The following is a 57,671-nucleotide window of genomic DNA, read 5'->3' on the forward strand; positions in this document are numbered from 1 at the left end:
CCCCCCCCCCCCGTGTGGGAGATCAGGGGCACATCCTGCGCCTTCAAGTAGAAACGCTACTCGGCTGACAACGCGGCTGATTACTCGGCGGTCTTCTTCGCCGCGGTCTTACGAGTGGTCGTCTTCTTCGCGGTAGTAGACTTTGCGGTCGTCTTCTTAGCCGTAGTCTTCTTAGCGGTAGTGGTCTTCTTCGCGGCGGTCTTACGCTTGACCGGGCCCTTCGCACGCTTATCAGCAAGCAGCTGCACCGCACGCTCATGGGTCAGCGACTCGACCGACTCCGCACGCGGAACCGTAATGTTCGTAATACCGTCGGTGATGTACGGGCCAAAGCGGCCGTCCTTCACCACGATCTTCTTCTCGCTGACCGGGTCCACGCCCAGCTCAGCCAGCGGAGGCTTAGCCGCCGCACGACCGCGCTGCTTCGGCTGGGAGTAAATCTCCAGCGCCTGCTCCAGCGTAATCGTGAAGATCTCGTCCTCGCTGCCAATCGAGCGGGAGTCCGTGCCCTTCTTCAGGTACGGGCCAAAGCGGCCGTTCTGCACGGTGATCTCCACGCCCTCAGCGTCGGTACCAAGCACGCGCGGCAGACTCATCAGCTGCAGAGCCTGCTCCAGGGTCACGGTCGCCAAGTCCATGGACTTGAACAGGGACGCGGTACGAGGCTTGGCGGGCTTCGGCTTCTTCTTCGGCTTGGGCTTACCGTTCTTGTAGTACTCGGTCGGCTGCGCGTCCAGGTACGCCTGGATCTGTTCCTCTGTCATCTCTTCGATGACTTCGGTGACGTAGGGGCCGTAGCGGCCGTCGCGTGCCACGATCTGGTTGCCGGAGACCGGGTCCACGCCGAGCACGCGGCCGTCGGACTTGCCCTGTTCGAGCAGTTCGCGTGCCTTCGCTTCGGTCAGTTCGTCCGGTGCCAGGTCGGCGGGTACGTTCGCGCGGATCGGTTCGGTCAGTTCGCCGGTCTCGGTGTCGAGGGTGCCTTCGGCTTCCAGGTAGGGGCCGAACTTGCCCACGCGCAGCACAATGCCGTCCGCGATCGGGATGGAGTTGATGCTGCGGGCGTCTATCTCGCCGAGGTTGTCGACGATGGGCTTCAGGCCGCGCTTGGAGCCGCCGCCGAAGTAGAACTCGCCCAGCCATTCGACGCGGGATTCTTCGCCACGTGCGATGCGGTCGAGGTCTTCTTCCATCTGCGCGGTGAACTCGTAGTTCACGTAGGGGCCGAAGCTGGATTCGAGCAGGCGCACCACGGAGAACGCGATCCAGGACGGGATCAGCGAACCAGAACGAACGTTCACGTATCCGCGGTCCATGATGGTCGAAATAACCGCCGCGTAGGTGGACGGGCGGCCAATGCCCAGCTCGTCCAGGGTCTTCACGAGGGACGCCTCGGTGTAGCGTGGAGGCGGCAGGGTCTCGTGGCCGGCGGGTTCAATTGCCTCGGCGGTCAGTGCCTCGCCGGTGGTCAGGTTCGGCAGGCGCTTCTCAGCGTCCTTCGCCTCACGCTCAGCCACGCGGGATGCGTCAACGCCCTCCTCGTAGGCGGCGAGGAAGCCGCGGAAGGTGATGACGGTACCGGATGCAGCGAACTCGGCGTCCTGGCCGTTAGATGCCACGGCGCCCAGGCGCACGGAGGCGGTGGAACCGGTCGCGTCAGCCATCTGGGAGGCGACGGTACGCTTCCAGATCAGCTCGTAGAGGCGGAATTCGTCGTTGGACAGGGAGCCGCGCACAGCGTCCGGGGTGCGGAAAGTGTCACCGGCGGGGCGGATTGCTTCGTGGGCTTCCTGTGCGTTCTTGCTCTTGGAGGTGTACACGCGCGGTGCGGAGGGCACGAACTCTGCGCCGTACAGCTCGGATGCCTGGCGGCGTGCGGCGGAGATCGCCTGCTCGCTCAGCGCCACCGAGTCGGTACGCATGTAGGTGATGTAACCGTTTTCGTAGAGGCGCTGCGCCACCTGCATGGTCACGCGGGAGGAGAAACGCAGCTTACGTGCGGCTTCCTGCTGCAAGGTGGAGGTGGTGAACGGCGCTGCCGGGCGGCGCTTGTACGGCTTGGTCTCAACGGAGCGTACGGAGAACGCGGCGGACTGCAGGGCTGCGGCGAGCGCGCGGGCGGCTTCCTCGTTCAGGTGGGTGACCTTGGAGGTGTTGAGGGTGCCGTTGTCGGCGAAGTCCTTGCCGGTGGCGATGCGGTTGCCGTCTACGGCGACCAGCTTGGCGTCGAAGCCTTCGGAGGCTGCGGTCAGGAAGCGTCCGGTCAGGTCCCAGTAGTTGGCGGCGACGAATGCCATGCGTTCGCGTTCGCGCTCAACCACGAGGCGGGTTGCGACGGACTGCACGCGACCTGCGGAGAGGCCGCGGCCGACCTTGCGCCAGAGTACGGGGGAGATTTCGTAACCGTAGATGCGGTCGAGGATGCGGCGGGTTTCCTGTGCGTCGACCAGATGCAGGTCGATGTCGCGCAGTTCGCCGAAGGCACGCTGAATGGCTTCCCGGGTGATTTCGGGGAAGGTCATGCGGTAGACGGGTACCTTGGGCTTGAGGACTTCCTTCAGGTGCCATGCAATAGCTTCACCTTCGCGGTCACCATCGGTTGCCAGGTAGAGCGCGTCTACTTCTTTGAGCTTGCGCTTGAGTTCGGCGACCTTTTTCTTTTTGTCGGGGTTGACCACGTAGTAGGGTTCGAAGTTCTCTTCAACGTTGACAGCGAACTTGCCGACAGGGCTCTTCTTGAGGTTTTCGGGCAGTTCGGAGGGCTGCGGAAGGTCGCGGATATGGCCCATGGACGAGTCGACAAGGTAGTCCTCGCCGAGGTAGCTGCTAATGGTTTTGACCTTGGAGGGAGACTCCACAATCAGCAGGGCTTTTCCGGTCTTTGCCTGAGCGGGCACGGCACTCCTCTATCTGTGTGTTGAAAAGCTACGTATTCAACCATAACCTACGCTGGCGCTTGTGGGCGCCGGTCGGTTGTGGTTGTACGCGGGTGAGGTGATCGGTGGGGTGTAGTTTATGTTGGGTTGATGTGGTGCGCTCGGTGCGTTTCATGCGGCGAGCGCGCGGTGGCCCGGCACTGGGCGAGCTGGCACGGTTCTAGTTGATGAGGACCGGGCGTGTTGAGCTTGCATGAGCGCGCAGGGTACTCGGTACATCATACGGTACCGGAGCGGTGGTGTGTACACGAGGTACATGGAGGCGGGTGCCAGGGCGCACCGCACCCGCTCACCTGCGTTTCTAGCTGGTGAGGGTATCAGAGTCGGGGTGGGTGCCGTCCAGGTATGCGGGCAGCAGCGGGTATTCGCGGCCGTACACGGTCTGCGGCGCGATGCGCACCCACTGCATTTCGTGGGTTTCGGAGTCGGGCAGGTCGAAGGTGCGCACAATCTGCGGGGTCATTTCCGGCGGCAGCCAGTGGGCGATACCGACCACGATGACGGAGCGGATGCCGTCTTCGAGGGTTTCGTCGATTTCGAAGGCGACGCGGCGGCTGACCACCACGGAGGAGAACTTGTTGCCGCGGGTGGTGCGGATGTAGATTTCCTGCTTGTCGTCTTGGCTGGCGACGGCGTAGAGCACGGGCAGCACATCGACGTGCTGTCCGTCAGTGAGGATGAGGCGGCCGAGAGTGTTCGCGTGCAGACGCTCCCAGCACTTGTCGACGCTGATACTTTCATCGGGGTACAGGTTACTCATGGTTTCAGTGTATGCGATGGGGTGGGTGCTCTTGCGCAGATGACGGTTTTGGTCAGTGGGTGGGTTGGGGCCGTGTCATTGAGCTGCCGCCTATACGCGGTGGGCGCGCCCGGGCAGATGCGGCGGTGCGTAGAATGGTGTGCATGACTATTTCTGCCGCCACTTTCGCTCCCGAGTACGCCGCTGTTGTGGATGCTCCCCGCAGCGATGATTACGCCCGCCTGACCCGCATCCGTGAACGCCTGCTGGCGTTGAACTACAGCTATGACGCTGTGCAGGAGCTGCTGGGTGTTGAGGCGGCTGAGGCGATGGCTCGCGACCAGGTGGTTCCGGGCCTGTGGCGTGTGGAGCACATTCTGCGCGGCAATTACAGCGCGGAGGAGAAGAACCTGGCGCGTCTGCTGGCGTTTTTCCTGCTGGCTCGCCCGCTCACTGAGGCTGAGGCTGCCGAGGTTTTCGCTGAGACCCTGGTTGATTTCGAGGATGCCGCGCTGATTGAGCGCGACGCTGCGGGTTCTGCCCGCTGGACCGCGAGCGTTGATTTGCGCCCGCACGCCGCCGATGACGGCACCGAAATCTTTGTTGCCGCTGACCTGGGTGCGCATCAGCGCCCCGGTGTGCTCCGTAAGGATCACGTGCTCGGTATTGGTCACGCCTCCCTGACTCTGGCACAGATTACCGAGCGTACCCCCGTCAAGCGTGCTCTGGATATGGGTACCGGCTGCGGTATTCAGACCTTCCACCTGCTCGCCCACGCCGAGCACGTGACCGCCACCGATATTTCGGAGCGTGCCCTGGCGTTCACTCGTTTTAACCTGCTGCTGAACGCGCAAGCGCTCAATATTGATCCGCAGAACCCGCAGGCGCGCGTGAGCCTGCGTGAGGGTTCCCTGCTGGAGCCGGTCGCCGGTGAGCTTTTCGACCTGGTGGTGTCGAACCCGCCGTTCGTGATTACCCCGCGCGTTGCCGGTGAGAGCGCCGAGGAACAGTTCACCTACCGCGACGGCGGCCTGCCCGGTGACGAAATTGTGAGCACGATGGTGCGTCAGCTGCCGTCGGTGCTGGTGCCCGGTGGCCGCGCGCAGATGCTGGGTAACTGGGAGATTATTCGCGATTCAGCGGACCCGGATGCACCGCGCCCGTGGGATGAGCGCCCGCGTGCCTGGGTTGCTGACGGCGGCGCGGAGGCGTGGTTTATTCAGCGTGAGTCGGTGGCGCCGGGTTCTTACGCGGAGACCTGGTTGAAGGATGCGAGTGAGAACCGCGACCGCAGCCACTACGAACAGACCTACGTGGCGTACCTGAACGACTTCGCTTCCCGGAACGTTCATTCTATTGGTTTCGGTATGATTTGGCTGCGCCGCCCGACCGAGGCGACCGCGGCAGGCGTGACCGAGCCCCTGCAGCGTTTCGAGGAGATCACCTACCCGATTCAGCAGCCCATCGCCCGCGCCCTCACCGAGTCCGTGCGCCGCTACGACCGCCTCGCCGCCATGGACGATGAAGCGCTCCTTACCGCGCACCTGGAGGTCGCCGAGGACGTCACCGAGGAACGCCACGGCCGCCCCGGCGCCGAGCACCCCAGCGTCATTTTGTTGCGTGCCGGTTCGGGTCTGTGCCGCACCCAGTTGCTCTCCACCGAGACGGCTGGTTTTGCCTCGGCGAGCGATGGTGAGCTTGCCGTGGGTCAGATTGTGGCGGCTCTTGCCATGCTTCTGTCCTGGCCCGAATACGACGCAGCTGCCGCCGCGGCGCGCGGCACGCAGGAGCAGCATCCGCGCGATACACTGTTGCACGCGGTGCGCGAGCTGGTACTCAAGAGCTTCCTGCACTTTAGCGACGAGCATGCGGGCACTGAGTCGGCTGGCGAGAGCACGGCAGAAACGCAGAGCTAAGCGTGCGTATTTGGTCCCTTCACCCCTGTCTGCTCGATCGGCGCGCCCTGGTCGCCTGTTGGCGTGAAACCCTGCTGGCGCAGAAGGTGCTGCGGGGCCTGACTCGCGGGTACACGAACCATCCGCAGCTGATTCGTTTTCGCGCGCACCCGCAGCCGCTGGAGGCGGTTGCCGCCTACCTGTCCGGGCTGGCGGATGAGGCGGATGCCCGCGGCTACTCGTTCAACCGTGCGCTGATTGGTGCGGGCGAACATATCGCAGGCAAAAGCTGCGCTGACAAAGCTGACAAAAATAGCGCCGACAAGGAAGAAAACACGTACGCTTCGGTCGCCCTGATTCCCGTTCCTCTCGGCCAGTTGGAGTACGAGCTCGCCTTTCTGCGGCACAAGGTGGCTGGGCGCGACCTCGAGTGGGAGCATCGGTTGAGCGAGCGCCTGGCGGCGTGTGCACATCCGCTCTTTGAGGTGGTTCCGGGCGCTATTGAGCCTTGGGAAAAGACGAAAGATTTCTAGACAGAGGGATTTCTAAGAACGTGAGCATAGTAATGCCCCGGCGGAACCCTTGCGGGTGCCTGCCGGGGCATTACTGTATGTGTGGCTCAAGCTTTATGGGAACAAACATCTCAGCGCGTTATAGAGCGCTGGAAACAGCTTGGCACGGGGTCTTTACCCCAGGACCTTTACCCAAGGACCTTCACCTCAGGGGCTTTACTTGGTGGTCAGCGCAGGCTTAATCTCCTTCACGATTGTCTCAAGCATCTTCAGGTTGAAGTCCACGCCCAGCTGCAGTCGACCCGCCGCAATGAGATCGGCCATGGCGGCAAGTTCAGCCATGTAGAGCGGGTTTTCGTAGCGCATGTCTGGATTGCAGCACTGGCTCTTCATCGTCGAGTGACGGGTCAGTCGTCCTCGTCTTCGAGGTCCTCTAGCACTTCGAACGGCGACTCGACGTCGCCGCGCCAGGCCTCCAGGCCTTCGCGCACCGCGAGCACCGCCACGACCAGCGCCGCGACCGAGTCAGCCCACCACCAGCCGAACAGGCTGTCGAGGACGAGGCCGATGAACACTGCACCGGAGAGGTAGATACACAGGATGAGCTGCTTGGCGTCGGCCATCACGCTCTTGGAGCCCAGCTCCCGCCCGGTGCGGACCTCAATCCACGCCAGCAGAGGCATGACGACCAGGCTCAGCGCGGTGATACCGAGACCCAGCGGGCTGTGGTCGGGGCCCTCCTGGCCGACCAGGGCCAGCACCGCGTCGATTGATACGTAGGCCGCCAGCGCGAAGAACGCGATGCCGATGGCCTTGACGGTGACCGTTTCCCACCGCTCAGGGTCCTTGCGGGTGAACTGCCAGGTGACGGCCGCGGCCGAGAGTACCTCGACAACCGAGTCGAGCCCGAAGCCAATGAGCGCCGCGGACGAGGCGAGGACGCCTGCCCAGACTGCGACGATTGCCTCGATTACGTTGTACGTGATCGTGAAGCCGACGATGAAGCGGACGCGCTGGTGCAGCATCGCGCGGCGCGCGGTGGTCAGGGTCTCGCTCATGCTCCCGCCGCCGTTCCACAGCAGCCCGACACCGAGCATGCCGGGTCGATGCACGGCGCGGCCTCGTCCACCGCGAGCGTGACGTCGATTAGGGACGTCAGTGCCGCGGCGAGGTGCGGGTCGGCGATCTCGTAGCGCGTCTGGCGGCCCTCGGGCTCGGCGACGACGATTCCGCAATCGCGCAGGCAGGTCAGGTGGTTGGACACGTTCGAGCGGGTCAGCTCCAGCTCGCGCGAGAGCACGGCTGGATAGCTCGGGCCACTGAGGAGGGTCATCAGAATCCGGGAACGTGTTGGGTCGGCCATGGCGCGGCCGAGCCGGTTCATGACGTCGAGGTGTGAAACAATAGTCAGCATACGATGACTATACAGTGATAACTGACCAATTGTCCACTTGTGCGGGCTGCCGCACGTGCTCCGCGCCCTTGCCCTCGGGAGGCGGCAGAGTTCGCGCTCATCAGCGACCACCGCCCATCACGGAAGCGACGGCGGCACACTGGCGCGAAACCCTGCTAGCGCAGAAGGTTCTGCGGAGTCTTCACCTCAGGGTCTTTACTTAGTGGTCAGCGCGGGCTTGACCTCCTTCACGATTGCGTCAAGCATCTTCAGGTTGAAGTCCACGCCCAGCTGGTTCGGGATAGTCAGCAACACGGTGTCCGCCGCCTGAACCGCCTCATCGCGGGCGAGCTCCTCGGCAATATCCGCCGGGTCACCAATGTAGCTACGACCAAAGCGGGAGAAACTGTTGTCAATAATGCCGGTGTAATCCTGCGAGTCCTCCGCGGCGCGGCGACCGAAGTAGCGCGCCGAGGTCTCGTCAATTACCGGCAGCACCGAGCGGGAGACCGAAACACGCGGAACGCCCGAGTTGCCCGCCTTCACCCACTCGGAGCGGAAGAGGCGAATCTGCTGCGCCTGCTGCTGGTCGAAAGGAATGCCCTTATCTTCCAGCATCAGGGTCGAAGACATGAGGTTCAGGCCCTTCTGCGCGGTCCACACGGCGGTGCTATCGGTACCCGCGCCCCACCAGATGCGGTCGCGCAGGCCCGGCGACTGCGGCTGGACGGGGGCGTACTTGCCGGGAACGCGAGCGCTGGGCGCCATACCCTCACCCTCGATGGCCTTGAGGAAAATGTCGAGGTGGCGGCGCGCCATATCGCTCTCGTTTTCTCCCTCTGCCGGGTAGTAGCCGAAGCTCTCAAAGCCGCGGATAACGGATTCGGGCGAGCCGCGGGAGACACCGAGCTGCAGTCGGCCCGCCGCGATGAGGTCAGCCATGGCGGCAAGTTCTGCCATGTAGAGCGGGTTTTCGTAGCGCATGTCAATCACGCCGGTACCCAGCTCGATGCGTTCGGTCTTAGCGGCGATTGCGGAGAGCAGCGGGTAGGGGGTCGCCTGCTGCTGGTCAAAGTGGTGCACGCGGAAGAACGCGCCGTCCAGTCCGATGTCTTCGGCGCCTACGGCAAGGTCGATTGCCTGGTGTAGAGATTCTGCAGCGGAGGGCACACGGGAGCCGGGAACCTCAGCCCAGTGGCCGAAGGAGAGGAAGCCGAGCTTCTTCTCGTCACCGCGCATGGGTTCGAGGTGGCTGATGCGGATGGATTCGTCGAGCTGCGGATCGAATTGCGGAGTGCCGGGGTTGGTGGGGGTGCTCATTGTTTTTTCCTTTGCGGGTTGCGCCCGGGTTCGTGTAGTACCGGGCTGGTGGTTTAAATCTAAATCCAAATACTTTACAAGTCAAGTATTTGTTTCGGAGTGTTACACACAGGGCACCGCCCCCCCCCGCACGCATCACCCGCGCAGGGCACAAAATACTAGCGCAAAAAGGGCACAGAAAAGCCCGGCGGCACGAACACATCACGCCACCGGGCCCTTCTATTCAACAGCTAAAACTGCAACTTAAACGACAGAAACAAACTGTCCTAGGAACGCTTCGCCAGCGGAACCCACAGCTCCATACGGTAATCAGCCGCCTGCATATCGCCGCGACCGTACACCTCAAGGCCACCCACCGGGCGATACTGCGGATTCTTCGCGAAGAACGCCTCCTCAAAGCTCGCAAAGCCAGCCGGAATAGACTCCGAAATCGGGCCGGTCACCTCAACCACCGCATAGGTGCTCGCAGGCAACTCCAACACACCCAGACCAAGCTTCGCCGCGCTCGCCGGCTCCGACACCAGGAAGCCCGCCGTGTAGCGAACCTGACCCTTCGGGTTCGGCTGAGTGCACACACCCAGGTACTGGGTCACGTTCAGAACATCCAGCATCGCCGGGGACGCCTTCTGATTCAGCTCATCCCACAGCGAGGAGAAGTCGCCATCCAGGGGGAACACCTGCGAAACGCCGGCAACGACCATCGCCGGGTGCTCCTCAATGCGAGGTTCAGAAATCTGAACCGCGCCGCCCTTAGCGGCTGCCATTAGGCGTTCGCCTCAGCTGCTTCGCGGTCCACCGAGCACTCGGGCACGCAGTGGCGCTTCGCATCGTCAGCTACGCACTCGGGGCAGAGCAGAACCAGCTCGCGGCAGGAATCGTTGGAGCAGTTCTCGAACTTGTTCGAGGGGGCGCCGCACTGTTCGCACTTGCCGATGGTGACGGTGTCCGGAGTGAACTCCATGTGCATGCGCTTGTCGAAGACGTAGAGCGAGCCTTCCCAGAGTTCCTTATCGCCGTACTTCTCACCGTAACGTACGATGCCGCCGTCGATTTGGTAGATCTCCTTGAAGCCGCGGTTCTTCATGAGCGCGGAGAGAATCTCACAGCGAATACCGCCGGTGCAGTAGGTGACGACCGGCTTGTCCTTAATGTGGTCGTACTTGCCGGACTCGATCTCGCGGATGAAGTCGTGGGTGGTGCGCACGTCTGGAACGATAGCGTTCTTGAACTTGCCGATCTTCGCCTCGAACGCGTTACGGCCGTCGAAGAAGACCACTTCATCGCCGCGCTCTTCAACAAGCTTGTTGACCTCTTCAGGCTTCAGGTGCACGCCGCCGCCAACGACGCCGTTCTCGTCCACCTGCAGCTCGTCGGGAGCACCGAAAGCCACAATCTCGTCGCGTGCCTTCACGGACAGGCGGGGGAAGTCCTCCGCGCCACCCTCGGACCACTTGAACTCCATGTTCTTGAAGCCGGGGTACTTGCGGGTTTCCTTGGTGTACGCCTTGACAGCGTTGATTTCGCCGCCGAGGGTGCCGTTAATGCCGTGCTTGGAAATGAGGATGCGCCCGCGCAGGCCGAGCTTCTCACAGAGGACACGCTGCCAGAGCATGACCGCCTGCGGGTCGGCGATGGGGGCGAACTGGTAATACAGAATAATCTTATTTTGAGCCACGAAACTATTTTATCGTCATATACGTCTAAAGCATGCAAATTTTTTGATATGTGCGCGCTGACTAAGGGGTCGGCGGCGCAGAAGCGGTGCCGGGGCGGTTCTGGGACGGTTCTGGGACGGGATTAGGGCGGGGTTAGGTTAGTGGCTAGGCTCGGGGTCGGGGCAGGATTCGAGCAGGTTCGGAGCCGGCGTTCAGGGTAGCGAGTGACCGGCGGCAGGTCGGAGTGTAGCCCGCCGCTCTACAATGGAACCCATGCCGCACAGCACCTCCTCGCAGAACACCAACCAGCACCCCGAACAGCTGCCCGCACACCGGCACGAGCAAGGGCAGTCTGCGGCGCACCCAAAAACGCTACGTTACCGCGAGCTCCCCGCAAGCGCACAGCAGGTGCTGGCATCCCTGTTGCCGGAGGCGGAACGCACCGGAACCCTGCCCGAGCAGGTGACCCATATTCACACCATTGCCGCCAGAGAGGCGAGCTACGCGCCGTGGCCGCAGTGGTTGCATCCGCGTGTGGTGGAGGCCTTTGAATCGCTCGGTATTGCCGAGCCCTACGCCCACCAGGTGCAGGCGGCAGACGCCGCCCACGCGGGTCTTGATGCGGCGCTGGCGGCGAGTGCGGCGCGCTACGGCTGGCAGGCGGGGCGTATTGAGGCTGAGCGCATTGAAACGCCGGCTCCCACGCACGCCGAAGACACGAAGAGCACCGGCAGCGGCGGGCACGTGATTGTGGCGACTGGTACCGCCTCAGGCAAGACCCTGAGCTACCTGATGCCTACCCTGGATGCAATCTGCCGTGCATCGTACGGCGAGCCGGTGAGCTCAACTTCCGCGTATTCCGGGGCAGAAAACCTTAATAATAGAGCGAACGTTCTCTACATTTCACCGGCGAAGGCGCTCTCCGCCGACCAGCTCACCGCCCTCACCTCCTACAACCTGCCAGGGCTCCACGCGGCAAGCTACGACGGCGACACCCCCACCGGCGAACGCCGCTGGATCCGCGAACACTCCAACTTCATCCTCACCACCCCGGACATGCTCAACTACTCAATCCTGAGCAACCACCGGCAGTGGGCATCCTTCCTGCGCGGGCTACGCTACGTGGTGCTCGACGAAGCACACAGCTACCGCGGCGTTTTCGGCGCGCACATCGCCAATCTGCTGCGCCGCCTGCGCCGCGTCTGCGCACTCTACCGCACCGTGCCCGTGTTCTACGGCGCCTCCGCGACCAGTTCCAACCCGGTCGAGTCTTTCTCCAAGCTCATCGGCGTGCCGCAGCAGGCGGTCACCGCCATTACCGAGTCCACCTCCGCACGCGGTGAAACCACCGTCGCGCTCTGGGAGCCCGAATTCATGCCGCCCAAGGCGCACGATCAACTCGCCAAGGGCGCCCGCAGCACCCAGCAGCAGGCGGTCCAGTCGAAGGCTGAGCAGGAGGCGCCGCGCCGCGTCTCCCCCGTGGAGCAGGGTGCGCAAATGCTCACCGACCTGGTGCTTTCCCGCACCCGCTCCCTGGTTTTCGCCGGTTCACGCCGCAGCGTAGAAATCCTCTCGCAGAAGACCCAACGCTACCTCGACGAGGTGGAGGCGGGCCTCTCCCACCGCGTCGCCGCATACCGCGCCGGGTACACCCCCGAAGAGCGCCGCGAACTCGAACGCAAACTCCGCAACGGCGAACTGCTCGGCCTGGCGAGCACCTCCGCGCTGGAACTGGGCATCGACATCTCCGGGCTGGACGCCGTACTCGTGGCGGGCTGGCCAGGTACCCGCGCCTCCTTCATGCAGCGCGTGGGCCGCGCGGGTCGAAGCGGTCAGGACGCGCTCGCCGTGCTCATTGCCGACGACAACCCGCTCGACACCTACCTGGTGCACCACCCAGAGGCGATTTTCGGGCAGGAAGTTGAGGCGACCGTGTTCGACCCAACGAACCCGTACGTTCTCTCACCGCAGCTGTGCGCCGCCGCGCAGGAGGCGCCCATCCGCACTGAAGAGCTGAGCCTGTTCGGGCCGCATACCGCCGCTCTGCTGGATCGGCTGGTGCATCAGGGGTACCTGCGTCGCCGCCCGGACGGCTGGTATTGGACGCACGCCGAATCAGCCGCCGAGCTGGTCGATATCCGCGGCACCGGCGGCGGACCCTACCAGCTCATCGACGCCGAAGACGGCACCCTGGTTGGCACCATGGACGCCGCGCACGCCATGAGCCAGGGGCACCCGGGCGCAATCTACATTCACCAGAGCGCGCAGTACGTGGTCGAATCCCTCAGCGAGGGCGAGCGCGTGATTCTGCTCAGCCGCGTCTACCCGGACTACTACACGCGCGCCATTGAGAGCACCGAGGTGCGTATTCTGGCGGAGCGTGCGCGGGTTAGTTACGGTGCGCAAAACGCTGTTGGGGAAGCGGGTCCCGCCGAGACTGCTCCCGGTGAGCCCGCTCCTGGAGAGCATGCTCCCGAAATCTCTATCCCCGAAACCAACGCGCAGCAGCTTGCCCCGCTCACCATGCACCGCGGGCAAGTTCAGGTCACCGACCAGGTCACCGGCTACCGGCGTTTTTCCGTCTACGGCGGCGAATACCTGGGCGAAGAGGCGCAATCCATGCCGCCGGAAGTGCTCATGACCGAGGCGGTCTGGTTCACCTTCGAGCCCAGCTACCTGTTCGGCGCGGGCGTGACCGAAGAGGACGGACCCGGCACCCTGCACGCCGCCGAACACGCCGCCATCGGACTGCTACCGCTCATCGCCACCAGCGACCGCTGGGACTTGGGTGGACTCTCCACACTGCTTCACGTGGACACCGGCAGGCCCACCATTTTCGTCTACGACGCAGCCCCCGGCGGCGCAGGCATCAGCGAGCGCGGCTTCAACGCGGTTCAGCAGTGGCTAAGCGCCACCCTAGAAGCCATCGAAAGCTGCGGATGCGACAACGGCTGCCCCTCCTGCGTGCACTCGCCCAAGTGCGGCAACCGCAACGAACCACTCAGCAAGCACGGCGCACGGGCGCTCCTGACGGCAATGCTGAGGAGCATGGCGGAGGCGTAGAACGCGCTGGGGGTGCGGGGCATACTGGGGGACGTAGGACGGGCTAGGATGACAACTCCCAATGAGGGAAAATAACCTAATCGGCGGATTTTTCTGGCTCGGGTGGGTTTTCCAGCTCTGCTGGGCTTTCGGGTTTTGGGAGGTTCGGGTACCGAGTCCTGCTCGATCCCCAGTTCCTCCTCCAGCTCGGCGACTTCATCGGGGCTCAGCTCCTCCACGTTGCCCGCCGCGTCATGCTCTTCTTCGGCGTACTCTTCTTCAGGGTACTCAGCCCCAGCGCGGGCACGCACCCTCGCCGGGCCCAGCATCCCCAAGGGCCCTGCAACCGGGACGGCGACCGTCACCTCCACCGTTTCAGGTCGATCCGGAAACGTGCAGAATTCCAGGTGCGCGCCGTGGCGTTCGGCAAGGTCCGCCGCGACCGCGCACGGGTCGCCTTCGGTAAGCCCGCGGTAGGCATCCGCCGCCGCGAGTGCGCTCAAATCGGCGGCTGCGGAGGCCCTGCGGTTAGCGGACACCACCCCGATGAGACCGGCAATCACCACGGTCACCACCAGCAGCGCGGCAATAATGGTGAGGGCGAGGACGGTGCCGCTACCCTCTTCGGAATATTCGTCCGCAGACCAAGCAAAAACCGCGCTTCTATTCGCCATCACTGCCGGCACTTTCTTCACTGTCACTGCTTTCCTGAGTGCCACCGTTGCCTTCAACGCGGGCGTGGGCGTCCGCCCGTAGCACCCAGCCGGTTGCCGACCCGATCACACCGGGGGCGGGGCGGCTCACCCGCACGTGCACTTCCCGGGCGCGCCCCGCATCCGCGGCGACCGCACCATCAGAAGCGACAGCATCAGGAGAAACGGAAATCTGCACGCTCTGCGCCGGGTCGATGCGGCTGACGGCGGAGCGAATCTGCACCTCGGAATCTCCACGGGCGGCGGCTCGTGCAGCCGTTCGCGCGGACTCCTCCACCTTGAGCTGTGCAACCCCCGTGGAGGCGGCACCCAGGCAGAGGGCGAGCACCACCGTCACGGCGGGTAGGGCGACCGCAAATTCGGCGGTAATCACACCCTCTTCTGCTGGGCTCTTGTGCGGGGTCGAGGGTGCCGGTTCCGCCCCGACTTTTCCTGCGAGACGAGTGCACCGCAAAGCACCCAAATTCACATGAGCGTTCATTCTTTATTCCTCCTTTCTAGTTTGATTTTCCGGGGCTCCCAAAGCTTAGAAGCAAACCCTACAGCGGGTTTTGCCAAAGGTTCTAGAGCAGCCCCGTGTTACCCGCAATCGACAGGGCGTTACGCACAATATCCAGGAGCATGGAACGCACCTCATCCGACTTGAGAATCAGCACCAGCAGGCCCGCGAAACCGACCGCCGCGAGCATCACAATGCCGTACTCAGCGGTGGAGGCGCCCTCCTCCGGATCACCCGCCTGGGCGTAATCTTTGAGCGCCTTTTCGTGCCCCCCAGCGGGTACATATTCGGTACAGCTGGGCGCGTGCTCACCCAGGCTGCGGCAGGTGGCGCCGCATTCGTCCAGGGTGCAGCCCTCGGCGAGCGCGCGGGCAATGGTCAGCGCCTGTTCGGGGTTCAGACGGTCCGTATTCATATCAATCTCCATTTCGTTAGGGTCAATCCTGGGGCCAGCATGCTTCTGCTCAGCGCCGGTGGAAAGCTCAGCATCAGTAAATAGTTCGGGGCATTCTTCGCGCAGCTGCTTCATGGTGGTTGCGATAGCAACGGACAGCGGCACGGGGCCCAGAATGGTCTGCGTTTCTGCACCGAGCGCGGCGGGCTGAATTTCACGCGGAGCACCGGCCGGTGCGTTGAGCGGAGCATCGACAGCGTGCAGGTCGTGGCGGATTGCTTCGCAGAGGGTGTTCGTCATTGGTTTTCCTTTCGTTGTGCCCCGTTCATTCGGGGCGGGGTGGGTGCTCATCCGCGTTCGCTGCAGATGGGCGAAGGTCTAAAGCGAAGGTCTAAACTTTTCAGAATTTCGGCTAGTCAACAGTGCTTATGGGCTTGAATCTTTAGCCGGTCAGCGTGGGTAGTAGCGAAATGAGGATGGGCACAATACCCAGGCAGATAAAGGCGGGCAGTGAGCACAGCCCGAGGGGTACCACGAGCGCTACGGAGAGCTTTCCGGCGGCGCGTTCTGCCGCGCGGCGTTCGCTGAGGCGATGCGCATCGGCTAGGGAGAGCAGCAGCGCCGTGCTGGGTGCGCCACCCGTGTAGGAGGGGGCGAGTGCATCCCGCAGCTCACCGAAGGTTCCCGCCGCGGACCCCGACCAGGCACTCCCCCAGCCGCTACCCATCTGTAGGCGCTGGCAGACCGTGTGCAACGGTCGGCTGTTGAGCGCCTCGGCGAGGGTGCCCAGGGCGGCGAGCGGTGCGAGCCCGGCTCTCAACTGCGCGGCGAGTAGTTCCAACACGAGGGCGGTATCAACGGGCCCGGCATCTGCTGGCAAGGCAGACTTTTCCGTCTCAGATTCAGCATTTGCCGTCCGCAGGCTCTCCACCTCCGCCCGATGCACGAGCGCGGCGGTCCAGCGGCGCCCGACGAAGGCGAGCCCCAGCCCGAGCAAACCGGTGAGCGCCCCGAGAATGGAGCCGGTCAGCACGCCCACGGGGTCGCTTCCCATGAGCACACCCAATCCGAGGCCAAGCAGCGGTAGCCAGGAGAGAATCCTGCCGGTGGCGCGCGGTGCGGCGAGGGCGCTCTGCCTACCCAGAAGCGCATCGATGCGTTCTTCGGCGTGTTCGGCGGCGCGTTCCAGGCTCGTGGCAAGCGGCGCACCGGCGCTCTCGCTCATGCGCATGCTCAGTTGCAGGTCGTGCAGGCGCTCGCGGCTGTGCGGGCGCATCCGGGTGCTGTTTTCGAGTAGCTGGGCGCAGGCGAGGTGCGCGGGGGCGCCCCAGGAGGTGACCGTGGCGAGAGCCTGCATGAAGCGGCGGATATCTTCGGCGCACCGCTTGTGCCCGTAGTCTTCGGAAAGGGGAGAGAGGCCTCGTACACGTAGAGCCCGGGTGCTTCTCCGGACGCTTTTCTTCGCACGCGGTTTCCCCGTACCCGGCACCAGCTCGTTCTCCCCGAGCTGCTCGAGCTCCCCGAGTTGCCTATAGCCCGGGTCGGTGCGCACCGCCTCCTGCAGGGGGATGCCGGCACGTAGGTTCAGGGCGAGGGTACGTAACATGAGCGGCCACATGCGCATTTCCTCGGCACTGGCTGCTCCGGCAATGCGCCCAGCTAGGCGCTCAGTCCAGCGCTCAGACCAGCGTTCGCGAAGGCTTCCATTGCTCTTCTCGTTCTGCTTCATTGCTTCCTCCTTTCACGTTTTCTGCTTCCCCCATTTCGGGGGCTAGTACCCAACATCAGACCCGGTAGAAATACGCCTGACCTGCAGGTACTCTTCACTCCCCTGTGTGGCGGGGTGCAGACTGTAAATACCCTCGATGCGGCGGCGACCATCCCGATGTTCCAGGTGGATAATGCGTTCAAAAGCCGTCGCCGTATGTAGAGCGACCGTTCTACTATCCAGTCCGGCGAGCGCGCCCAGGGCGCACAAACGCAGGGGCACCGCCTGCGCACTATTGGCGTGTAGGGTTGTTCCGGCACCGCGGTGACCGGTGTTCATGGCGGTCAGCAGGTGCACCACCTCCGCGCCGCGGCACTCACCGACCACGAGCCGATCCGGGCCCATGCGTAGCGCCTGCACAATCAGCTCACCCAGCCCGATTTCGCCGGCGCCTTCGGAGTTGGCGGCACGGGTTTTGAGGGCAATAACCTGCTCATGCTGCGGCGCCAACTCCGGGGTGTCTTCGAGCAGAATGAGGCGCTCCTGCGGCGAGCACAGCCCCAGCAGGGCGTTGAGCAGGGTGGTTTTGCCGGTGCCGGTACCGCCGCTAATGAGGAATCCGCGGCGTTCGGCAATCATGCGGCGCAGGTAGGCGGCGGTCGCATCATCACACAGCCCCGCGGCCTGCAGCTGCGCCAGGGTGGGGCGCTCGCGGGCGGGTAGACGCACGGAGAGCCGGGTGCGTTCGCTCAGCGGCGGGATAATCGCGTGGATGCGTCTGCCGTGCTCGTCGCTGATGTCAGCCGCCGGATGCGCGGCATCCAGCTGCCCGCCGTGCCTGCGGATGAGCCGCTCGGCGAGGTCGCGCACGCGCCGCTCATTGCCGAGGCTCAGCGCCACGGGGCGGGTGGTTCCGTTGATGCCCACCCAGATATCGCAGGGCGAGTTCACGTAGATATCGGTGATGGTTCCGGCGCGTTGCCCCTCGTCAAGGAGCAGGTCGAGGGCGCCGAGGCCGTAGAGTTCCGCGGCGAGGTAGCGTAGCGCGGTCTGCCGGTTGACGGGTACGTATTCCACGCTGGGGTAGCTCCAGGAGGTGGGCGCAGCTTGCACCGTTTTGGTGCGGAATTTTCGGGGCTTCGTCACATTAGTTCCGTCTGCGCCCGTTCCTTCTGCGTCCGCGTTCCCCCAGGCATTCCCCTGGCATCCGCCGTCGATGGTGCAGATTGCCTCATCCACGGCGTTTTCGAGAATCTCGCGGAGGGGCTGGGATTCCTGGAGTAACCCACCGCCCGCGGCACTCGCGGTGTTTGCACTGCCCGCGACGGTTGCGCCACCTGCGGGCGGCCGCTCCCCTGCCTTCTCGACCGTCTTATCAACCCCGGCACTGAATCCGTTACTGAATCCGTCACTGAACCCTCCGCTAAAACCGCCCAGGGCGATAGTGCTCATCTGCGGCGAGCACAGGATCAGCTCGCGGGCGTGCAGGGCAACGGCGCGGGCGCGATAGTCTTCGGGAATGAGCAGGGCGGGTAGCGAGTGCGCGCCGGTGTTCTGGACGCCCGTATTCTGTGCGCCCGGCTGATTCACACCCTGTGCGGCACGCGGCGGGCAACCGTTGGGGCTGCCGGGATTGTTGACTGGGTGCCCGGCGGGATTGTTGGCTGGGTGCCCGGCGGGATTGTTGGAGGGATTCATGGTGGGGTTCATGGCTCTAGGAGAGCATTGCGCCCGCCCCGAATTTTTAAGAGAATGAGCGTTCTGTGGATAACTCCTCGCGCACCCCGAAATATCCACGATGCACGTACCTCAAACGAACAAAACGCACGCATCCGGCGCTTTTATGACAAACCACTCGTACATTCTGGTGATAACCACGCACCACCCGTTCTACCGACGCATCCTCGATAATGGAAGAATGTACGTTCTGCTCAGTCCTGCCACCGGCGCGGGTATTACCGCCCAGACCGGCACTCCAGCGCACCCGGTCACGTCGGCTATTGCCGCGGGTGCGTCCCCGCGCGGTGCTCAGCCGGTGACTTCGTGGGGTGCTTTTCATTTTTCGGCGCCGACCGCAGAGCAGTTGCAGGACCCGACCTTTATTCCGCGGATTACGCGTGCGGATCGGGTGAGTGCGGCGAATCTTCCGGCGTATGTGCGAGAGGTGGAGCGGCAGGCGGCGGATTCGGCGCAGGCGCGTTTCCCGCGCTGGATTTGGGCTGATACCCGCCATGTTGACCCGCTGCTTCTGCGCCGCGGGGTGCGGGTGCATCTGTGCCATGATTTGCGTCTGGTGCAGCGGATTTTGGTGACTGCCGCTACGCATCCGAGCGGTTTTGTGGAGTACAGCCCGGTGCTGGATCTTTCTGATGTGCGTGAGGCGGTGGAGCCTCAGGGGTATCTGCCGGTGGCGCGGCAGATTCAGGGTCAGGAGGAGCTGTTCGGCGCTGATTTTTTGAGTGCGCCTGCTGCTCCTGATTCCTCCACGACTCCTACCAGCACCGCCCAGTCCCCCACCGCTTCCTCCCCGGATTTCCTGGAGGCGGCGCCTCATGAGCCTTTTGCCCCGCAGTTGGCGGCGGGCCCGGTGACTCTGCTGCCGGAGCATCCGGTGGTGCGTGTGCTGATGCGTGAATGGCTGGCGCAGGCGCGGGCTATTAGTGAGTCGAGGCACCCGGAGCGGTTGCGTCTTTTGGCGGCGGCTGAGTCTGCCGGTGCGTTGGTGGCGGCTGAGATTGGTTATTACGGCATCCCGTTTAATGTGCAGGCGCATCATGAGCATCTGTGCGAGTTGTTGGGTCCGCGTCCGGTGCCTGGGGAGCGTCCGCAGAAGATGCAGGAGTTGGCGGAGCAGATTCAGCGCATGCTGTTTATGCCGTCGTTGAACCCGGATTCGCCGCAGGATCTTTTGCGTGCTTTGCAGTCTGCGGGGGTTTCGGTGAAGTCTACGCGGTCGTGGGAGTTGAAGAGTTGGGCGGAGGCGATTCCTGCTCAGCGGGAAAAGCGTTGGGCGCTGATTGACCCGATTCTGCGGTATAAGAAGCTGTACCGTATTTGGACTGCTAACGGCTGGACCTGGGCTGATACTTGGGTTTCTGAGGGTGCGTTCCGCCCGCATCTTGAGGTGGGTGGTGCCGCGACCGGGCGCTGGGGCGCTTCCGGCGGTGGTGCACTGCAGCTTCCTGCGGAGATTCGTCAGGCGGTGCAGGCGCCGGAGGGTCAGGTGCTGACGGTGACGGACGGCTCGCAGATTGAGCCGCGCATCCTGGCGGCGTTGAGCCGTGATGAGGCGCTCGCTTCGGCGGGTCGCGGCGCTGACCTGTATGCGGGTATTGCCGAGTTGGCGCGCCTGAAGGGTGTGGCTTTGACGGAGCGTTCCCACGCGAAGGTGGGCATGCTGGCGATTATGTATGGTGGCCGCAGCGGTGAGATTGGTGCGCTGTTGCCGCATGTGGCGGCGCTTTTTCCGCAGGCTATGGAGTTTACGGAGCGTGCGGCTCGTATTGGTGAGGCGGGCGGTCAGGTGACGACTTTTTTGGGTCGCACGTCCCCGCCGGTGGATGAGCGTTTCCGTGAGATTGTGGCCGATCGGTCGTCGCCGGCGGCTGAGTCGCGTGCCGTATCGACGGCGCGTGCGCACGGTCGCATGACCCGCAATTTTATTGTTCAGGGTACGGCTGCGGAGTGGGCTTTGTGTTGGATGGGCGCGGTGCGTTCTCGTCTGCTGTCAGAGCGGATTTTTGGTATGCCGATGCGCACCCGCATCGTGTATTTTTTGCACGATGAGCTTCTGCTCTGCGGTCCTGAGCTGGAGGCGAATCGCGTAGAGCGTATTGTGCGTGAGGGTGCTGCGGAGGCGGCGCGTCTGCTGTTCGGTCGGGTGCCGGTTGATTTTCCGGTGTCGGTGGCGCGGGTGCACAACTACGCAGACGGTAAATAATCTGCGGGCAAAATAGAGACAAAAATAGGGGCGGCGGGTAGCTTCATTCAAGCTACCTGCCGCCCCTATCCGCACCCTGTATCCGCTAGTCAAGTGTTTATTCCGCGAAGAGCTTTACTCCTCGTAGCCGGGTGCCGGGCGCATCTTTTTCTTGTCCCAGGGCACGGTCCAGCCGAGCGAGTCGAAGATCCGGTCAAGCAGAATTGCGGTGAATCCCCAGACGGTGAATTCTTCGCCGCCGGGCATACGCACCTCGAAGGCGGGGGTGCGGTGTGAGGTGCGGCCGCGCTTGACGTAGGCGGTGTGCCGATTGGCGGGGTTGAGCAGGTCGCGCACGGGCACGCGGGCGATGAGCGCGGATTCGTTGTGGTCGACGACCTCGACGGGCACGGGGCTGTTCCACCAGCCGATGACGGGGGTAACCATGAAGTTGCTGATGGGTAGCGGCAGGGTGCGCAGCTGGCCGAGGACCTGCACGCCGGCGGGATCGAGCCCGGTTTCTTCGACCGCCTCGCGCAGGGCGGCGATGTGGGCGACGGGTTCACCCGTGGACTCGGCAAGCGCGTAGTCTTCGGGGTCGATTTTGCCGCCGGGGAATGCGGGCTGACCGGCGTGTGAGCGCAGGGTTGCGGCACGCACGAGGAGCAGTACGTCCAGGTCGGCGCTGACGTTGTCGGGGCAGCCGTCAAATTCGCCGGTGGAGGGCGAGTTGTCGAGCACGCCGAAGAGGATCAGCACGGCGGCTTCTTTGCTCAGGGGGCTGGCGGGTGCGCTGCGTAGTAGGGCTTGGACATCGAATTCCACGCCGCCCTCTGCGAGAGCTGCCAGTGCCTGCTGGGCGGGGTGCTGTGCGTCCTGCCCCGCCGGTTCGGGTTGCACCGGTTCGGATCGCGCCAGTTCGGGTTGTATCGACTGCTCGGGTGCGCTCATCTGTGTACCTCTCTTCTGCGCGGCTGCATTCCGGTTCGGCTCAGCCACCGTTAGGCGCTGAGCGGGTAGCCTTCTGCCATGAGTTCGCGGCGGGTTGCGCCCTGCAGGAATCGCAGGTGCAGGTCTTCTCGGCCGGGTGCCATTTCGTATTTCATGAGTTTACGTGCTGCCTGTTCGTTCGTCTCCCCGGCGCCATAGGACGGGCAGAGGTCGGCGACGGGGCATACGCCGCAGGCGGGCTTTTTGGCGTGGCAGATGCGGCGGCCGTGGTAGACCATGCGGTGTGAGAAGAACGTCCAGTCTTTACGTTCGATGAGTTCGGCGACGTCTTTTTCGACCGTCTTGGGGGCGTCTGCGGTGGTGAATCCCATGCGGCGGGCGAGGCGGCCGAAGTGGGTGTCTACGGTCAGTCCGGGCACGTCGAAGGCGTTTCCGAGGACCACGTTCGCGGTTTTGCGGCCAACTCCGGCGAGTTCTACGAGCTCGTCGAGGGTTGAGGGCACCTGCCCGTTGTGGCGTTCTACGAGCTGCTGGGAGAGGGTGACGATGGAGCGTGCCTTGGCGCGGTAGAAGCCGAGGGACTGAATGTAGGGTTCGACCTCTTCGGTACGTACGGAGGCGAGCGCGGCGGCGTCCGGGTAGCGTGCGAAGAGTGCACCGGTGACGGAGTTGACGCGCACGTCGGTGGTTTGTGCCGAGAGCACGGTGGCGATGAGTAGTTCGAAGGGGTTGTCGAAGTCGAGTTCTGCGACGGCGTAGGGGTAGGTTTCGCCGAGGATGCGGTTGATTTTGCGGGCGCGGCGCACGGTGGCGAGGTGGCTTTCGGGTGCGCGTGCGTTGAGGCGGCGTGCGGCGGCTGCGGCTTTGAATTCGGGAACGAATCGAATCTGCAGGAGCGATTGGGTGTTCTCTGCAGCGGTGTTCTCAGCCGCGTTATTTTCTGCCGCGGTGTTCTCTATTTCGGTGCGGGTGGCGTTCTCGGTCATAGCGCGAGGGTACCGGGCTTGGCCGTGTGGGCGGTAGCGAGGTTCACCGTACTTGGCCCGCCTCTCATCATTTTCTGGGCAGTTCGCGCCGGCTAGCACTTGGCGGGCACTCACTGTGCCACACTGGTTTTATGTCAGATACGATTTTTGTGCTTAACGGACCGAATTTGAACCTGCTTGGGCAGCGCCGCCCCGAGGTGTACGGCTACACCACTCTGCACGATATTGAGCGTATGGTGCGTGAGCACGCGGCGGATCATGGTTTTGATGTTGAGTTTATGCAGTCGAATCATGAGGGTACGCTGGTGGATGAGATTCAGCGTGCTCGTACTCGTGGCGCGGCGATTATTATCAACCCGGCGGCGTACACGCACACTTCGGTGGCACTGCACGATGCGCTGGAGGCGGCTGAGATTCCGGTGGTTGAGGTGCATCTGTCGAATGTGCATCGTCGTGAGCAGTTCCGTCATCATTCGTTTGTGTCGCCGCAGGCTACCGCGGTGATTGCCGGTGCGGGTGCGTACGGCTATGTCATGGCGGTTGATTTCCTGGCACAGCATCTTGCGGAATAAATAACAGTGCAGCATTTGGCGGAATAGCCCAGCGCTTCGCGGAATAACAGCGCGCCGCCTCCTTTCGTTAAATAGTTCAGGCTCCCGTTCCTCGTGTGAGGGCGGGAGCCTGAACTTTTATCGCTATCTAGCAACTAGTTACTTGCGGCAGGTGCCGGTGGAGACTGCGGCGGTGTTGTCGCCGCCTTCGGCCAGTGCCTGCTTGAGGGTGCTTGCGGTGATGGCGTAGCCGGTCTGGCCGGTGGTTGCCCTACCGAAGATCACGCCGACCACGTTGCCGTTTTCATCGAGGACGGGGCCGCCGGAGTTGCCGTGCTGCACGTCGGCTGCCAGCTGGTAGACCTGGCGCATGGCGTTAGCGCGGCCGGTGTCGGCGTCGATGGCCTGGGTGTTGCCAATGCCCTGCACAGTGGCGGGCAGTGCCTTGAACGGGCCGCCCTTGGGGTAGCCCATGAAGGTTACGAGGCTGCCTGCGGTGGCGTTGGTGCCGATGGTCAGCGGTTCGAGCGGTAGCTTGGGAACGCTGATGAAGGCGATGTCCTGTTCGGTGTCCATGTAGACGACGGTGCCGGGCCAGGTGCGGCCGCGGGAGTCCTGCACGACCGGGGAGGTCACGCCGGCGACCACGTGGGCGTTGGTGACGACCAGGCCGTTGTCCGCCACGAAGCCGGAGCCGGTGGAGGTGTAGCCGCACTGCTCGGCGGCGCCCAGGATCTCAACCACGGAGGCAGCCGCCCGGTTCAGTGCCGCAGATTCTACGGTCTCGGTGGGGGCGCTGGTTTCGGGGGCGATGAGCTGACTGACTTCGGGAATGGTTCCGAAGGCGAGCACGTCATTGCGTACCGTGTTGATGCGGTCCTTGACGACCTCGGGGGTGGAGGCGACCATCCAGGAGAGGGTCTTGGAGTCGCTGAGCGCAGTGTTGAGCTGCGGGATGGGTACGGTGCGCATGGAGATGGTCAGCACGACCATGACCAGGGCACAGGCGGCGAGATTCAGCACGCCGCCGAAGAAGCGTTCAATGCCCTTGAGCGGGGTGATGTCAGTGACGCGGCGGATGGTGCGCCCGGCAAGGATACCGAGCCACTGTCCGATGGTCAGGCAGATGACGAGCACGCCGACGGCGGTAATGAGGCTCCACTGTGATCCCACGGATGCCACGGCAAGGGGCACGAGCCAGGCTGCGGCGCAGACGCCCAGACCCAGGCCGAGGAAGGTTCCGAGGGTAGTGAAGAATCCGCTACGGACTCCGGCGAGGAAGTAGAGCAGCAGAATGATGGGGATAGCAATATCAAGCAGGTTGATGCCAGTCGTCACGACTAATTGCCTCCTTGGTGGGTAGAAGTGGTCACAGTGTGCCCATTGTGGTTGGTGCGGGCTGTGCCCGGTGAGTGTGGCGGCGCGTTAACACCCAGTGGTGGGTGCGGCGGGCTTGTGTTCCCGGGGTTTTTGGGACCGGGTTTCTGCCTCGTCGCATCGTACCGCGTGTGGAGGCGGTGCGCCTCCTGGTCATGAGGGTGTCTGCGTGCTTGGTACCGAAAAAAGTACACACCTGAATGCCTGATATTAGGTGCTGAACCTGTGGGTAAGCTTTGAATTTTCTCGGAAGAAATAACTTTTGCTGTAAAGCTTGCCCTATCGGAATGCACAAACAGCTTTTTTAGGGTACGCTCATATCAGTTGAATATGTCACACTAGCTTGAGCCTTCTCACATTTCAGATGTTGAGACGCATGACACCGGTTCGGGCTCACTCACTGAACATTTACGAGTTTCGGCTCATCACCTCATATCTAGGAGAACTTTATGGATCTCGAGATCCTCCGTCGTACCCCTCTCTTTGCTAACCTCGACGACGCAGCTTTCGCTCTGCTGACCGATGACATTCAGGAGATTGACCTCTCCCGCAACGCCGTCCTTTTCTACGAGGGTGACCAGGACGACCAGCTCTTCGCTGTGCTCTCCGGTAAGGTCAAGCTGGGCCGCACCGCCGCTGACGGCCGCGAGAACATGGTCGCGATTATGGGTCCCGGTGATGTTTTCGGCGAGATGGCCCTCTTCGACCCCTCGCCCCGTTCGACCAACGCTGTCGCTGTTTCTGAGACCCGCTTGGCTGCCATCAAGCACGAATCCTTCAAGCGCGCGCAGCAGCTGGATCCCTCGATTTCCGATCAGGTAATTAAGACTCTGGCTCGCCGCCTGCGCCACGCTAACGAGGCACTGGCTGACCTGGTCTTCTCCGACGTTCCCGGCCGCCTCGCTAAGGCGCTGCTGGACCTGGCTGACCGCTTCGGCCGCCCCGCAACCGACGGTGTGCTCGTTGCTCACGAGCTGACTCAGGAAGAGCTGGCACAGCTGGTTGGCGCATCCCGCGAGACCGTGAACAAGGCTCTTGCCGAGTTCGTTTCTCGCGGCTGGATCCGCCTAGAGGCACGCGCAGTTGTCATTCTGGACCTGCCCCGCCTGCGCCAGCGTTCCCGCTAAGGTCTCTTTGAGTTAGGGCATTCTAGGACGCCCTCGTTGAAAGACGCACAGCTTAAATAAATCAGGAGCCGTTTCCCTCTGCATGGGGAAACGGCTCCTGATTTATTTAACGCTTCATCGTACGAGCGAGCGGATGCACTACCCTCTTAGAGCACGCCCGTTGCGCCGGTGTACATGGAACCGGTGGTAGCCGGAACCACCTCGGTGAAGGAGAGCATGCACGCACCGTTGTGGGTGACGAGCACGGGCTTCTTCACCTCAATATTGCGGCGCTTGGACAGCCAGGCCACGGAAGTCTGGGCCTTTGCCAGGGATTCGAGCATGCACATCACGCCGGGGGTAATGAGCTGGTCGAGGGTACGGCCCACCGTGTTGGGCTGGCCGATGCGGTCACCCAGTTCGCTGGTGTCCTTGGCTTCGAGCAGTTCACGCACGTTCAACCAGTCACCCCACACGCCCTTACCGAGCAGTAGCTTCGGGTCCTGGCCGACGGGCAACGCCGTGGTGAAGTAGGCGATATCGTAGCGCTTGAGGAAGAAGTCCGGGGACTGCCAACGCGCGACCGGACGCAACAGGTCGGCGCGCACGCTCAGACCGCTGGAGGTCAAGAAGTTAGAGAAGCTCTTGTCCTGCTCGGCAACCGCTTCACGCCACGCCATGAGCTCAGGGGTGCTGGAGCGCTCCACGACGTCCTGTTCGTCCTCACCAGCGAGCAGAATGCCGGTCTCTTCAAAGGATTCACGCACGGCAGCCATGACGCTGCGGCGTGCCTGAGCAATATCGGAGAAGTGGAATTGATCCTGCCAATAGTCGGCACCGGGGCCCACCCAGGAGGCGGACTCATCGTCACCGGGAAGAGCCGTACCGCCGGGGAAAGCCACCACGCCCAGCGGGGAGGTGCCGGGACGGTAGGTCAGAATCGTTTCGAGGCCGTTGTCGCCATCGCGCACAAAAATAACGGATGCCGCCTGGCGCATCGTACAGCCGACGGTGCATTCGCTACCGCCTGCACGCCAGCTTTCGGCGGCGGTGCGCATGAACTCGGGAATCGTGTAGAGACGCTGAATGGAGGCGGTGCGCGGACCTGACTGACGGCCGGTGAACACGCGGGGGCGTTCCACGCCCTCAGCCGGGGTGGGAGTGCCGAAGCGGCGTTCCTGCACCGGCAGGGGTAGAGTCTTGATGTTTTGGGCGGTGCCGTTGTCCTGTACGGATTCGGTGTGTGCAGTCTTCTCAGGAGCGTCCTGCGCTGCCCGCTGACCTTGGGCAGCACGAATAGCAGACAGCGGCAGAGCGCCGGTGTACAGCTTAGACATACTCAACGATGATCTCGACCTCTACGGGCGAATCGAGGGGAAGGACGGGAACACCGACAGCGGAGCGGGCGTGCTGGCCTGCCTCGCCGAAGATTTCGCCGAGCAGTTCGGAGGCGCCGTTAATGACGGCGGGCTGAGCGGTGAAGTTCACCTCGGATGCTACGAAGCCGACAACCTTCACGACGCGCTGCACGCGGTCCAGGTCGCCAATAACGGACTTGACTGCTGCCAGGGCGTTGAGCAGGCAGATACCCGCGTACTTCTTAGCGGCCTCGGGGGTCACGAAGCCTTCAGCGCCGGAGTCGGACACCTTACCGGTTTCGGGCAGGGCGCCGTCGACGAAGGGCAGCTGACCGGAGGTGTACACGTAGGAGCCAGAGGTAACAGCCGGAACGTAGGCTGCAACGGGGGCGGGTGCTACGGGCAGTTCGTAACCGAGTTCGCGGATACGTGCTTCAATACGGGATTCAGGCATGATTACTCCAGAAGGATGGCGGGTGCTGGCACCCAAACAGTGATAGGGGAAACGCCGTAAATTTAAACGCTACTGATATTCAGGCAGCTGTTAAACGGCTAACCGGCGGCCTTCCTCATCTATTCCCGCACTCCCATAGTTATAGGAGAGTCGGAATAGCGAGGTGACCGCCGGGTACGCTGCTCTTAGTCAGCCTTCTCGCGCTTAAAGTAGGCGATGGGGTTGCCCTGAGTCGGAGCGACCATGTTCGACGCGGGGGTTGCGCCAGCAGGTGCGGATGCGCCGGGGAGAACGGTTACGAGCTCCCAGCCGTCTTCACCCCAGTTGTCGAGGATTGCCTTGGTCGTGTGGATCATCAGCGGTACAGTTGCGTATTCCCATTTCTTCATACCCTCTAGACTAGCTTTCAGGGTCGAATAAGTAAAAGGGATTTACTATGGTTTCGGTCAATGTCCGGCGCTTTTGGGGGCTTTACTCTCAGGGCTGAGGCACCCGCGCCCCTATGGGGTGCCGCGACGGGCTTCTTCTCACAGTTTCATGGGATAAACTGAATGAATGGCTTCATCTAAGAAAACCCGTTCGCGTCGCCGTCCGGGAGATTTTTTGCAGTTCCTCGCGTTCAGCGTGATTGCCGGTTTCCTCGCGGCAATCATTGTCGTACCCCCTGCCGTGAGCTTGGGTATGGTCACGAACGCGTCGATGTCATGGTTCCAGGACCTTCCTGACGACATTGCCGATGGCATCTCCTCCCGTCCTTCTACTATTTACGCTGCTGACGGCAAGACCGAAATCGCGACCTTCTTCGAAGAGAACCGTGAACCGGTCAAGCTGGATCAGATTTCTCAGCACATGAAGGACGCTATCGTCTCGGTGGAGGACCGTGACTTCTACAACCACGGTGCTGTCTCCGCTATCGGTATCGGTCGTGCGTTCTTGAACAACATCATTAACTCCAACAGCGGCCGCCGTCAGGGTGCATCCACCCTGACCCAGCAGTACGTTAACAACCTCATTGTTGACTCCGCTGTGGCTCGTGGTGAGGATGCTACCGCAACCCTGAACGGTAACAAGACCTACGCCGCAAAGATTCGCGAGATGAAGCTTGCGATTTCTATGGAGCAGAACAAGTCCAAGGACGAAATCCTTGAAGGCTACCTGAACATCGTGAACCTTGGCGGTTCGAACTACGGTGTTGAGGCTGCTGCACAGTACTACTGGGGTATTTCCGCTAAGGACCTGAACGTGGCACAGTCCGCGCTTCTTGCCGGTCTGGTGCAGGCACCGAACGTGTACGACCCGACTGTGAACCCCGAACTCGCCCGTGAACGCCGCGACATCGTTCTGGGCACCATGCTCCGCGACGGCAAGATTACCGATAAGGAATACAGCGACGCTATCTCCAGCGACATTAAGCTCAACGTCAAGCCCAAGTCCCAGGGTTGCTCCCTGGCAGGTGATAAGGCATTCTTCTGCCGCTACGTGGTCAACTACCTGCTGCAGGATGAGTCCCTCGGCGCAACCGCTGAGCTGCGTAACACCGCAATTAAGCGTGGCGGCCTGAAGGTGGTTACCACCCTGAACCCCGAGGCTCAGACCGCGGCAAAGCAGGCTGTGGACTCCACCCAGCCGGCTGCAACCAACTGGAACGACGTGAACTCCGCGCTGACCAGTGTTGAGCCCGGCACCGGCCGCGTCATCGCGATGGCACAGAACACCGAGCTCGGTAGCCCCGCAGACGCAAACGACCACTCCAAGACCGAGTACAACTACAACGTTGACAGCGCCTACGGTGGTACCCGCGGCTTCCAGCCCGGTTCGACGTTCAAGCCGATTATTCTGGCACAGTGGCTCATCAGCGGCCGCGGCGCTAACGCTACCGTGAACGGTACCCAGCTGTTCTGGCCCACCAGCTTCGGTTGGAACGCCAAGTGCTACGACGGCGGTAAGTACTACTACACCGGTCAGCCGAACGGCTGGTCCTACAAGAACGCAGTCAACGGCGGTCTGACCTACGGTACCGCTGCGTACGGTATTCGCCAGTCGTTGAACTCGTACCTGTACGGCATGCTCTCCCAGATTGACCTGTGCGATGTGCACGACCTGTCTGTCAAGATGCACGCCCTGGACGGTACCGGCGAACCGCTGCACAGCATCCCCGATCTGGGTACCAACATTGGTGGTACCAAGTACGGTATCTCCCCGCTGACCAGCGCGTCCATGTACGCTATCTTCGCTTCTGAGGGTAAGTACTGCACCCCGCGCCCCATTGAGAAGATCACCAAGACCAACGGTGAAACCATGAAGGAATACCAGAACCAGTGCGAGCAGGTCCTGGATCCGGACATCGCGAACGGTGTCAGCTGGGTTCTGAAGGGCGTTATCCAGCCTGGCGGTTCCGCTTCTCAGCGCGGTATTGGTCTGCCGAACGGTTCGGCTGCGAAGACCGGTACGAACGATAACTCCTCCCAGACCTGGCAGGTTGGCTACACTCGTGGCCTGTCTACCGCGTCTTGGGTTGGTTCTAACAACCTCGGCTTCCGCTCCCTGAACGGTGTGGGCATTAACGGTCGAGTCCTCGAGTATGTCGATGGTGCAACCTACGCGGGTGCACAGTGGCAGTCGTTCATGAAGACGATAGCTCCGAAGTACAACACGAAGGACTTCACCACCCCCAGCGATAAGATTCTGTCGTACAGCTAGAATCACAGCTCATCAACTGAAGCCTGAAAGGCGATTGATAATGTGTGAAAACGCAGTCAACGCCCGCGTCCCCGTGGCGGTCCCCGGCGCACGCGGCTCCTCCCCGCTCCTGAAGAAGGTAGCGGGGGCGGTAGCCGCCACTGCAGCCTTGGGGGCCGCCACGGCGGCGTATGGGCACTTTATTGAGCTGAACAATTTTCAGCTCCGCACCGAGTCCCTGCCGGTGTTGCCCGCCGGTAGCCCTGACTTTAGGATTCTGCATATTTCGGATATGCACATGATTCCGGGCCAGCAGAAGAAGATTGACTTCATGCACTCGCTGGCTGCACTGGAGCCAGATTTGGTGATGAATACGGGCGATAACCTTTCCCACGTGGACGGTATGGGCCCGCTACTGGAGGCGCTCAACCCGCTCATGGACTTCCCCGGCGTATTTGTGCCCGGCTCGAATTGCTATTTCGCGCCAGTGTTCAAGAACCCGGCACGTTACCTGTGGCAGCCGCGCACCCCGCAGATGATTGAGGAAGGCTCGCGTGTAGCCCTGCCCATTGAGCGGATGCACGACGCCTTCGAGTCGCGCGGCTGGACGGGCCTGATTAACCGCTACGACACACTGAACCTCAAGGGTCTGCGCCTGGAGTTCTCCGGCGTGGATGACCCGCACCTGCGTTACGATGAGCACCCCGGATTCGCCCCCGGCGCTTTCGATGAGGGGCACGAGCCGAGCGTCCGTATCGGCGTGGCGCACGCCCCCTACATGCGTACTCTGCATCGCTTCGTGCAGGACGGTGCACAGGCTATTTTTGCCGGTCATACGCACGGCGGTCAGGTCTGCCTACCCGGCGGTCACGCCCTGGTCAGCAATTGCGATTTGCCGCCTTCGCGTGCGAAGGGTGTCAGTAAGCAGTCCGGTATTCCGGTTCAGGTTTCTGCCGGTTTGGGCACCTCTCGTTTTGCGCCGGTCCGTCTGTTCTGCCCGCCGGAGGCGATCCTGGTGACCCTCACAGCTCGTGGTCAGGAGCAGGGTGCCTCCGCTACCGCAGCGGGTGGTCGTCTCTAATGTCTGAGGCTTCTACAGCACACACGGCTAAGCGCCGCCGTAATCCTTTCCTGGAGACGGCGAGCGAACCGACCCCCGACCCGATCGACTACGCGCACGGTCAGCGTGCCCCGCGCACCCTCGCCGCGTATGCGCGTCCGATTCGTGTGCGCTGGGGCGTGGGCCTGCTCGTGGCGTTCGGTGCCGGTGCCCTTGAGATTTCCATCCCGCAGATGTTGCAGATTATTGTGGATCATCTCTCGCAGAGCACCACCGAGAGCGCCATCTGGATTGCCGGTGGCCTGGTGCTTCTGCTGGGTATTGCGCATGCCTCCTTCATGTATTGGAGGCGCTGGCTGATTGTGGACCCGACCTCCACGATTGAGCTGTCTATGCGCATGAACTTCTTTGACCGTCTGCTCAGCGCCCCGCTTTCTCTGCTGGATTGTTGGCCCTCCGGTCAGTTGCTGACCCGCTCCATGAGCGATTTGGGGACGATTCGCCGTTGGTTGTCTTTCGGTATTGTTCAGATGCTGACTGTTGTGGTGATGTTCCTGGTCGGTGGCTTCTTCATGCTGCGTTCTTCGCCGTCTCTGGCGCTGGTGTTCGTGGTGACCGTGCCGATTCTGGTGCTGTCACTGGTGAACTTCACCCGCAAGTACTACCGCGCCTCGCATGAGATTCAGCAGATGACGGGCGACCTCTCCACCCGCATTGAGGAGTCGGTGCGCGGCATCCGCGTGATTAAGGCGCTGGGCCGCTCCCCCGAGCAGATTCAGGAATATTCCGAGTCGGTAGATGCCCTGCAGGTGCGCGAGTACGGCAGGTCGATGCTGGTGGCTCGTGTTGCCCTGTACCAGGGCCTGATTGTGGGTGTCTCCACGGCGGTGGCGCTGGCTGTGGGCGCCTCGCAGGTTGCGGCGGGCACCTTGAGCCTGGGCGCGATGACCGCCTACTTTGCGGTGCAGACGACCGTACTCAGCCATGTGACTCGCTCGACCGCGCTGATGTCTGCCTATTTGAGCTATAAGGTGGCGTTGGAACGCCACAACGAGGTTATGGATGAGCCCGGCTTTGAGGCGGTACCGCTGGTTCGTGGCTCCGAGGCTGTGTCTGGGCCCGAGCATCCGCAGGGTGCTTCTGATTCGTCAACACTAGCTGGAGTGTCTGCCGAGGGCGGCTCCGGGAAGGAAACTATGCAGTACCCCAGCGGTGGCGCAGTGTCTGTCACTTTCGATCACGTCCAGTTCAGCTACGACGCTGCCGAAGCACCTGTTTCTGCAGAGGATACCGGCGCAAACTCTGAGGTGAAGGCACCCGAGGTTTCCGTGCTGAAGGACGTAAACTTCAAGGTCTTCCCGGGTGAGATTCTGGCGCTGGTGGGTGCAACCGGTAGCGGCAAGTCGACCGTGCTGTCGCTGGTTCCGCGTTTCTACGAGCCAACCTCCGGTTCCCTGCGTTTTGGCACCCGAGATACCGCCGACATGTCCATTGAGGAGGTGCGCACCCAGACCGCGTTCGTCTTTGAGGAGGCGGTGCTTTTCTCCGGCACGGTTCGCGAGAACGTGCTGATGGGCGTTGCTGAGCAGTACGAGCGCGGCACCGAGGATGAGGACTACCCTGCCGCAGAAGAGCTGGAGGCGACCCTCCAGACCGCGTTGCAGCTGGCTGCGTGCGATTTCGTGGCGGAGCTTCCGCAGGGTCTGGATACCGTCATTGGTGAGGAGGGTCTGAGCCTTTCGGGTGGTCAGCGTCAGCGTCTGTCGTTGGCGCGCGCTTTGGCGAAGCGCCCCTCCGTGCTGCTGCTGGATGACCCGTTCTCGGCGCTGGATGTGAACACTGAGGAACGTATTATTACCGGTCTGCGCGAGGGTCTGGAGGGCCTGGGCGGCGCTACGACCCTGTTGACGGCGCACCGCCCCTCCACCGTCGCGTTGGCGGACCGCGTGCTACTGATGGTTGATGGTGCTGTGGTCGCTGAGGGCACTCACGCTGAGCTGATGGACTCTTCGGAACAGTACCGTCAGCTGATGACGATGGAGGAGGGCTAATGGCCCATCATCGTCCGGCGGAGCCGCGGGAGCAGATGAGCCCGCAGGAGCGCGCGGAGACCCGTGAACGCTCGATGGCTCTGCTACGCCAGATGCTGCGCCCGCACCGTGGGGCCTTGGCTCTGTCGATTATTTCGGTGCTTTTGGTCTCGGGTTCCTCGGCGGTTGCGCCGATTCTGATTGCCCGCGTTTTGGATAGTTCCATTGAGCCGCTCAGGCAGGGTGATGTTTCTCCTCTGCTGACCCTGCTGACGTTTTTTGTGGCGGCTACCGCGGTGACCGCGATCTTCTCGTGGGTCAACGTGGCGTACACGGTACGTGTGTCGCTGGGTGTGGTGGTGTACCTGCGTAAGCGGGTGTTCCGTCACGCGCAGTCGCTGAGCGTGTCGTTCCATGAGCGGTACACCTCGGGCAAGGTCATTTCGCGTCTGACTAGCGATATTGATACGGTCCGCAGCTTCTTGGATAGCGGCATCAGCCAGTTGGCGATTACCTTGCTGTCCATGGTGATTTCTGCGGTCGCTATTTTCCTTCTGGATTGGCGTATTGGTCTGTTCATGCTGGTCTTGGGCGTGCCGATTTACTTCTTGACGCGCTGGTTCCAGAAGACCGCGGTGCCGGTTTTCCGCACGATGCGTACCGAGTCTGCGCATTTGACGAGCCGTTTTGTGGAGACTTTTACGGGCATCCGCGCGGTGAAGGCGTTTGGTGCGGAGGCGCAGATGCGTTATGAGTACGCTCAGGCGTCGGAGCGTTACCGCCTTGCGGTGATGGATTCGATTAAGATTTTTGGTGTCTACTCGCCCGTGCTGATGCTTTTGGGCAATGTGTTTATTGCCGGTGCGCTAGTGCTGGGTGGTTATGCGGTGCTGGGCGGCACCATGCAGATCGGTACTCTGCTGGCGCTGGTGATTTACGCGAACCGCGTGTTTGAGCCGGTCATGCAGCTCTCTGAGTTCTACAACATGTTCCAGTCGGCGATGTCCGCGTTGGAGAAGCTGTCCTCGTTCTTGGCTGAGGAGCCGGAGGTTGCTGAGCCGGAGCATCCGCATGAGCGCGCTGTAGAGTCTGCTACCGGTACCGCTGAGGGCGCGTCCGGCACGATTCACGGTGCCCTCGTGGAGCTGGATTCGGCGGTCTTTGGGTACACATCGGATCGTCACGCGTTGAAGGAGACGACCCTGCGCATTGAGCCGGGTACGACCGTGGCGCTGGTGGGTGCTACGGGTGCCGGTAAGTCGACTATCGCTAAGCTGGTGGCTCGTTTCTACGATGTTTCAGCCGGTCAGGTGCGTATTGACGGCGTGGATGTCCGCCAGCTGGCGGATGGGCAGCTGCGCCGTGAGGTGCTCATGCTGACCCAGGAGGTGTTTCTGTTCTCCGCGTCGATTCTGGAGAATATCCGCATGGGTAACCCGCAGGCGTCCGATGAGCAGGTGAAGGCTGCCGCGAAGGCGGTGGGTGCTGACGCGTTCATTGAGCGTCTGCGTGAGGGCTACGAGTCGCAGCTGGGCCGTGGCGGTATTACCCTGTCGGCGGGTCAGCGTCAGCTGGTGTCCTTTGCTCGCGTGTTCTTGGCGAACCCGCGGGTGCTGATTCTGGATGAGGCGACGGCTTCGCTGGATATTCCGAGTGAGCGTGCGGTGCAGGCGGCGCTACGTACCGTGTTGGCGGGGCGTACGGCGCTGGTGATTGCGCATCGCCTCTCGACGGTTCTGGGCGCTGATCGTGTGCTGGTGATTCATGAGGGCTCCGTGGTGGAGGATGGCTCCCCGCAGCAGCTGATTGCCTCCGGCGGTCGTTTTGCGGCGATGTACGCCTCCTGGGATGAGCTGAATCAGGTTCATGAGGCTGAAGCCTAGGAACTTTATTTGCCCCTCCCCGACCGGTGGCGTGCCACTGTGTTGCGTTCTGAATTTTTTTGGGCTATCCTAGGTGAGTTGCCTACGGTATTCGCTGATAGGTCAACATCGGGATGTGGCGCAGCTTGGTAGCGCGCGTCGTTCGGGACGACGAGGTCGCAGGTTCAAATCCTGTCATCCCGACAGTTAGCCCCGGTCCGCTGGACCGGGGCTTTGTCGTATCCGCAGTATTTCTGTTACAGACTCCTAGGCAGACTCCGGCGCAGATTCTGCTGCAGATATTGAGTATATAGAGGCGACCCCCCTACCCGCGCAGGAACGCGGGCGAGGGGGTCGCTTTCGTATTGAGTTCAGGTTCGGTTAGCCGCGCCCGGAGATGAGGGCGAGAATCGCCTCCAGGGGGCCGCGTCCGGCAATGGAGCGTGCCATGCGCGACCAGAGGGTGCAGATGCCCAGGGCAATTGCGGAGCCGAGCAGAAGGAAGGCGCTCCAGTACACGGCGGTGCCCCAGCCTCCGGTGGCGATGTAGTGCTCGCCCACGGTGAGAGCCTTGACGGTAGGGCCTGCGTAGATGATGATTCCGCTCAGCACAATGGAGGCGCTCAGAGACATCTGGCCCAGGCGGGCGATCGGGGTGAGCATTCCCGCCTGTGCGGAGAGCAGTCGCGCACATTCTGCCCAGAAGTACAGGGTTGCCGCCAGGTTCAGGGTCAGCAGCACCTGCGGGCTGTTGAGGAAGCCCAGCTCGGTGTAGGGGTTGAAGGTGCGGTAGACGGCGAGCGCCAGTACAGCGAGTACTACGGGGATTGCGAGCTTTGCCTGCAGGTTGTCGTAGAGGCGCACAAGCACGATGCCCAGGCACATGACCCAGATGAGTTGCGCGCTCTGCGCGTGGTTGACGCCGTGGTTTGCGAGGAACGGCAGCTGCATGGCGGTCCACTGGTCGGCCCGAGCGGCTGCGTCCATGAGGAGGGTGTAGGTCCAGGTGATGAAGGGGCTGGTGACCACCGCCAGCACGGCGACCGCCCACAGGGGCAGGTGCACGACGAATAGGGTTAGCAGGGTAAGCAGCGCCAGGTGCACGAGCATGTCGAAGGGCAGAGAGTATGCGAAGCCCTGCGCCGGTACGGTCACGCCGGCTTGCGGCAGGTAGGTAGCACCCTGCATGAGTGCCACACCCAGCAGAAGCAGCGCGAGGAATCGCACGATGGTTCCGGCGAAGAGTTGCGGGAAGTTCGCGGTGCGTGCGTAATGCCAGGCGGCTGCGCCCAGAATTGCGGCGAAGAGCGGCTCTGCCGGTACGAGGGTCTGCGGGATCCAGAACTTCCAGGACACCGGGATCAGTTGCAGCCAGTATCCGAAGGGGATGAGCAGGCTGAGCACGGCGAAGGCGCGGGCGAGGTCGAGCCCGAGGTCGCGTCGGGTGACTCCGAGGGAGGCGGCACGTGCCCCGCTGCTGACGGTGGGGATGGGTTGTGTGCGCCCTGCTGCCATGTCCTCGCTCCTTGTAGTGCCGTGTTTGAGAGTCTGTGCGCCCTGCTAGGGCTACGCCAGGGGGTGTGCCCTGCCAGGGTATCTGCCGCATCCGGTGGTGTGCGCCGGACGCGCTGGCATAGGTGTTAAGTGTAACGGTGGAAGCTGTGTCTGCTCGGGTGGTGGCGCGGAGGTTTTGCTCTCATACCGTTTCTCTGTCGGCTGCTGGCTGGAGCTTCTATCCCTGTGGGTGAGTGCTGTTCAAGTGTTGTTGCACGAGGTTAGGTGTGTACCATTGGTACGTTCTTAAAGGTGGGGCAACCCCGCGGGAGCATGATTTCGCTCCTTTTGCTGTCCCAAACGCGCCCCACCTGCACACACCACGTTGAGGTTTTATGTTTTCGACTTTTTCCCCGCTTTTCTTGACGGATTTGGGGACTTCTGGTGCTCTTCTTGCTTCGGGTACGACTCTGTCGGAGGGATCGAGCCACGATAGCGGCCAGTTTGTGTCCATTTTCTGGATTACATTGGTTGCGTTGCTATCGCCGATTCTTTCGCGCCTGACGGGCAAGAAGATTCCTGATGTGGTTTTCCTGCTCATTTTTGGTCTGCTGATTGGCCCGAATATGCTCAACCTTGCCAGCAGTGAGGGCGGTATCCCGCTGCTGAAGGAGCTGGGCTTGGGCATGCTCTTTTTGATTGCGGGCTTTGAGATTAACGTGTCGTCGTTGCGTAGCCGTCAGGGTTATAGCGCTATTACCACGTGGGTGATGTGCTTTGCTTTGGGTATGACTGGTGCGGCGGTTATTACGTCGTTCTCGCATGAGCTGAATACGTATATTGCGGTGGGGGTGGCGTTGAGTTCCACGGCGTTGGGTACTCTGCTACCAATGTTGAAGTCTCACGGTGCTGCCGGTACGCCGGTGGGTAATGCGGTGCTGGTGCACGGTGCCGTGGGTGAGCTTCTGCCGATTTTCGCTATTTCGTTGCTGTTGTCTTCGCGTTCGCCGGGCATGGCGATTGTGGTGTTGCTGGCGTTTATGGTGGTTGCGGTGATTACGGCGCTGATTCCGCATCGTCTGTCTGCGCATGTGCCGGGTCTACGTCAGATTATGGCTGCGGAGGCGAATACGACCGGTCAGACGGTTCTGCGTCTTGCGATGTTCCTGCTGGCGACCCTGATCATGTGCACTGCCCTCTTTGATTTGGATGCAGTGCTCGGTGCCTTTGCGGCGGGCTTGATTCTGCGTACTCTGACCCCTCCGGCGGCTTTGCATATGATAACTCGCCGCCTTGAGGTGGTTGGTTTTACGTTCATGATTCCGCTGTTCTTTGTGGTCAGCGGTATGGGCATTGATGTCTCTGCTGTGGTGGCTAATCCTTTGGGTCTGCTTGCCGTGGTGGTGGGTATTCTGCTGTGCCGCGGCGTTCCGGTTCTTTTGGTGGAGCATTTCTTCGATACCCGTTCGGGGTTGACTACTCGCGCGCAGAAGGCGCAGTTGGCGTTGTATTCGGCTGCGGGTCTGCCGATTATTGTGGCGGTGACGGAGGTTGCGACCAGCTCGGGTCTTCTGGAGGAGTCCACGGCGTCGCTGCTGGTTGCCGGCGGCGCGCTGACGGTTCTGCTGTTCCCGCTGTGGGCGTTGGGTATTCGTCAGGTGTTTGGTTCTGGTCAGCCGGAGCAGCAGGCGCCGAGCCGTAAGGAGCAGATGAATGCGTTGAAGGCTCAGCGTAATGCTCAGACGAAGCTTGCCACGGGCATGATTCCGGTGGTTCGTTTGAAGTCCCAGCCTGGCTCTGAGACCCAGCCTGATTCTGAGACCCAGCCTGAATCTGAATCCCCGGCTGATGCTCAGCCCGGCTCTTCCGAGGCTACGGGCGCTTCCGCTGGTTCTAGCGTTGCGTCCCGAGCAGCCTCTCGTGCTGAGGCAAAGAAGCGTAAGGGTTCTGCGGAAAATACGGGTTCTGCAGAGATCTAGCTGCGGCTACGGTACGGTTGCCTTCGGCGTTTCAAGGTCGGGTTACAAACCGGTTTGAGCGGGTATCTCGCTTACAGTCACCACAACCTTATGTGGGATTAAATTTATAAAACCACACAATACCAGGCAGTTAAAGCCCTGCAAACCAACATGCATCCCACATATAGGATCAAAACCCACCGCATCCTCTCTTGAGGCTGCGGTGGGTTTTTTGCACCCGAAAGACCCTATAAACCGCGGAAAGATGAGAATCTTCCTTAAATTCGGATTTTTTATGCAAATATTACAGAACATGACGTGTCTTAGCTTTCACGACTGACACTTTGTCCTATAAAATTGAAAGCGGACAGGGAATTTCCCTAAAACACACATAAACCAACATACATACACAGAGTCGCTTCCGCCCCAGCGGGAGCTGGAGTACCTCCCCTCTCACACACGGGAGGCGCCCCTTTCGGGAGTATCCGCGACGATACCCCCGGCGGCTCCCAACCACGGAGGAGGATCATATGGGTCAGAAAGGTAATTATTTCTAACCTCACATCTCAAAGGCCTCGCACTGAATCCTAAAGATTGTCTGCACACACAGTCATTTCCGAAGGAAATATCATGCACCAACTACTCCTCACCGCGAGCACTGGTGGCGTAGAGCTGGACTTCCCGGCCTGGCTCCGAATTACGCACTTTATCAACTTCATTATGATGGGCTTCCTGATTCGTTCAGGTTGGGAAGTTCTCGCCTCTCACCCCCGCCTGTACTGGAACAACCACTGCACCCCGGGTTCTGAGTGGCTTAAGTTCACCAAGGACAAGGTCCCTACCACCCCCGGCGCATTTACTGCGCGCGATGACCAGCGCACCCTGTCTCCCCTGATTTCTCTGCCCGGTAAAGCCCAGATTGGTCTGGGCCGCGCATGGCACGCGCTGGTCACCGTCATCTGGATTGTTAACGGTCTGGTATATGTCTCCCTGCTATTCCTGACCGGTCAGTGGCGCCGCATCGTCCCGACCAGCTGGGACATCATCCCGCAGGCATGGGAATCCATCCAGATTTACGCTGGCTTCCAGATTCCCTCGATTGAGCACTTCCAGCCGTACGACGCTCTGCAGCAGATCATGTACTTCACTGTGGTGTTCATCGTGGCACCGCTGATGATTGCAACCGGCCCGATTATGAGCCCGGCATTCTGCGGCCGCTTCCCCGGCTACGTGCGCCTCTTCCGTAACCGCCAGACCGCACGTTCCATCCACTTCCTGGGCATGGCGTTCTACTGCGTCTTCACCGTCATTCACGTGGCGCTGGTGTTCGTGGTTCACCCCCAGTACAACATCGCCCACATGATGCTGAACAAGCCCTACAACGAGGTGGACGCAGCACAGTTCGCTCAGGCAGTCACCATGCTCATTGGCGGCATTGTCTTCGCTGTGGCTCTGTGGATTTTCGCTTCGTACTGGTCCCTGCGCGACCTGCGATTCACCCAGACCTTCATTTGGGGTCTGACCCAGCCGATTCGTAACGTCCTGCTGGACCGTATCACCTCCCGTCAGGTGCAGAAGAAGACCTTCACCGATGCCGACATCTCGCCCTTCCACTGGGTTAACACTCGCCCGCCGACAGAGCGTGAGAGCACCGAGTGGAACCGCCTGAAGGAGCACGAGTTCGTTGACTACCGCCTGGAGCTGGGCGGCCTGGTGAAGGAATCCAAGTCCCTGAGCATTGACGAGCTCAAGCAGCTGGGCAAGGAAGTCAACATCACCATGCACACCTGCATGCAGGGTTGGACCGGCATCGCCAAGTGGGAGGGCGTGCGCCTGCGCGACGTTCTCGCACTGGTCGAGAAGACCGACGAGGCACGCTACGTTATGGTGACCTCCTTCGGCCATGTGGGCCACACCTACGACGGCCGCCCGACCGAACCCTACTACGAGTGCCTGGACATCTCCATGGCAATGGAAGATGAGACCATCCTGGCGTGGGGCATGAACGACAAGCCCCTGCCCGATGTGTACGGTGGCCCGCTCCGTCTGCGTGCGGACTCCATGCACGGCTACAAGATGGTCAAGTGGGTTCAGAAGATTGAGTGGATCAAGGACTACCACGATGTTGGCGATGGCCAGGGCGGTAGCCGCGAGGACTCCGGTCTGCAGCACTTCGACGCACGCGCCTAAGCACCCTCACGGGGCGCTACGACGCTAACCGTCGATACACCACCCTATAAAGCACAGAACGGTGGCGGGAAACATGGGCCCGCCACCGTTTTTGTGCACTCATGACTGTCGCCTCGCTTCTGCAGCTAGAAGCCGCGAGGACATAAAGAAACCGCCCGGGAGCCTTAGCTCTCGGGCGGTTTCTTTAGAGGTTTGCCTTCTGGCGCTGCACCTTAAGCGTCGTAGATGATGACGTCCAGGGTACGGGGGCCGTGCACGCCCTCCACGCGGATCAGCTCGATATCACTGGTTGCCGACGGACCGGAAATCATGGTCACAGGGCGGGTGTAGGTGATACGCTCGATCGACTCGGGAACCAGCTCCACCACGGTGGAACGGGGAACCACGCAGATGTGGTGGTCGGGCACCAGGGAGATGGCGCGGCGACCCTCATCGGGGTTGGTGTTCAAGAAGATCGTGCCGGTCTCTGCGCAGGAGACGGTCGAACCGGTGACCACAGCGTCAACTGCGTCCAGTTCTTCCAGGCTCAGGCAGCCGGGCTTGAGGGTGCTACCGGAGTCGGTGACGCGCTTGCGGTCAGCGGTGTCAGCCGGCAGCCACTCCATGTTCAGGCCCTCGGGAACCACGTAGGTGGACTTTTCACCCAGTCGCTCTGCGATGACCTTGGAGATGTTCTCCTTGTTCGCGTGGAACACGTTTGCCTTGTAGTCAATGAGGCGGTCGACGAGCATCTCAATGGTCTGCTCTTCGTTCAGCTCGCTGACGCGGCGGTAGTTACGTACGGGCTCGGGGGCGACGGGTGCGTCAGCCAGGGACGAGCGGATACGTGCGAGGATATCTTCCTTAGCAGAGGACATTAGTTGTTCTCCTTAGCTTCACGGGCTGCCTGGGCGTCCATAGCTGCCTTGGCGTTTGCTGCCGCCTCAGCGACCTTACCCTTGTTTGCCTCGATGAGGGCCTGAATGTCAACGCGCTCAGCGTTATCGCGTGCCGGAGCCTGACCCTTCTCCTTCTTCCACCAGTTGCGGAAGGATTCCTTGGGGGGCTCGGGGATGTCGCGGTAAGCGGTCCAGCCGCTGACGATACCGGGAACAGCGGTGATCTTGTGCTTGCGGCCGCTGATAAGGCGGGACATGGGCAGACCACGCTCTGCAATCGACATCATCTTGCCGGAGGTGAAGAGCTTCTTCGCACCGAGCATCATGCCGTCCATCTGCGAGAAGGGAGCCTTCTTGTTGCCCTCGAACTCGCGGACAGCGTGCTGGGACTCAACATCCTTAGCGCGCAGATGCACGAGGACCTCAGGGAAGTTAATCTTCACGGGGCAAACTTCGTAGCAAGCGCCACAGAGAGAGGATGCGTACGGCAGGGAGTTGTTCTCTGCAGCCTCGATACCGGAGAGCTGCGGGGACAGAATCGCGCCGATGGGGCCCGGGTAGGTGGAGCCGTAGGCGTGACCGCCTGCGCGCTCGTACACGGGGCACACGTTCATGCAAGCGGAGCAGCGGATGCAACGCAGTGCCTGGCGACCCAGCTCGTCGGACAGAACGGCGGTACGGCCGTTGTCGATGAGGATGACGTGCATGTTCTGCGGGCCGTCACCGGGGGTCACACCGGTCCACATGGAGGTGTAGGGGTTCATGCGCTCACCGGTGGAGGAACGGGGCAGCAGCTGCAGGAATGCCTCGTAGTCCTGGAAGGTGGGCAGAATCTTCTCAATACCCATGAAGGTAATGAGGGTGTCGGGCAGGGTCAGGCACATACGGCCGTTACCTTCGGACTCCACGATGGTCAGGGTACCGGTCTCAGCAATACCGAAGTTGGTGCCGGAGACTGCCACGGTGGTGTTCAGAAACTTGTTACGCAGGCGGTTACGGGATGCCTCTGCCAGTTCTGCCGGCTCATCGGTGATGTCCGGGTTAATACCCTCAATTTCGCGCAGGAAGATGTCGCGGATTTCGCGGCGGTTGCGGTGAATTGCGGGCACCAGAATGTGGGAGGGGCGGTCGTGGCCGAGCTGGACGATTTCTTCTGCCAGGTCGGTCTCGATAGCGTTGATGCCGTTTTCTTCGAGGAATTCGTTCAGGCCGGTCTCTGCGGTTGCCATGGACTTAATCTTGATGATTTCGTCCACGCCCTGCTCGCGGATCAGGTCCAGAGCGATCTGGTTTGCCTCGGTGGCGTTGCGTGCCCAGTGCACGTGGCCGCCTGCGGCGGTGAAGTTACGCTCGAACTGCTCGAGCAGCTCGGGCAGGTTCGCCAGAACGTAGTTCTTGACGGACTCACCGGTGTTACGCAGGTCCTGCCAGTCGGGCACCTCTGCGGTGACGCGTGCGCGCTTGTTACGGATCGCGTGGGTCACGAAGCGCAGGTTGGCGCGTAGCTGCTCGTTCTTGAGCTCTTCCTTCGCGTACTTGGGGAAGGGGGTTTCTTCGAAAATGTTGCCCTCGCCGTAGTGAACGACCTTGGGCATACCAAGCTGAATAGCGGTCATGAGGTCTTATCTTTCCTTAGCCGATCGAGAGCTCAACACGCTCGGAGTTAATCTTGAGCGGGTTTTCCTTGGTGGATGCGAGGATCTCAGCGAAGTGGATGGTCTGAACGTCCGAGCCGCGACGCATCAGCGCACCGCCGATGTTCATCAGGCAGGAGCAGTCGCCGCCGGTGCAGACGGAAGCACCGGTTGCTTCAACGTTGTCTGCCTTGTCGTTGACCATTGCGCCGGAGACGTCAGCGTTCTTGAAGGAGAAGGTACCACCGAAGCCGCAGCACTGGTCCATGCCCTCGAGCTGGGTGTACTTGATGCCTTCGACGGTGCGGACCAGGTCCTGCTGGCGGGTGCCCAGGCCGAGCATACGCATACCGTGGCAGGAGCTGTGGTAGGTGACGTGCTCGGGGAAGTAGGAGCCGAGCTGCTCGGCAGCGTTGGTGATGCCCAGGATGTCGATTAGCAGCTGGGAAAGCTCGAAGGTGCGGGAAGCAATCTGCTCTGCCTTCAGAGCCAGCGCTTCGTCGCCGCGGCTACGTGCGACCATTGCCTGCTGGTGACGCAGGGAAGCAACGCAGGAGCCGGAGGGTGCAACAGCTACGTCCCAGTCCCAGGAGTCGAAAGCTTCAACGTGGTTCTTGATGACTTCGTAACCGTCATCGAAGTAGCCGGAGTTGACGTGCATCTGAGAGCAGCAGGTCTGGTTCGGGGGGAAGACAACCTCGTGGCCCAGGCGCTCAAGAATTTCGACGGTGGCGCGTGCTACGCGGGGGTACATGCCGTCAACGATGCACGTGGAGAAGAGTGCAATGCGCATGACTTGTCCGTCCTTTCCTCTGTGTTCAGAGTTTCTCGGTCTCACCGTCTGCGTCTGGGGCAGGCGGGGCACAGTCCGAACAAGTTCGGTCTTCCAAAGAAGCGACTCAGATGTATTGAGTCGGGGAAGCTGGGCCGGATGGTTCCGGCTAATGTGCGCGCCCCAAGTGGAGGTGGGATGCGGTGGGATCAGAAACCGTGGTGATGTCTTTTATCTTCCTAGCCATTTAACACCGTTGGGCGGCTTTTCTCTAGTTGAAATAGCACATACTTTCCTTGTTAAATAACCAGTTAGGTCATCCTGACCTTAAGGTACACTTCCCTACCTTCCGGTATATATGACCTCATCTAGTTTTTACCCTCGCCCCACCCCCTATACCTCTTTATTTATTGAACGTTTATCAAACGCACATCTTCGGCGGCTAAACCCCCTAGAAATCCGCCTTTCTGAAGCATTAATGATTGTTTTGTGGGGTGACTCCTCTTTAACACAACATTCTTTTCAGGAATGTGTCCACAGTTGAAGGTTTCTTACTAGATAAGCCAATCGTTCATACACCCAATTCTTTACGCCTTCAGAAATATTCGAGTTTCAGAACCTGGCATTAACTGTCAGAGCCGCAATATTTCGGTAAATTCACAGGGCCCAACCCCACCAAGCACCCCTTAGCTGCGAAAATGAGTCAGGTCACTTTTGGTGAATCACCACACTATCCGGTACTCTTCTAAACATGCGATCAATGGTCTGACCACATCCCCGCATGGGAAACAACGACTCGTTCCCCGGCGGGATTATCTATGGTCTGACCACACACAAGACACACCCTGAACCAAAGGAGTTCCAGTGGAAACTTATACCGCTGTAACCAATGCAGTGGGAGGTAGCCTCGGCCTCAGCGCACTCGTGGCAACCATTCCCCTCCTCACCTTCTTTGTGATGCTACTGGGCGTTAAGGCACGCGCTCACTGGTCCGCACTCGTGGCACTGGCAGCATCTATCCTCGTAGCAATCCTGGGCTTCCACATGCCCGCTGACCTCGCCGGTCTGAGCGCCGTCCGCGGTGGCATCTACGGCCTGGTCATCTGCTGGGTTATCCTCGGTGCAATCTGGTTCTACCAGATCACCGTCCTTTCCGGCCGCTTTGAAGATCTGCGCCGCGTCTTCGACCGCCTCGGCGGCGGCGACCTGCGCATCCAGGCTATCCTCATCGCATTCTGCTTCGGCGGTCTGCTCGAGGCACTGGCTGGCTTCGGCGCTCCCGTTGCAATTACCGCAACCATGATTCTCTCCCTGGGCGTTAAGCCCCTTAAGGCTGCTGTCACCGTTCTGATCGCTAACACCGCACCCGTGGCATTCGGCGCAGTTGCTGTCCCGATCACCACCGCAGGTGACGTTGGCGGCAAGGACCCACACGTTATCGCAACCATCGTTGGTCACCAGGCTCCGTTCCTGGCAATGCTCGTTCCCCTCATCCTGCTCGTCATCCTTGACGGCATGCAGGGCCTGAAGGACGCTTGGCTGCCCGCACTGGTCATCGGCGTTTCCTTCGCAATCGCACAGTGGGTCACCGCTGCTACCCCCGCATTCAACCTGACCGACGTTGTTGCTTGCATCGTCTCCATGGGCGTTGCTGTGATCTTCCTGCGGTTCTGGAAGCCCCGCGGCGTCGCAGGCGTTCGTGAGCGCTACGGTCTGCCCGCACAGTCCGAAGAGAAGGAAGCTCTGCCCGCAGTTCGCGTCTGGATGGCACTGCTGCCCTACGTCATCGTTGTCGCAATCTTCGGTATTGCTAACCTGCACGCCGGCCTGAAGGCATGGCTGAAGAGCTTCGTCATCAAGATTGACATCCAGGCTCTGAGCTCCCGCCTCGTCACCGCTGACGGCAAGCCCGTCAAGGACGCTGTCTACAACTTCACCTGGATGTCCAACCCCGGCACCCTGCTGATCATCTCCGGCCTGGTTGTTGCTGTTATCTACTTCTTCTTCAACGAGAAGGGCCGCTACGCCTTCAAGTTCCCGGCGATTTTCACCGAATTCGGTTCCGTTGTCTACCGCATGCGCTGGTCCATCCTGACCATTGCTTCGGTTCTGGCACTGGCATACGTCATGAACTTCTCCGGTCAGACCATCGCTATGGGTACCTACCTGGCAGGCCTGGGCACCGTCTACGCATTCCTCGCACCGGCTCTGGGCTGGATTGGTACCGCTGTGACCGGTTCGGACACCAGCGCGAACGCACTGTTCTCCAAGCTGCAGGTGTCTGCTGCTGAGAACCTGCAGCAGGCAGGTATCCACGGCGCAACCCCCGAGCTCATGCTGGCTGCTAACACCACCGGTGGTGTGGTCGGTAAGATGATCTCCCCGCAGTCGCTGGCTATTGCTGCTACCTCCGTGGATATGGAAGGCAAGGAATCCGAAATCCTCAAGGCTGTCCTCCCCTGGTCCTTCGGTATGCTCGTGGTCGTCTGCATCCTGGTCTTCCTGCAGACCAACATTCTGTCCTTCCTGGTTCCCTAATCTGAGGCTCACCCCTTAGAGAGTTCTTGAGGTGAAAACCTCAAGGACCATAGGACATTCGCCCCGGTATTCGCCGGAGGCCATGGCGGGGCGGCGAACCTTCTCGGTTCCGCCGCCCCGCTTTTTATGCCCTTACCACTCAACGAATAGCCCGAAATATCTCTGAGATATCTCAAACGCAGAAGTATTTCTTTTCGTTATCAGCCTCGTTATCAGGAGAGATCATGCCTCGTTCTTATGACGACTCCCAGCCTACAGGGGCAGTCCCTGCGGGTGAGCGTCAGCCGATTCTGGCGGACCGCAGCTACAGCATCATTCTGGAGACCTTTGAGCGGCGCCTGCGCCTGGGTGAGTTGCGTGTGGGCGATAAGCTCCCTTCCGAGCGTGAGCTGGCGGCACGACACGGTATTTCCCGCCCCTCGGTCCGTGAGGGTCTTCGGGTTCTGAACGCGCTGGGTCTGATTCGTTCCAGCACCGGTTCGGGACCGAAGTCGGGTGCGATTATCATTTCGGAGCCGTCGGATGCGCTCAGCTGGGCGTTGCGCATGCACATTGCGACCCGTAGCCTGCCGGTGAAGGACGTTGTCTCAACCCGCCTGCTGTTGGAGGGCCCCGCGGCCCGTGCGGCAGCCGCTGCACCGGACACTCCGGAGCGTGCGGCGGCGCTGGAGCGGGCGCGCGCGCATTTGGCGGAGATGGACGAGCAGATCAGCGATGAGCGTTTCCATTTCTGCGATACGCGTTTTCACTATGAGCTGTCGAAGCTCGGCGGCAATATTGTGCTTGATACGGTGATTGACTCTCTGCACATGGCGACGATGAGTTATGTGCAGGAGGCGGTTCCTTTCCTAAAGGATTGGGATGCGGTCAAGCGCACGTTGCAGCAGCAGCATTACGGCATTATTGAGGCGATTGCCTCTCACGATGAGCAGGCAGCCTATGAGCGGGTGTGCGAGCACATTACGTGGTTTTATTCGCTGTCTGACCGTGCTGCGGAAGAGCGGACGCGGCAGCATCCGGCGCGGGATATTCTGCACGAGGATTTGTGCCACGAGAACATTCACGCCGGCTAGGATGTGCCACTCAACCTCATAACCCCACATAGCTAAAGGGCGGTGCCCCGGAAGAATGACCTTCCGGGGCACCGCCCTTTAGCTATCTCAAAGACTTATTCGGTCCGAAATATTGAGTTTAGAACTTCGTGCCGGTCAGACGCTCATACGCCTCAACGTAACGGGCACGAGTCTTCTCCACAACCTCCTCAGGCAGGTGCGGCACGTTATCCGAACCGTCCCAACCCGCTTCCGGGGAACGCAGCCAGTCACGCACATACTGCTTATCGAAGCTCGGCTGTGCACGACCCGGCTCGTACTGGGTCGCATCCCAGAAACGCGAAGAGTCCGGGGTCAGCACCTCATCACCCAGGGTGATTTCGCCGCGGTACGAATCGGTACCGAACTCCATCTTGGTATCCGCCAGAATAATGCCCTGCTCGCGAGCAATCTTCTCGGCAGTGGTGTACAGGCTCAGGCTCAGCTCCTCCAGGCGCTCACCCACCGGCTGACCCACCTCAGCGTACAGCTCCTCACGGGTCACCAGCTCATCATGCTCACCCACCTCAGCCTTACCGGTCGGAGTGAAAATCGGGGTGTCCAGGCGGGAACCATCCACCAGACCCGCAGGCAACTTTACACCAGCAATCTCACCGGTCTCGTTATACGCCGCCAAGCCCGAACCAGTCAGGTAACCGCGCACAATGCACTCCACCGGGAACATGTTCAAGGAGCGACAAATCATTGCTCGACCAGCCACAACATCCGGAACGTCAGTGGACAGCACGTGGTTCGGAACCTGCTTAAGCTGCTCAAACCACCACAGGGACATCTGAGTCAGAATCTTGCCCTTATCCGGGATCTCGGTGGGCAGAATACGGTCAAAAGCGCTAATACGGTCCGAGGCAACAACCATGACCGAACCGGCACGCAGCTCAGCGTCATCATTGACGGTCAAGCCGGTAGCGTCAAAACGTTCCTCATTCGGAACGTACAGGTCGCGGACCTTGCCGGAATAAATGTGAGTCCAGCCCGGGATTTCCACGGGGTTAGAACGAGAAGTCATGAGAATTTCTCCTGATGAGGTGGTGTGATGTGGATGCAAAAAGTCTGTGTAATTACAATACCGCGACAGGCGCGGCTCCCGATAGTGCCACCAGTCATCAATACGGCACAATCTTGAGAGCCCAACCTGCCCCGGTCGCCGCCGACAGCGCCCCGAGCTGAGGAAATGAACCCGGGAAAAGCTGAGGCGGCGAGGAATAAAGAAGCGAGTGGCAAAGAAGCGACCGGCTCCCCCACCCTCAAGCGGGGAAGCCGGTCACCTTAGGTTTTAGCCGCGCGGAGCGGGAATGTGGATGCGGTTCTCCACAGCCTTCAGCGCGATATCGGTGCGGTACTGCGCGCCAGCCCAGGAGATAGCGCGAACACCCTCGTAGGCGGCGTTACGGGCGGCAGCCAGGTCATCGCCGAGGGCAACAACAGCCAGCACACGACCGCCAGCAGTCAGCACACCCTCCTCAGATGCGACGGTGCCCGCGTGAATCACGTGCACGCCCTCCAGAGCGTTCGCCTCATCCAGACCGGAGATGACGTCACCCTTGCGGGGAGTGTCCGGGTAGTTCTCGGCAGCCATGACCACGTCAACTGCGGTGCGGGGATCCCAATCCAGCTCGGTACCCTCAGAAATTTCACCGCGAGCAGCCGCGCGCAGCAGCTGACCCAGCGGGGTGCGCAGACGCGCCAGAACCGCCTGGGTTTCCGGGTCGCCAAAGCGGGCGTTAAACTCGATAACGCGCACGCCGCGGCTGGTCACAGCCAGACCGCAGAAGAGCACGCCCACGAACGGGGTGCCGCGCTCAGCCATACGAGCCACGGTCGGGCGTGCCACCTTCTCCACGACCTCCTGCACGAAGCCCTCGGGCAGCCAGGGAAGCGGGGTGTAGGCGCCCATACCGCCGGTGTTCGGACCCTCGTCGTTGTCGAAAATGCGCTTGAAGTCCTGCGCCGGGGACAGTGGCAGAACGTTCTTGCCGTCAGAGATGACGAAGAGGGACACCTCGGGGCCGTTCAGGAACTCTTCGATGACCACGGTGCCGCCAGCGTTGAAGCAAGCCTGAGCGTGCTCCAGTGCCGCGGTGCGGTCCTCGGTCACCACAACGCCCTTACCCGCAGCCAGGCCGTCGTCCTTCACCACGTAGGGTGCGCCGAACTCGTCCAGTGCCGCCTGCGCCTCAGCGGCGTTCGATGCCACGTAGGCGCGGGCGGTCGGTACGGAAGCCTCTTCCATAACCTGCTTAGCGAAAGCCTTGGAACCTTCCAGCTGCGCAGCAGCTGCGGAGGGTCCGAAAACGTCAAAGCCCGCCTCACGCAGTGCATCGGAGACACCTGCGACCAGGGGCGCCTCCGGGCCGATAACGACCAGGTCGGCGTTCAGTTCGCGTGCCAGAGCGGTTGCCTGGGCTGGGTCATTCGCATCAATTGCGTGGACGGGAACATCCTGAGCAATGCCGGCGTTGCCGGGGGCACTGTGCACCTCGGTTACCTCAGGGTCGCGCAGAAGCGCTCGAATAATTGCGTGTTCGCGGCCGCCGGGGCCCAGTACCAAAACCTTCATGCTATTCAGGGTACCCGCTATCACACTAAAAATGTGAGCTGAGCACACTAAAAATGCGGCTCTTCTTCTCATGTAGCGGCACAGTCGCAAGAATGCACGCTAGAGAAGAGCCGCACGGCGCGGTAACCGAAGCTACCTAATCAAGCTAAACCTTAGATGAGGGCGGTAATAGCAGCCAAGCTGCCGAAGACAATACCGGGAGCGTTCGCGATGATAATCGGGATGTCCTTCTTGGGGCGCCACAGGCCGTACAGCAACCAGAGGGTGCAGTTCATAGCGGCTACCAGAGGCTGGATCCAGTCACCCTTGTGACCGTTCAGGTTACCGATAATCTGCGGGAAGTAGAACACGTACATGAGCACGGCAGCAATCGAAGCGGCTCGCGCGAGAATGGGGAAGAACTTTGCGTGGAATTCAGATTCTGCGCCCACGCCGCCCTTAGAGGAAGTGTTCTGTGCCGAGGTGTTTGCGGAGGTGTTGTTCTGCTCTGCCATGGATGTACTCCTTTACATGGTTTGCCGCTCACTGATCAATAATGAGTTGAGGTGGTGAGGGGCGCTAAGGATGCATACGCGTACCGGGTCGCGCCTAACTAGTTTCGCATAGATATTAGGGGCCCCTGGGCTGCAGCAATTTCCTACCGGATGCATTACGCCCGTTCTCAGACTGCATATCGGGGCATACCAGCCCCACGCTCACCTCCGCGCCACTGAACACAAATAGGGTCAAGCCGCACGCCCCGTTTAAACTAGAAGAATGACCAACAGCACCACCCCACAGGCAACCACTCACACCACCGACCACAGCAGCCCCTTCGACGTAGAACTCGCGCAACTCACCCGCAACAACTTCATTGAGGCACGCCACCGCGGCCGCCTCATCCTGCTGGGCCCCGACGGCGAAGTACAGCTTGCCCTCGGCGACATTCACGAGCCCTTCTACCTGCGCTCTGCCGCCAAGCCGCTGCAGGCCATCGGATCCATGAAGGCGGGCGCACCCCTGCGCGGCTCCCAGGTCGCCATCGCCTGCGGCTCGCACCGCGGCACCTTCGAGCAGATGCGCGCCGTGCAGGACGTACTCACCCAAGGCAGCACCGAAACCAACCCCCTCACCCCGGCAAACCTGGCGCTCAAGCCCACGCTCCCCTCCGACAAGCAGGCACGCCAGGCAATGGTTCAGGCGAACCTTGCCGCTACTGCCCTGGCGCATCCCTGCTCCGGCAAGCACGCCGCATTCCTGTGGGCGTGCACCGCCAAGCTTGAGCGCGGCGACCTCGAAGAGGGCTCGCAGAGCTGGACCTTGCACAACTACCTCGACCCCGCCCACCCGCTGCAGCAGGTCATCACCGAAGAGATTGAGGCGTTCACCGGCGAGCCCGTAGCCGCAATCGGCGTTGACGGCTGCGGTGCGCCCGTGCACGCCGTCTCCCTGGCCGGTGCCGCACGCGCCTACTCAACCCTGGGTGCGGCAATCCGCAACCTCGGGGCGGATGCGCGTGCCTCCACGGTCGCGACCGCCATGGTGGACTACCCCGAGCTGATTCAGGCACCCGGATCCCCCGACACCGTGCTCAGCGAAGAACTGGACGCGATCGTCAAGGGCGGCGCGGAGGGCGTGCTCGGCATTGGTCTGCGTTCGGGTGCGTCCGTGGCGGTGAAGATGAGCGACGGTTCACACCGCGCCATGTACGCCGTGGCTCTGTGTGCTCTCGCCGCTGGCGGCTACCTGAGCGCCGAGGAATGCGAGCGCCTACTCGCGCTGGTGGTGCATCCGGTGACCGGCGGCTACGTGGACGGCAAGCCGGTTGAGGTAGGCGAGTTGCGCGTACATGAGGAGCTTTTCACCCGCGAGGATTTGGTTCCCGGCGCCCCGGAAGAGGACTAATCGTGGCGATTCGGCGTAAGACCAGCGAGGAAGCGGGCATGGCAGCGGTACGCGAAGTGCGTGCTTTCTTTGAGGAACAGCATGCGGCAACCGGCGAGCCTGCGTATTCGCACACCCGAGACGAGTACCTGCTGAGCGCTCCCGAGGTGGAGCAGGCGTTTGCCGCGCTCCCCCGTTCGGTGCGTGCGACCTTCGTGCGCTTCACCCTTGAAGAGCTTGCTACCCTCGCCCCCGGCAATAGCGTGGAGGTGCGTGTGCCCCCGCTGGGGGTGACCCAGTGTGTGGCGGGTCCTCGCCATACGCGCGGCACCCCGCCGTCCGTGGTGGAAGCGCGCCCGCTCGTGTGGGCGGCACTGGTGCTGGGTGCGTGTTCGTGGGCGCAGGCGGTGGGTGCCGGTGCGCTTGATGCGTCGGGCGAGCGCAGCGACCTTTCGGGCTTGTTGCCGCTCTTCTAGAATTTGCTACGAGCCCGCAGGCCCACTCAGTTTTCGTAATTTGGTGTGTTTATTGCCCGTTCTAGCGGTCCATCCTGAGGTATTTAGCATATCCTTCACCGCATCGACCCCGAAACCCGGTACACTTTTAAAGGTCTGGTGTATGCTACGGCACACGCAGGCAGGTGCGAGTACAGAAACACACATCCGTCTTGCGCCTGCGCAGACGCATCCGCAGTCCCAACGTCGAAAAGAAGTGAATTGATTCGCCCCGACGGAAAACTCACTCACGACCTCGATCCGATTGACCACGGCCCCAAGGACGCCTGCGGCGTCTTCGGTGTCTGGGCACCCGGCGAGGACGTGGCAAAGCTAACCTACTACGGCCTGTACGCACTCCAGCACCGCGGCCAGGAATCAGCAGGTATCGCAACCAGTAACGGCAAACGTATCCACGTGTACAAAGATATGGGACTCGTCTCCCAGGTCTTTGACGAAGCCACCCTCAGCTCCATGCCCGGTGACCACGCTATCGGCCACGCCCGATACTCCACCACCGGCGCATCCCACTGGGCTAACGCACAGCCGACTCTCGGTACCACCCCGCACGGTACGCTCTGCCTGGCGCACAACGGTAACCTCACCAACTCGGCAGACCTCTACGAGCGTCTGATTGAAAAGAACGGCGGCAAGCCCCCCAAGCACGGCGAACTCGCCCAGGGCAACACCACCGACACCGCACTCGTCACCGCTCTGCTGGCGGAGCACGACTTCGACTCCCTCGAAGAAGCAGCACTCGACCTGCTGCCGACCCTGCGCGGTGCCTTCTGCCTCACCTTCATGGATGAGAACACCCTCTACGCCGCACGCGACCCGCAGGGTGTACGCCCCCTCGTGCTCGGTCGCCTGGAGCGCGGCTGGGTTGTCGCATCCGAAACCGCGGCACTTGATATTGTCGGCGCGTCCTTCGTGCGTGAAGTTGAGCCCGGCGAATTCCTCACCATCGACGAGAACGGCCTGCGTTCCCAGCGCTTCGCTGAGGCTAAGCCCGCAGGTTGTGTCTTCGAGTACGTTTACCTCGCTCGCCCGGACACCACCATCTCCGGCCGTAGCGTCTACGAATCACGCGTAGAAATGGGCCGTCAGCTCGCCCGCGAACACGCCGTCGAAGCTGACCTGGTCATGCCCACCCCCGAATCCGGTGTTCCCGCCGCTATTGGTTACGCCGAAGAGTCCGGCATTCCCTACGGTAACGGTCTGGTCAAGAACGCTTACGTGGGTCGAACCTTCATTCAGCCCTCGCAGACTATCCGCCAGCTCGGTATCCGTCTGAAGCTGAACCCGCTCAAGTCCGTGGTTGCTGGCAAGCGCCTCGTCGTCATTGACGACTCCATCGTTCGCGGTAACACCCAGCGCGCCCTCGTGCGTATGCTCCGCGAAGCTGGCGCGAAGGAAGTGCACGTGCGCATCTCCTCCCCGCCCGTAAAGTGGCCCTGCTTCTACGGTATTGACTTCGCCTCCCGCGCGGAGCTGATCGCGAACGGCCTGTCCGTGGACGAAATCGCCTCCTCCCTGGGCGCCGACTCGCTCGGCTTCATCTCCCAGGACGGCATGATTGCAGCCACCGAACAGCCCGTCGAAAACATGTGTACCGCATGCTTCACCGGCGAATACCCGATTGAACTGCCCAGCGAGGAACGACGCGGCAAGTCCCTCTTTGACGCGGAAGAAAAGGGTAAGGGCGGACCCCTCGCCGGTAAGGCGGCAGAGGTGACCGTGGAACGTCCCGTTCCCTCCAAGCCCGAGCACGCCGAGGCTGTCTCCATTGAAACCCGCGAAGGCACCGAAACTCTCGAAACGAAGTTCGACCCCTCCGCAGTACAGATTGCCGCAGACGATGCCGGTATGGGCATGTGCAACCCCGGGCCCGACGCCGACCTCGAGGCACTGCTCACCGAGCAGGACCGCACCCCCGCAAACTCCTCCGCTACCACTACCCCGAAGGAATCCTAATGAGCGAGAACACCACCACCGTAACCTACGCAAGCGCAGGTGTTGACGTAGAGGCTGGCGATCGCGCCGTTGAGCTGATGAAGGACGCTATCAAGGCGACCCACAACTCCTCCGTCGTTGGTGGCGTGGGCGGCTTCGCGGGCCTGTACGACGTCTCCGAGCTGGTCAAGTACCGCAAGCCCTACCTTGCCACCTCCACGGACGGTGTGGGCACCAAGGTCGCTATTGCGCAGGCACTCGATATTCACGACACCATCGGTTACGACCTGGTCGGCATGGTCGTGGACGACATCGTCGTGTGCGGTGCTAAGCCGCTGTTCATGACCGACTACATTGCCACCGGCAAGGTCGTTCCCGAGCGTATCGCTGACATTGTGCGCGGTATCGCTGGCGCATGTGCACAGGCTGGCACCGCCCTGGTTGGCGGCGAAACCGCTGAGCACCCCGGCCTGCTCGCAGAAAATGAGTACGACGTTGCGGGCGCGGCGACCGGTCTGGTTGAGGCTGACGAGCTGCTCGGCCCCGAGCGCGTACGTGAGGGCGACGTGCTGATTGCTATGGCGTCCTCCGGTATTCACTCCAACGGCTACTCCCTGGTCCGCAAGGTCCTGAACGTTGCCGGCTGGGGTCTGGAGCGCCAGGTGGACGAGCTGGGCCGCACCATCGGTGAAGAGCTGCTCGAACCCACCCGCGTGTACGCTGCAGACTGCCTGGACCTGGCAGCGGCATTCCCCGTCAACGGCGAAGACGGCACCACCGGCACCGGTGTACGCGGCTTCTCCCACGTGACCGGCGGCGGCCTGGCTGCTAACTTGGCTCGCGTTCTACCTCAGGGCCTGGAGGGTCGCGTGGATCGCTCCACCTGGCAGATTCCCGCCATCTTCTCCCTGATTGGTTCGCTGGGCAACGTGCCCCTTGCCGACCTGGAGCGCACCCTGAACCTGGGCGTGGGCATGATCGCTATCGTTGACCCCTCCGTGGCTGAGGCTGCTACCAAGCGCCTGAACGACCGCGGTATCCCCTCTTGGATTATGGGTGACGTTGTTGCCGCCGGTGAGCCCGAAGCTAACAACCCCGATTACGTTCAAGGCGCTAAGGGCGTGGACGGCGGCGCGGTTCGCCTGCTGGGCTCCTACGCTTCCTAAGGACGCTTTCTCCAGTAGACAGCGAGCGCCAGCTTGCTGATGCTGATGATTCAATAGACCGGGGCGGTCACCGATGCGGTGGCCGCCCCGGTCTTTTGTGTGCATATAGGCTGCGCTAGGTGCTGATTGTTTGTAGTGTTGGTTCCCAATGTCACTAGATGTGCACCCTACCGGCGGTACGTACTGTCAGACATGCCTACAGCCAGCTTTTTCTATAATTTCACGCGCATTTCAGGCTATTTTTATTTTTTAATATCAACGGCATTTGAGTACTTGCATACCAGTGTTAAAACATTTATTTTTTACCCTACCCTTCAAGATGTACCACATAGCAAGCCCCTCACCCCTAAGTCTTCAAGCTTCACCCACATAAACCCTCAATGATTAGGCATTATCCAGTCTTCACGAGTTGATTTTTCACACATTACCTCTTCAAAAACTACTTCAAAGATCCCTCAATCTACCCCTGAAGTGATACTTTAGAGAAGTACATTGCACACCGTCTAAAAGAGTTCTTTCAGTAGACGAAAAGGATAAAGATTCCCCTATTCTCTCGCCCCGATTAATGCGTCAGAGATCCCAAAATATATCTCCTTTCGCCCCGCAAAACCATCTACAAGACACCTCCTAAAAGACACAGGTGAAACGCACTCGTACACCCTCGCACAATCCGCGCAAGATACCTACAACAGGAGAACCAGATGAGGCTTCCATATTTCGACGCGCAGCCCGCCGAAACACCCCCTCACCACCCCTACACCAACACCAGCCGTCGCAAGCGCCCCGCACACGTAGCCCTGAGCCTGTTCACCGCCGGTGCACTCATCTTCGGAGGCGACCTGCCCGCAGCCCTCGCACAGGCGCCCAGCGACGAAGCCACCCTGGCAGCAGCTCAGGCAGCACCCCAGATTGAAGGGCCCGTAAGCCCCCTCAATCTGATGCACAATGGCGCAGCACGCCCTAACACCCCCACCGCAGCTGCTCCGGGTACGCTCCCCCAGCAGAAGTTCGACCGCTTCATCGTCACATACACCCAAGAAGCTAAGCAGCGTAAGCAGCAGAACGAAGGCAATCAGGACGCAATCCAAGACATCGCTAATGACGTTAAAGACACCGTTGATGTTGCCAGCGAATCTCTGAACGTCGACACCCAAATCCTGCGCAATACCTCCACAGATGACACTGTCGTTCAGACCTCCAAGAGCCTGAACAAAAATGAGGCAAAGGAGTTCATGTCACAGGTCGCCTCCGACCCGGACGTAGCCTCCGTAGAACCCGACTACATCAACCACCCCGCATACCTCCAGGACATCACCTTCACGTACAACGACCCGCAGTACAGCAAGCAGTGGAACCTCACCAACCCCACCACCGGTGTCCAGAACACCGGTAACGCCCGACTGCGCCGCGGTGCCCACGTCAAGGTCGCCGTACTCGACACCGGCTACGTACCGCACCCCGACCTGGTCACTGGCATGGCAAACGGCTACGACTTCATCAGCGACCCCCTCAGCGCCCGCGACGGCGACGGCCGCGACCCCAACCCCAGGGATGAAGGCGACTACGCGCCCTACAACCTCTGCAAGGACCAGGCGAACGCCCACACTTCCACCTGGCACGGCACCAGCGTTGCCGGCATTATCGGTGCCCGCGGCGGCAACGGCATGGGCATCGTTGGTACCGCCGACCTCGCCCGTGTGCAGCCCGTGCGCGTGCTGGGCCGATGCGGTGGCCGCACCTCCGACATTGCCGACGCCATCATCTGGGCAGCCGGCGGACACGTTGACGGAGTACCGGATAACACCTACCCCGCCAAGATCATCAACATGTCCCTAGGCACTGTGAGCTCCTGCCCCGCCGCTTACCAGCGCGCCATCGATATTGCACGTTCCAGGGGCGCAATCGTTGTCGCCGCGGCAGGTA

General features: G+C 61.5%; 43 protein-coding genes, 1 tRNA gene and 2 pseudogenes (1 of these 46 only partly in view). 20 read left to right on the forward strand and 26 right to left on the reverse strand.

All coding sequences use genetic code 11. The features are described 5' to 3' along the window. Positions 1-80: 80 nt before the first annotated feature. Both topA and HMPREF2927_RS04240 read right to left on the reverse strand, forming a co-directional pair. Complete coding sequence (topA, locus tag HMPREF2927_RS04235; protein WP_070685826.1) at positions 81-2,897, reverse strand: type I DNA topoisomerase; 2,817 nt, start codon at positions 2,895-2,897, stop codon at positions 81-83. Between the two features lie 340 nt (positions 2,898-3,237). Next, positions 3,238-3,696 carry a pyridoxamine 5'-phosphate oxidase family protein gene (locus tag HMPREF2927_RS04240; RefSeq protein ID WP_044145909.1) on the reverse strand — a complete coding sequence of 153 codons (459 nt, stop codon included), beginning with the start codon at positions 3,694-3,696 and terminating at the stop codon, positions 3,238-3,240. Between the two features lie 143 nt (positions 3,697-3,839). Between HMPREF2927_RS04240 and HMPREF2927_RS04245 the strand changes: the two genes are divergently transcribed. Next, positions 3,840-5,591: a DUF7059 domain-containing protein gene (locus HMPREF2927_RS04245; protein WP_246827352.1), complete on the forward strand. Its 1,752-nt coding sequence runs from the start codon at positions 3,840-3,842 to the stop codon at positions 5,589-5,591. Between the two features lie 2 nt (positions 5,592-5,593). Next, entirely contained in the window at positions 5,594-6,103 is a 510-nt protein-coding gene (locus tag HMPREF2927_RS04250) for a pyrimidine dimer DNA glycosylase/endonuclease V (protein ID WP_070685829.1), read from the forward strand. A gap of 261 nt (positions 6,104-6,364) precedes the next feature. On the opposite strand, the pseudogene HMPREF2927_RS09385 reads toward HMPREF2927_RS04250, so the two are convergent. From HMPREF2927_RS09385 to HMPREF2927_RS04280, 6 genes and pseudogenes are all read right to left on the reverse strand, one after another. Next, positions 6,365-6,451, reverse strand: a pseudogene (locus HMPREF2927_RS09385) (luciferase); the annotation flags it as partial. Positions 6,452-6,489: 38 nt separating this feature from the next. Beyond that, positions 6,490-7,140, reverse strand: coding sequence for a cation diffusion facilitator family transporter (locus HMPREF2927_RS04260; protein ID WP_070685833.1), 651 nt, complete (start codon positions 7,138-7,140; stop codon positions 6,490-6,492). Further along, positions 7,137-7,496: a Cd(II)/Pb(II)-sensing metalloregulatory transcriptional regulator CmtR gene (locus tag HMPREF2927_RS04265; protein ID WP_070685835.1), complete on the reverse strand. Its 360-nt coding sequence runs from the start codon at positions 7,494-7,496 to the stop codon at positions 7,137-7,139. The genes HMPREF2927_RS04260 and HMPREF2927_RS04265 overlap by 4 nt, the downstream gene beginning before the upstream one ends. A 195-nt stretch (positions 7,497-7,691) precedes the next feature. After that, entirely contained in the window at positions 7,692-8,795 is a 1,104-nt protein-coding gene (locus tag HMPREF2927_RS04270; protein WP_070685837.1) for an LLM class flavin-dependent oxidoreductase, read from the reverse strand. Between the two features lie 266 nt (positions 8,796-9,061). Further along, entirely contained in the window at positions 9,062-9,559 is a 498-nt protein-coding gene (locus HMPREF2927_RS04275) for a GyrI-like domain-containing protein (RefSeq protein WP_049338580.1), read from the reverse strand. Then, a complete protein-coding gene (locus tag HMPREF2927_RS04280; protein WP_070685839.1) occupies positions 9,559-10,470 on the reverse strand; it encodes an oxygen-dependent tRNA uridine(34) hydroxylase TrhO in 912 nt (303 codons plus the stop codon). Before HMPREF2927_RS04280 ends, HMPREF2927_RS04275 begins: the two co-directional genes overlap by 1 nt. A 244-nt stretch (positions 10,471-10,714) precedes the next feature. Here HMPREF2927_RS04280 and HMPREF2927_RS04285 point away from each other — a divergent pair, with 244 nt between their 5' ends. Then, a complete protein-coding gene (locus HMPREF2927_RS04285; protein WP_070685841.1) occupies positions 10,715-13,513 on the forward strand; it encodes a DEAD/DEAH box helicase in 2,799 nt (932 codons plus the stop codon). A 329-nt stretch (positions 13,514-13,842) separates the two neighbouring features. On the opposite strand, the pseudogene HMPREF2927_RS09245 reads toward HMPREF2927_RS04285, so the two are convergent. The 5 genes and pseudogenes from HMPREF2927_RS09245 to HMPREF2927_RS04305 form a co-directional block, all read right to left on the reverse strand. Continuing rightward, a pseudogene (locus HMPREF2927_RS09245) lies at positions 13,843-14,166 on the reverse strand (Rv3654c family TadE-like protein); the annotation flags it as partial. Further along, the gene (locus HMPREF2927_RS04290; protein ID WP_070685843.1) at positions 14,156-14,686 is read right to left on the reverse strand and encodes a TadE family type IV pilus minor pilin; all 531 of its coding nucleotides are present in this window, start codon (positions 14,684-14,686) and stop codon (positions 14,156-14,158) included. The gene HMPREF2927_RS04290 and the pseudogene HMPREF2927_RS09245, both read right to left, overlap by 11 nt. Positions 14,687-14,768: 82 nt before the next feature. Beyond that, positions 14,769-15,398, reverse strand: a complete 630-nt coding sequence (locus HMPREF2927_RS04295; RefSeq protein ID WP_070685845.1) for a DUF4244 domain-containing protein — start codon at positions 15,396-15,398, stop codon at positions 14,769-14,771. Between the two features lie 142 nt (positions 15,399-15,540). After that, complete coding sequence (locus tag HMPREF2927_RS04300) at positions 15,541-16,827, reverse strand: type II secretion system F family protein (protein ID WP_070685847.1); 1,287 nt, start codon at positions 16,825-16,827, stop codon at positions 15,541-15,543. Between the two features lie 42 nt (positions 16,828-16,869). Continuing rightward, a complete protein-coding gene (locus HMPREF2927_RS04305) occupies positions 16,870-18,516 on the reverse strand; it encodes a TadA family conjugal transfer-associated ATPase (RefSeq protein WP_070685849.1) in 1,647 nt (548 codons plus the stop codon). Between the two features lie 208 nt (positions 18,517-18,724). Here HMPREF2927_RS04305 and HMPREF2927_RS04310 point away from each other — a divergent pair, with 208 nt between their 5' ends. Continuing rightward, positions 18,725-20,746: a bifunctional 3'-5' exonuclease/DNA polymerase gene (locus tag HMPREF2927_RS04310; protein WP_070685851.1), complete on the forward strand. Its 2,022-nt coding sequence runs from the start codon at positions 18,725-18,727 to the stop codon at positions 20,744-20,746. Between the two features lie 114 nt (positions 20,747-20,860). Here the strand turns inward: HMPREF2927_RS04310 and HMPREF2927_RS04315 are convergent, their stop codons facing one another. Together HMPREF2927_RS04315 and nth are read right to left on the reverse strand one after the other, a co-directional pair. Further along, complete coding sequence (locus HMPREF2927_RS04315; RefSeq protein WP_070685852.1) at positions 20,861-21,676, reverse strand: NUDIX hydrolase; 816 nt, start codon at positions 21,674-21,676, stop codon at positions 20,861-20,863. A 50-nt stretch (positions 21,677-21,726) separates the two neighbouring features. Beyond that, on the reverse strand, positions 21,727-22,662 hold the full coding sequence (gene nth / locus HMPREF2927_RS04320; RefSeq protein WP_070685854.1) for an endonuclease III: 936 nt from the start codon (positions 22,660-22,662) through the stop codon (positions 21,727-21,729). Between the two features lie 131 nt (positions 22,663-22,793). Here nth and aroQ point away from each other — a divergent pair, with 131 nt between their 5' ends. Then, positions 22,794-23,234 carry a type II 3-dehydroquinate dehydratase gene (gene aroQ, locus HMPREF2927_RS04325; RefSeq protein WP_070685856.1) on the forward strand — a complete coding sequence of 147 codons (441 nt, stop codon included), beginning with the start codon at positions 22,794-22,796 and terminating at the stop codon, positions 23,232-23,234. Between the two features lie 138 nt (positions 23,235-23,372). Here the strand turns inward: aroQ and HMPREF2927_RS04330 are convergent, their stop codons facing one another. Next, positions 23,373-24,551: a MarP family serine protease gene (locus tag HMPREF2927_RS04330; RefSeq protein WP_070685858.1), complete on the reverse strand. Its 1,179-nt coding sequence runs from the start codon at positions 24,549-24,551 to the stop codon at positions 23,373-23,375. A 488-nt stretch (positions 24,552-25,039) separates the two neighbouring features. Between HMPREF2927_RS04330 and HMPREF2927_RS04335 the strand changes: the two genes are divergently transcribed. Continuing rightward, the gene (locus tag HMPREF2927_RS04335) at positions 25,040-25,717 is read left to right on the forward strand and encodes a Crp/Fnr family transcriptional regulator (protein ID WP_005504653.1); all 678 of its coding nucleotides are present in this window, start codon (positions 25,040-25,042) and stop codon (positions 25,715-25,717) included. 146 nt (positions 25,718-25,863) lie between these two features. Here HMPREF2927_RS04335 and HMPREF2927_RS04340 read toward each other — a convergent pair whose 3' ends face one another. The 3 genes from HMPREF2927_RS04340 to HMPREF2927_RS04350 all read right to left on the reverse strand — a co-directional run bounded on the left by HMPREF2927_RS04340 (position 25,864) and on the right by HMPREF2927_RS04350 (position 27,897). Further along, positions 25,864-27,033 carry an NUDIX hydrolase gene (locus tag HMPREF2927_RS04340; protein ID WP_070685860.1) on the reverse strand — a complete coding sequence of 390 codons (1,170 nt, stop codon included), beginning with the start codon at positions 27,031-27,033 and terminating at the stop codon, positions 25,864-25,866. Next, positions 27,026-27,508, reverse strand: a complete 483-nt coding sequence (locus HMPREF2927_RS04345; protein WP_070685862.1) for a RidA family protein — start codon at positions 27,506-27,508, stop codon at positions 27,026-27,028. The genes HMPREF2927_RS04340 and HMPREF2927_RS04345 overlap by 8 nt, the downstream gene beginning before the upstream one ends. Positions 27,509-27,693: 185 nt before the next feature. Next, the gene (locus tag HMPREF2927_RS04350; RefSeq protein ID WP_005504647.1) at positions 27,694-27,897 is read right to left on the reverse strand and encodes a DUF4177 domain-containing protein; all 204 of its coding nucleotides are present in this window, start codon (positions 27,895-27,897) and stop codon (positions 27,694-27,696) included. A 166-nt stretch (positions 27,898-28,063) separates the two neighbouring features. On the opposite strand from HMPREF2927_RS04350, the gene HMPREF2927_RS04355 reads away from it, so the two are divergent. From HMPREF2927_RS04355 to HMPREF2927_RS04375, 5 genes are all read left to right on the forward strand, one after another. After that, positions 28,064-30,208 carry a transglycosylase domain-containing protein gene (locus HMPREF2927_RS04355; protein WP_070685864.1) on the forward strand — a complete coding sequence of 715 codons (2,145 nt, stop codon included), beginning with the start codon at positions 28,064-28,066 and terminating at the stop codon, positions 30,206-30,208. A 40-nt stretch (positions 30,209-30,248) separates the two neighbouring features. Beyond that, on the forward strand, positions 30,249-31,268 hold the full coding sequence (locus HMPREF2927_RS04360) for a metallophosphoesterase (RefSeq protein WP_070685866.1): 1,020 nt from the start codon (positions 30,249-30,251) through the stop codon (positions 31,266-31,268). Further along, the gene (locus HMPREF2927_RS04365; RefSeq protein WP_070685868.1) at positions 31,268-33,298 is read left to right on the forward strand and encodes an ABC transporter ATP-binding protein; all 2,031 of its coding nucleotides are present in this window, start codon (positions 31,268-31,270) and stop codon (positions 33,296-33,298) included. The genes HMPREF2927_RS04360 and HMPREF2927_RS04365 overlap by 1 nt, the downstream gene beginning before the upstream one ends. Further along, positions 33,298-35,160, forward strand: coding sequence for an ABC transporter ATP-binding protein (locus HMPREF2927_RS04370; protein WP_070685870.1), 1,863 nt, complete (start codon positions 33,298-33,300; stop codon positions 35,158-35,160). The genes HMPREF2927_RS04365 and HMPREF2927_RS04370 overlap by 1 nt, the downstream gene beginning before the upstream one ends. A gap of 109 nt (positions 35,161-35,269) precedes the next feature. Further along, a tRNA-Pro gene (locus HMPREF2927_RS04375) sits at positions 35,270-35,343 on the forward strand. Positions 35,344-35,520: 177 nt separating this feature from the next. Here the strand turns inward: HMPREF2927_RS04375 and HMPREF2927_RS04380 are convergent. Next, positions 35,521-36,654: a hypothetical protein gene (locus HMPREF2927_RS04380; RefSeq protein WP_070685872.1), complete on the reverse strand. Its 1,134-nt coding sequence runs from the start codon at positions 36,652-36,654 to the stop codon at positions 35,521-35,523. 374 nt (positions 36,655-37,028) lie between these two features. Between HMPREF2927_RS04380 and HMPREF2927_RS04385 the strand changes: the two genes are divergently transcribed. Both HMPREF2927_RS04385 and HMPREF2927_RS04390 read left to right on the forward strand, forming a co-directional pair. Next, on the forward strand, positions 37,029-38,612 hold the full coding sequence (locus tag HMPREF2927_RS04385; protein WP_070685874.1) for a cation:proton antiporter: 1,584 nt from the start codon (positions 37,029-37,031) through the stop codon (positions 38,610-38,612). A 609-nt stretch (positions 38,613-39,221) separates the two neighbouring features. Continuing rightward, positions 39,222-40,781, forward strand: coding sequence for a molybdopterin-dependent oxidoreductase (locus HMPREF2927_RS04390; protein WP_070685876.1), 1,560 nt, complete (start codon positions 39,222-39,224; stop codon positions 40,779-40,781). A gap of 212 nt (positions 40,782-40,993) precedes the next feature. Here HMPREF2927_RS04390 and HMPREF2927_RS04395 read toward each other — a convergent pair whose 3' ends face one another. The 3 genes from HMPREF2927_RS04395 to HMPREF2927_RS04405 are packed head-to-tail and all read right to left on the reverse strand — an operon-like array spanning position 40,994 to position 44,086. Then, positions 40,994-41,638 (reverse strand): LutC/YkgG family protein, encoded by a 645-nt coding sequence (locus tag HMPREF2927_RS04395; RefSeq protein ID WP_005504632.1) that lies wholly within the window; start codon positions 41,636-41,638, stop codon positions 40,994-40,996. Further along, positions 41,638-43,275, reverse strand: coding sequence for a LutB/LldF family L-lactate oxidation iron-sulfur protein (locus HMPREF2927_RS04400; RefSeq protein WP_049353896.1), 1,638 nt, complete (start codon positions 43,273-43,275; stop codon positions 41,638-41,640). The genes HMPREF2927_RS04395 and HMPREF2927_RS04400 overlap by 1 nt, the downstream gene beginning before the upstream one ends. A gap of 16 nt (positions 43,276-43,291) precedes the next feature. Further along, positions 43,292-44,086 carry a (Fe-S)-binding protein gene (locus tag HMPREF2927_RS04405; RefSeq protein WP_005504630.1) on the reverse strand — a complete coding sequence of 265 codons (795 nt, stop codon included), beginning with the start codon at positions 44,084-44,086 and terminating at the stop codon, positions 43,292-43,294. Between the two features lie 843 nt (positions 44,087-44,929). Between HMPREF2927_RS04405 and HMPREF2927_RS04410 the strand changes: the two genes are divergently transcribed. Both HMPREF2927_RS04410 and HMPREF2927_RS04415 read left to right on the forward strand, forming a co-directional pair. Then, positions 44,930-46,603 carry an L-lactate permease gene (locus HMPREF2927_RS04410; protein ID WP_070685878.1) on the forward strand — a complete coding sequence of 558 codons (1,674 nt, stop codon included), beginning with the start codon at positions 44,930-44,932 and terminating at the stop codon, positions 46,601-46,603. 224 nt (positions 46,604-46,827) lie between these two features. Beyond that, a complete protein-coding gene (locus HMPREF2927_RS04415) occupies positions 46,828-47,676 on the forward strand; it encodes a FadR/GntR family transcriptional regulator (protein WP_070685880.1) in 849 nt (282 codons plus the stop codon). A gap of 118 nt (positions 47,677-47,794) precedes the next feature. Here the strand turns inward: HMPREF2927_RS04415 and HMPREF2927_RS04420 are convergent, their stop codons facing one another. The 3 genes from HMPREF2927_RS04420 to HMPREF2927_RS09250 all read right to left on the reverse strand — a co-directional run bounded on the left by HMPREF2927_RS04420 (position 47,795) and on the right by HMPREF2927_RS09250 (position 50,766). Continuing rightward, entirely contained in the window at positions 47,795-48,721 is a 927-nt protein-coding gene (locus tag HMPREF2927_RS04420) for a phosphoribosylaminoimidazolesuccinocarboxamide synthase (protein WP_049351957.1), read from the reverse strand. 267 nt (positions 48,722-48,988) lie between these two features. After that, complete coding sequence (gene purD, locus HMPREF2927_RS04425; RefSeq protein WP_070685882.1) at positions 48,989-50,272, reverse strand: phosphoribosylamine--glycine ligase; 1,284 nt, start codon at positions 50,270-50,272, stop codon at positions 48,989-48,991. A gap of 152 nt (positions 50,273-50,424) precedes the next feature. Beyond that, on the reverse strand, positions 50,425-50,766 hold the full coding sequence (locus HMPREF2927_RS09250) for a PQ-loop repeat-containing protein (protein ID WP_070685884.1): 342 nt from the start codon (positions 50,764-50,766) through the stop codon (positions 50,425-50,427). A gap of 262 nt (positions 50,767-51,028) precedes the next feature. Here HMPREF2927_RS09250 and HMPREF2927_RS04435 point away from each other — a divergent pair, with 262 nt between their 5' ends. From HMPREF2927_RS04435 to HMPREF2927_RS04455, 5 genes are all read left to right on the forward strand, one after another. After that, positions 51,029-52,156 carry an asparaginase gene (locus HMPREF2927_RS04435; protein WP_070685886.1) on the forward strand — a complete coding sequence of 376 codons (1,128 nt, stop codon included), beginning with the start codon at positions 51,029-51,031 and terminating at the stop codon, positions 52,154-52,156. 2 nt (positions 52,157-52,158) lie between these two features. Beyond that, a complete protein-coding gene (locus tag HMPREF2927_RS04440; RefSeq protein ID WP_070685888.1) occupies positions 52,159-52,611 on the forward strand; it encodes a sterol carrier family protein in 453 nt (150 codons plus the stop codon). Between the two features lie 240 nt (positions 52,612-52,851). After that, positions 52,852-54,603: an amidophosphoribosyltransferase gene (gene purF / locus HMPREF2927_RS04445; protein WP_070685890.1), complete on the forward strand. Its 1,752-nt coding sequence runs from the start codon at positions 52,852-52,854 to the stop codon at positions 54,601-54,603. Beyond that, complete coding sequence (purM, locus tag HMPREF2927_RS04450; protein WP_070685892.1) at positions 54,603-55,748, forward strand: phosphoribosylformylglycinamidine cyclo-ligase; 1,146 nt, start codon at positions 54,603-54,605, stop codon at positions 55,746-55,748. Before purF ends, purM begins: the two co-directional genes overlap by 1 nt. A 701-nt stretch (positions 55,749-56,449) precedes the next feature. Continuing rightward, positions 56,450-57,671 carry the 5' portion of a S8 family peptidase gene (locus HMPREF2927_RS04455; protein WP_070685894.1) on the forward strand. Its footprint extends 731 nt past the window's final position, so the window shows 1,222 of its 1,953 coding nt (coding positions 1-1,222); it begins with the start codon at positions 56,450-56,452; its stop codon lies beyond the right edge, outside the window.

The sequence above is a fragment of the Rothia sp. HMSC061E04 genome (assembly GCF_001813685.1).
Lineage (GTDB): Bacteria > Actinomycetota > Actinomycetes > Actinomycetales > Micrococcaceae > Rothia > Rothia mucilaginosa.

What these genes read in the sequence shown, in the direction of transcription:
- HMPREF2927_RS04240 (WP_044145909.1), bottom strand. Translation starts at nt 3,696, where the DNA reads ATGAGTAACCTGTACCCCGATGAAAGTATCAGCGTCGACAAGTGCTGG.
- HMPREF2927_RS04245 (WP_246827352.1), top strand. Translation starts at nt 3,840, where the DNA reads ATGACTATTTCTGCCGCCACTTTCGCTCCCGAGTACGCCGCTGTTGTG.
- HMPREF2927_RS04260 (WP_070685833.1), bottom strand. Translation starts at nt 7,140, where the DNA reads ATGAGCGAGACCCTGACCACCGCGCGCCGCGCGATGCTGCACCAGCGC.
- HMPREF2927_RS04265 (WP_070685835.1), bottom strand. Translation starts at nt 7,496, where the DNA reads ATGCTGACTATTGTTTCACACCTCGACGTCATGAACCGGCTCGGCCGC.
- HMPREF2927_RS04270 (WP_070685837.1), bottom strand. Translation starts at nt 8,795, where the DNA reads ATGAGCACCCCCACCAACCCCGGCACTCCGCAATTCGATCCGCAGCTC.
- HMPREF2927_RS04275 (WP_049338580.1), bottom strand. Translation starts at nt 9,559, where the DNA reads ATGGCAGCCGCTAAGGGCGGCGCGGTTCAGATTTCTGAACCTCGCATT.
- HMPREF2927_RS04285 (WP_070685841.1), top strand. Translation starts at nt 10,715, where the DNA reads ATGGAACCCATGCCGCACAGCACCTCCTCGCAGAACACCAACCAGCAC.
- HMPREF2927_RS04290 (WP_070685843.1), bottom strand. Translation starts at nt 14,686, where the DNA reads ATGAACGCTCATGTGAATTTGGGTGCTTTGCGGTGCACTCGTCTCGCA.
- HMPREF2927_RS04295 (WP_070685845.1), bottom strand. Translation starts at nt 15,398, where the DNA reads ATGACGAACACCCTCTGCGAAGCAATCCGCCACGACCTGCACGCTGTC.
- HMPREF2927_RS04300 (WP_070685847.1), bottom strand. Translation starts at nt 16,827, where the DNA reads ATGAAGCAGAACGAGAAGAGCAATGGAAGCCTTCGCGAACGCTGGTCT.
- HMPREF2927_RS04305 (WP_070685849.1), bottom strand. Translation starts at nt 18,516, where the DNA reads ATGAACCCCACCATGAATCCCTCCAACAATCCCGCCGGGCACCCAGCC.
- HMPREF2927_RS04310 (WP_070685851.1), top strand. Translation starts at nt 18,725, where the DNA reads ATGTACGTTCTGCTCAGTCCTGCCACCGGCGCGGGTATTACCGCCCAG.
- HMPREF2927_RS04315 (WP_070685852.1), bottom strand. Translation starts at nt 21,676, where the DNA reads ATGAGCGCACCCGAGCAGTCGATACAACCCGAACTGGCGCGATCCGAA.
- nth (WP_070685854.1), bottom strand. Translation starts at nt 22,662, where the DNA reads ATGACCGAGAACGCCACCCGCACCGAAATAGAGAACACCGCGGCAGAA.
- aroQ (WP_070685856.1), top strand. Translation starts at nt 22,794, where the DNA reads ATGTCAGATACGATTTTTGTGCTTAACGGACCGAATTTGAACCTGCTT.
- HMPREF2927_RS04335 (WP_005504653.1), top strand. Translation starts at nt 25,040, where the DNA reads ATGGATCTCGAGATCCTCCGTCGTACCCCTCTCTTTGCTAACCTCGAC.
- HMPREF2927_RS04340 (WP_070685860.1), bottom strand. Translation starts at nt 27,033, where the DNA reads ATGTCTAAGCTGTACACCGGCGCTCTGCCGCTGTCTGCTATTCGTGCT.
- HMPREF2927_RS04345 (WP_070685862.1), bottom strand. Translation starts at nt 27,508, where the DNA reads ATGCCTGAATCCCGTATTGAAGCACGTATCCGCGAACTCGGTTACGAA.
- HMPREF2927_RS04350 (WP_005504647.1), bottom strand. Translation starts at nt 27,897, where the DNA reads ATGAAGAAATGGGAATACGCAACTGTACCGCTGATGATCCACACGACC.
- HMPREF2927_RS04355 (WP_070685864.1), top strand. Translation starts at nt 28,064, where the DNA reads ATGGCTTCATCTAAGAAAACCCGTTCGCGTCGCCGTCCGGGAGATTTT.
- HMPREF2927_RS04360 (WP_070685866.1), top strand. Translation starts at nt 30,249, where the DNA reads ATGTGTGAAAACGCAGTCAACGCCCGCGTCCCCGTGGCGGTCCCCGGC.
- HMPREF2927_RS04365 (WP_070685868.1), top strand. Translation starts at nt 31,268, where the DNA reads ATGTCTGAGGCTTCTACAGCACACACGGCTAAGCGCCGCCGTAATCCT.
- HMPREF2927_RS04370 (WP_070685870.1), top strand. Translation starts at nt 33,298, where the DNA reads ATGGCCCATCATCGTCCGGCGGAGCCGCGGGAGCAGATGAGCCCGCAG.
- HMPREF2927_RS04380 (WP_070685872.1), bottom strand. Translation starts at nt 36,654, where the DNA reads ATGGCAGCAGGGCGCACACAACCCATCCCCACCGTCAGCAGCGGGGCA.
- HMPREF2927_RS04385 (WP_070685874.1), top strand. Translation starts at nt 37,029, where the DNA reads ATGTTTTCGACTTTTTCCCCGCTTTTCTTGACGGATTTGGGGACTTCT.
- HMPREF2927_RS04390 (WP_070685876.1), top strand. Translation starts at nt 39,222, where the DNA reads ATGCACCAACTACTCCTCACCGCGAGCACTGGTGGCGTAGAGCTGGAC.
- HMPREF2927_RS04395 (WP_005504632.1), bottom strand. Translation starts at nt 41,638, where the DNA reads ATGTCCTCTGCTAAGGAAGATATCCTCGCACGTATCCGCTCGTCCCTG.
- HMPREF2927_RS04400 (WP_049353896.1), bottom strand. Translation starts at nt 43,275, where the DNA reads ATGACCGCTATTCAGCTTGGTATGCCCAAGGTCGTTCACTACGGCGAG.
- HMPREF2927_RS04405 (WP_005504630.1), bottom strand. Translation starts at nt 44,086, where the DNA reads ATGCGCATTGCACTCTTCTCCACGTGCATCGTTGACGGCATGTACCCC.
- HMPREF2927_RS04415 (WP_070685880.1), top strand. Translation starts at nt 46,828, where the DNA reads ATGCCTCGTTCTTATGACGACTCCCAGCCTACAGGGGCAGTCCCTGCG.
- HMPREF2927_RS04420 (WP_049351957.1), bottom strand. Translation starts at nt 48,721, where the DNA reads ATGACTTCTCGTTCTAACCCCGTGGAAATCCCGGGCTGGACTCACATT.
- purD (WP_070685882.1), bottom strand. Translation starts at nt 50,272, where the DNA reads ATGAAGGTTTTGGTACTGGGCCCCGGCGGCCGCGAACACGCAATTATT.
- HMPREF2927_RS09250 (WP_070685884.1), bottom strand. Translation starts at nt 50,766, where the DNA reads ATGGCAGAGCAGAACAACACCTCCGCAAACACCTCGGCACAGAACACT.
- HMPREF2927_RS04435 (WP_070685886.1), top strand. Translation starts at nt 51,029, where the DNA reads ATGACCAACAGCACCACCCCACAGGCAACCACTCACACCACCGACCAC.
- purM (WP_070685892.1), top strand. Translation starts at nt 54,603, where the DNA reads ATGAGCGAGAACACCACCACCGTAACCTACGCAAGCGCAGGTGTTGAC.